Here is a 57,671-nt window from a genome sequence, read left to right as displayed (position 1 = left end):
AATTTTATACTATTTTAATAGAAAATAATACGAATACATCTCACAAATGTTACATTTTTATTACAAACAGGTCAGAAGTACTAGTACCCGTTTTTCCAGCTTTTTAATCTATATGAATTAAAAAAAGAACAAGAACATGATGTCTCGTTCGAATGCTGCTTTTAGTGATATGCAGGACCAATAGCCTTTGTTTCCATTGGATGCTCAGGGTAATAAAAGGATAAGTTTTGGTAGCTCCAGGCAAACTTGCTTTTAGAAAAGTACTTGCCCAAAGAGAGGTATCTCATTTTTTGATGATCAATATAAATATCTTTATTCCTCGGTTTGTCTGTATCGAAACCAAATTCCAGTAAATTTTTGTTAAAATACATTCCATCTTTATTGATGCTCTGATATAAAAGATTTACATCAGCCAGGGATACTTTATATTACCGAAATGCTTTGTTATTTTAAAAACATAAATTTTATGAGGTGCGTTCGTAATCTCCAGAACATAAGGGCTATTGGGGACAGTAACCGATTGAACCTTCTCCGTGTTTAATTCAATGGCTTCTTTCGTCCAGCCCTTCTGCAGTGCCTCTTTTTTGTTGTGGTACCCGTAATTAACCACATATAAATAGATTCCTGCTGCGATAAAAGATAACACAAACGCAGCTCCCCAGCCGTTTTTCATCAACAAACCCCATTTCCATTGAAGGCTATTTCAATTGCTTATTCTCTTGTTGTTTGAAGTCTATTTAAGATCAATTCCCAAACAACTCCCAATTACTTACAGTTTATCATAAAATGAATTGAAAGTTTTACTAAAATAAAAAAGCAGCCCTCATATCATGAGAACGCTGCAGTATTCTTAGTCAATCCCGTTTCTTCCTTTTTTAACTCCCAATTCAGCATTTCACCCTCTTGCCCTAAACGCTTCATGTTCATTTTTTCCAATACCCGAATGGAAGGATCATTGTTTATCAAGCATTCTGCAATGACACGGTTAACTTGGTCAGAAGTAAAGGCCCAATCGATTATCGCCTTTACCGATTCGGTGGCGTATCCTTTTTGCTGAGCAGACGGAATGATTCCATAACCGACCTCTACTGTTCGTTCGGCACTGGGCTTCCCTTTGAATCCAATATCTCCGACAATCATTCCCGTTTCCTTTTCTGTGACCAGCCACACACCCCATCCGTATAGCTCAGGGTCTTGTTCTAACTGTTCAACGTGGGACTTAATTTGGTTTCTGACTGGATATGCATCAGGCGATAGTGATTCTATGTATGTTCTGCTGCAGGGCATGATGGTTAACCGTTCTGTTTCCAATTTCATCTGTAACTTCCTTTCTCTATTCCATGTCTTCTAAAAAACTATTCTTCTCTCAGTCTGCTAATCCTCTTTTAACCTGCCGAATAATGAATGAACGGAGAATCATCTGAAAAACCCTCGGCGAAGTTATCTTAATATTCAGTTCGGTTCAATTAATCTGAGTTTGGTTCAATTCTCCTCGATTTTGGTTCAATTCGCCGACGAGACACCATAAAAAAGGCTGCCGAGTCTCCTCGACAGCCTCATTAAATACAGTTTTACGCTTGTTTACTCTCACCAACCGGTTTTCCCTCACTAGCTGGCACTTCTTCTTCCCACCATAAAGCTTCATTAGGATCCTGCAAGATCTCTTTGATCTCGCCTGGGTCTTCAACAGCTGGAAGAGATCCACGCAATGAACGGCCTGCTGTTTCTTTGACAAAGAAAGTTACAACAACAATACCGATCGTACAGACCGCCATTAAATAATAGGCCGGCAGCAGTTTATTATTGGTTTCTTTCACCAGCCAGGCAACAATGAGCGGAGTCGTTCCGCCAAAGATGGAAGTAGATACATTGTAAGTAATGGCTAGTGATCCATATCGAACGTTTGTAAAAAATAAAGAAGGAAGTGTTGCCGGGAGCGTTCCCTGAAAAGCGGTGAGCAGACATCCCAAAATCAGCACTCCGAAGAAGGCATTATTGCCATTTTCATTCCCCGCCAGCATAAAGGCCGGTATGCTTAAAATAATGGTTAGAATCAAAGCTCCTATCAAAATTTTATTTCTTCCAATCCGGTCACCCAAATACCCCATTCCCAAAACGAAAGGAATCATAATAACCATCACAATGAGAATGAGCAGCAGCCCTTTTGTTTCTCCATAACCGATCTGTTCAGAAAGGTAAGTCGGCATATAGGTTAGCACCATGTAGACAATTGTATTGTAAAAGAGAACAATGCCTACACAGATCAATAGGGACCTCCAATGATTGAGGAAAATTTCTTTAAGAGACGAATCCTTTTTCTTTTCCTCTTGTTCTTCCTCCATTGCCTGAAAAGCAGGTGTTTCCTCGAGGTGAGAACGGAAATATAAACCGATTAAACCTAGTGGAGCTGCAATAAAGAACGGAATTCTCCAGCCCCATTCCAGCATGGTTTCCGAACCTAGAATAAAGGTCAGCAGGGTCACAAGCCCTGAACCAGCAATATAGCCGGCCAAAGTTCCTACCTCTAAAACGCTTGACATAAAACTGCGCTTTTTATCCGGAGTTGATTCTGCAATAAACGTCATGGCCCCAGCGTATTCTCCGCCGGTTGAGAAGCCTTGCACCAATCTGGCAACCAGCAGAAGGATGGGCGACGCAATCCCGATGGACTTATAGCCGGGTATGAGCCCGAGGCTGAGTGTTGCAATCGCCATCATGATCAATGTAATGGCCAGTACCTTTTTTCGCCCTAAACGGTCACCCATTATTCCAAACACTACACCGCCGATCGGCCTCGCGATAAATGCTACTGCAAATGTCGCGAAAGCATAAATCACCTGGGCAGAAGAATCGACTTCAGGGAAAAAAACTTTGCCAATGGTTACCGCTAAATAAGAATAAATACCAAAATCAAACCATTCCATGGCATTACCAAGCGAGGTCCCCAGGATCGATTGTTTTGCGATTTTTGTATCAACAACCGTAATATCTTCTTTTTGTAATCTATTACTATTTTTTCTATCCACAGCGTGCCTCCTCATACTGCATAAAATTAAAAGTTGTTGTACTAAACCTTTTCCCTAAATCGATCCCAAACTAACCATTTTCATATCAAAAGGCTGCCGAGTCAGCCTCGGCAGCCTGCAACAATTTTATTGGATGTTTACTATATTTTCTGCTGAGATCCCAAAATGCTTATTTTTTCTTTCAATGCTGCTCTTTCATTTCTGTCCCGAACTTCTTCCTTCCACCACAAAGCTTCCTCTGAATTCATTAGTATTTCCTTTATCTCACCAGGATCTTCTACAGCGGGGTACGATCCCCTTAATGACCTTCCTGCTGTTTCTTTGACGAATAATGCTACTACAATAATCCCGATAACACAGACCGTGATCAAATAATAAGCCGGGAGCATACTGTTATTCGTTGCTTTAACGAGCCATGCTACGATTAAAGGTGTAGTTCCGCCAAAGATGGAGGTTGAAACATTGTACGTTATCGCCAAGGAACCATATCGTACCTCTGTGAAAAAAAACGACGGCAATGCAGCAGGTAATGTGCCTTGAAAGGCTGTAAACAAACAGCTCAGGGTCAGCAATCCCAGAAAAGCCAAAATGCTTGAACCCGTGCCCATCATGAGGAACGCCGGAATGCTGAGAACGATCGTACCGATTAACGCTCCTTTAATCAAGCGGTTTCTTCCGATCCGATCACCCCAGTATCCCATTGCCAAAACAAAGGGAATCATTGCAATCATGACAAATAGGATGAGGACCAGCCCCTTTGTTTCACCAAAACCAAGCTGTTCTGATAAATAAGAGGGCATATACGTAAGAATCATATAGTTTATGGTGTTATAGAAAAAAACGACGCCAATGCAAATCAAAAGGGAACGCCAGTGTTCCGTAAAAATATGTTTCAGGGAGGTTTGCTGTTTCCTCTCTTTTGCCGATTCCTTCATCGCCTGGAATGCCGGGGTTTCTTCCAGATGCGATCTGAAATAAAACCCGATCAGCCCTAAAGGTGCGGCAATTAAGAAAGGAATTCTCCAGCCCCATTCAAGCATAGTTTCAGATCCAAGCAGAAAGGTAAGCAGAGTAACTAATCCCGATCCGGCGATGAACCCGACAAGTGTTCCGACTTCAAGGCCGCTTGACATAAACCCTCGTTTCTTATCAGGTGTAGATTCAGCGATAAACGTCATCGCACCTGCATACTCTCCGCCGGTAGAAAATCCTTGTATCATTCTTGCAACAAGCAATAAAACTGGTGCTGCGGCTCCGATCGTTGCATAGCCCGGAATGAGTCCGATGCTTAATGTGGCAATGGCCATCATGATTAACGTTATGGCCAAAACTTTCTTTCGGCCTAAACGGTCACCCATCATTCCAAACACTATACCGCCGATCGGCCTCGCGATAAATGCCACCGCAAACGTGGCAAAAGCATAGATTAACTGGGCAGAAGGATCGATTTCAGGGAAAAATACTTTACCAATCGTAACCGCTAAGTAGGAATAGATGCCAAAATCAAACCACTCCATGGCATTGCCAAGAGATGTTCCAAATATTGATTTTTTCGCAATTTTATTGTCAACAACTGTGATATCCTCTTTGGTCAGCTTTTCTATTTGTCCTCTTTCCACATCGTACCTCCTCTTAATACCGTAAATCTTGCTTGTTTTCTCACTCATCTCTTTTCAGTTAGATAGTTTATAACAAACGACTTTTGGTTCTGTCATTTCTTGTATCGCAAATTTAATGCCTTCCCGTCCCAAGCCAGACTTCTTCACGCCACCAAACGGCATGGCATCGATTCGGTAGTCACTGCTGTCGTTGATCATGATGCCTCCTACATCCATCCTGGCAATCGCTTTTTGAGCTTTATCAATGTTTTTTGTAAAAATACCTGCCTGCAGCCCGTAGCTTACTTCATTGGATTTTTCAATGGCCTCATCCACATCCGCAACAGCGTATAGGAGTACAACCGGGCCAAAAATTTCTTCTTTTGCAATCGTGCTGTCATCCGGAATATTCTTTAGGACGGTCGGAGAATAAAACGCTTGATTACGCTTGCCTCCTGTCAGCAGTTGAGCACCTTTATCAACGGCTTCGTTCACAAGACTCTCTACACGCATCGCCTCCTTTTCAGTAATTAGCGGACCTATATCGGTAAGCTCTGACAGCTTATCGCCTACGATATACTGTTTTGTTCGCTTAACAAACGACTTTTCAAAATCGGACATAATACTCTGTTGCACATAGATTCTCTGCACACTCAGGCAGTTTTGGCCGGCTGCCCAATAGGCCCCGGAGACTGTGGATTCAACGGCATCATGCAAGTCCGCATCTTCCAGAACAATAACCGGAGAATTAGAGCCGAGTTCCATACTCACTTTTTTTAAGCCGGCTTTTCTTACAATCTCTTCTCCAGCCTCTACTCCTCCTGTAAAGGAAATCATCCGAATGGCTGGGTGAGTGACAAGAACATCTCCGATCTCGCTTCCATGTCCCGTAATGACGGACAATACTTTTGTAGGCAGCCCCCCATGGGCAAATGCCTCAGCAAGCAGCAGCGCACTTAGCGGAGTGACCGTTGCCGGCTTTACGATGATAGCGTTTCCTGAAGCAATTGCCGGCCCTACTTTATGGGCGACCAGGTTCAGGGGGTCATTAAATGGAGTGATCGCGCCAATGATTCCAATTGGAAAACGCTGATAGTAGCCAACCCGGTTGTTGTTCCCTTCCATTTGGTCAAAGGGAATGGTCTCCCCCTGAATCCTTCTTGCCTCTTCTGCACTGATACGGAGGGTCTGAATGCATCTTTCGGTTTCTTTTGCAGCTTCACGGATCGTCTTGCTGCCTTCCTTCGCAATGGTCAAAGCGTACTTTTCTTTATTGGCTTCAATGTAGTCTGCCGCTTTATGAATGACAGCCATCCGTTCATACACCGGCATGGCGGCGGCAATCTTTGCTCCTTCTTTTGCGTGCTCAATACAAGCCAGCATATCTTCTCTTGAAGCTGCAGGAACAGTGTCTATCATTCTGTTATCCTGCGGGTCCCGAACCTCAATGGTTCTATCACGGTGTACCCATTTTCCTGCTAAAAACATCTTTTGGCCAGCAACCTGAGTCGTCATCAACATCCCCGCCTTCCACTGTTTAAATGTTTACGAGTTTTCTTTCGCGATCAATGTTAATTAAATCGATTAACAAGGAAAAGCCTGTTTCAACCTTACCTGCACCTGCTCCGCTTAGCGTAACAGTTCCTAAGAGATCACAATCATAAGCAATGGCGTTTACAGCTCCGCTGATGGAAGCAAGCGGATCAGTCATATCGATCTTTTCAGGAGCGATAGAAGCATTAACTTTCCCGTTTTCTTTACGAGCTTTGGCCAGCAGTTTCCACCGTTTCCCTTCGGCTTTTGCCTCTTCAATATCCTTCAGGGTGAGATCTGTAATCCCCCGGCATGATACTTCTTCTACCAGCAAAGGTTCGTTCATCACATAGTTTGACAGAATGGTAATCTTATATCGCGCATCATAGCCCTCAACATCACTGGTTGGATCGGCTTCTGCATAACCCAGTTTTTGGGCTTCTTTCAACGCTTCCTCATACATTACTCCCTCTTCTTCCATCTTAGTTAAGATAAAATTGGTAGTACCGTTTAAGATGCCGCGAATTTCTGTAATCTCATTCCCCGCCAAAGCGGCAGCAGGCATCCTTAATGAAGGGGTTCCGCTCATGACTGTTCCCTCAAATCCCCAGTACACGCCTTCCCCTTTTGCCAATTCAGAAAGCTCTTTATACGCCAATGCAACCGGGCCCTTATTGGTCATGACCACATTTTTTTTCGCCAAGAATGCCGTCCGGCAATGATCGATGGCAGGCTGTCCTGTACGTACATCGGTATAGGAAACCTCAATAATGGTATCCGCATTAGTTTCACGAATGGTCCTTAGGCTGTCCCAGCCGGTCACGAGGCCAGGGGCCGGCGGGTAGTTTTCCAGATTTCCAGTATCCCGCAGCACTTGTAAAACCGTATTAATGTTCAGACCGTTTGGGTGATAGATTGAACCTTTGTTAAAATCAGAGATGGCCACAATTTCAGCTTCAAAATGCTCTTTAGCCTTTAAATCTTCGTGCTTGTCCCTTAGAATTTCAGCCAATCCCTGGCCGACTGTTCCAAACCCAATAAAAGCAAGTTTATGTGCCATATGTGTCTACCTCCACCTTTTCACGGCTTGGCAGGAATACCTCGCCTTTTAAATACTTTATAGCTGTCTGTGCTAGAATCGCTGTCCCGATTGGCAGGCAGTCTTCATTTATATCAAAAAATGGAGTGTGCAAATCTCTCTGGTCTTGTCCTTGCTCGGCACATCCCAAAAAGAACATGGCACCCGGCGTTTTCTGTGTTACATATCCAAAATCTTCTCCGCCCATTCCAAACGGGCCTCTTTTAATCGTGATTTCGGGATAAAGCTCTCTTGCCGCCTCCATAAACCACTTGTTGATGGTTTTATGATTCTTCAGCGCAGGCTCGCCCCGGTCTACTTTGAAAGAGTACTCTCCTCCTAGAGGCTGAACAATCGAAAACGCCTTTTCCAATTCTGAGGCGAGCATGCCGCGTATTTCAGGTGAATAGCTGCGAATCGTTCCCGATATGGATACCTCGGTAGGAATAATATTGCTTGCCGAACCCGCATGGATCTCACCTATGCTGATCACGGCTGACTCCATTGCCGATACTTTCCGTGCCACAATGCCATGCAGTGCCTGCATGACAGGCCCCAGCATCCAAATGGGGTCGGTTCCCTGTTCAGGATAAGCACCGTGTCCTCCTGTTCCATAAATTTTGCCCTGGAACACATCAACATTGGCCATGCTGTAGCCATCGTTCACTTGAATAGCACCAGCCGGAAGCCAAGGGCACATATGGAGGGCTATGGCTGCATCTGCTTCATCATAGGCTCCTGCCTGAACCATATACGGAGAACCTGACAGTCCGTGTTCATCAATGCTTTCTTCTGCCGGCTGAAAAACAAATTTTACCTTACCCTGTATATCTCCCCGTTCAAATGCGTCTGCCAGAAGGCTGGCAACCCCCAGCAGGATGGATGTATGGGCATCATGACCGCAAGCATGCATCACACCCTCGTTCCCGGATTTGTAACCAATTGCATTTTTCTCATGAATGGGTAAGGCATCCATGTCTGCGCGGATGGCGATGACCGGTCCTTCCCCTGAGGTAAGGGTCCCTACAACACCAGTGGGAACACCCACTCCGATTTCCGTTTTCATTCCGGGAATCCGCCTTAATGTTTCTGCCACCAGGCTTGACGTTTCAAATTCCTGAAAACTGAGTTCAGGGTTTTGATGGATCTGCCGCCTCCAGGCAATCAATTTTTCATTCAACCCTTTTACCGAAGCAGCAACAAACTGATGATTTGCCATTTGTCATTCATCTCCTCAAACACACTTGCTATCTTTTAGACTTTTAAAGCACTTTCCACATGTTGAAAAGCCTGCTCAAAGTCTGCAATAATATCTTCGATGTCCTCTATGCCGCAGGAGATGCGGATCAATCCTTCAGGAATTCCCATCGCCGCCCGTTCTTCCGGTGTACATTCCACGTGGCTTGTCGTACGTGCAGGGCCGACGGTTGTTTCCACTGCGCCAAGATTGGCCGCACGGTTAGCAAATTGCAATTTTGGAAGCAGGTCCCTGACCGTTTCGACGCCTCCTTTTACCGCAAAGCTGAGCATTCCGCCAAATCCCTTCATCTGCTTTTTCGCAATTTCATGGTTTGGATGTGTTTCAAGTCCAGGATAATAAACTCCTTCTACCAAGTCTTGGGTTTGGAGGAATTTAGCAAGCTCCATTGCATTTTCAGTTTGCTGGCGAACACGCAGCTGAAGGGTTTTCATCCCCCTTAAGATGAGGTAAGCAGCCATCGGATCCATCGTTGCTCCGTTGATTTCACGGAAATGATAGATTTTTTCCACCAATTCCCCCGAACCGCACACTACCCCTCCAAGCGCATCGGCATGTCCTCCCAAAAATTTGGTCGCACTATGGATGACAAGATCTGCTCCCAAAGCGAGCGGATTCTGGTTGATCGGTGTTCCGAACGTATTGTCAACTACCACTAACGCACCCGCTTCACGTCCTGCTTTGGCCATCCTCTCAATGTCTGTAATTTTAACCGTTGGATTGGTTGGTGTTTCCAAATACAGAATACTGCAGCCTTTTGCTACTTCTTTTTCAATCTGTTCATGGTTGCCGGTTTCACATAACGCAACCTCGATCTGCTGCCGGGGGAGGAATTCTGTGAATATTTTATTGGTTCCGCCATAGGTATCCTTGATGGAGACGATCCGGTCACCAGGCACTAAAAAAGTAGAAAGTGTATTGCTGATCGCTGCCATTCCTGTTGAAAAACTCGTAGCAGCTTCGGCTCCTTCGAGAATTTTTACTTTGTCTTCAAAAGCCTGGACCGTCGGATTTGTGTTTCGTCCGTATATATGCCCTTTTTTCTTCCCGATGGCGACGTCATACCAATCATCCATATCGTCGTAGCCATACGCTACACTTAGAACGACCGGCACCTGGGTGGCACCGTGCACCAAATACTCTTTTTCCCCTGCCCACACGGACTTCGTGCCTGCTTTTACGTTTTGATTTGTCATGAGATCACTCCTCGTTAATTTTTTAAGGCTGCTTCTTTGTTTTCTATTTCCAAACCAATTCCTCGTTTCAACATTTCTTGAAAAGCAAACAAAGCCATGGCGGTATCCTGTACTCCTGTTCCGGTTAAGTCACAGATCGTAATCTGTTCTTCATCCTGCCGGCCTACTGTTTTTTGCGAGGTCAGCTCCCCGAGCTCAACGATAGGCTGTTCACGGGATAAAAGTCCTCGATCATATGCATGATGAAGTTCGCCTAACCGCTCACATTGAGCGATGGTGTCGCAAACAAGCCGTCCGGCCTGTGCCAATACTTCAGCCTCGAGTTCCTGCTTGTGCTCGGCGTCCGATCCCATCGCTGTAATATGAATTCCTGGATGGAGCCATTCAGCTTTAATCACCGGTTCCTTTGCCGGCGTAGTTGTAATGACGAGATCACTGTTGCGTACAACCGCCTCTGCGCTTTCGACCGCTTTGACCTCAATCCCAAGCTCAGCTGACATTTCCTCAGCATAGGCCTTCGCCCGTTCAACTGACCGACCATAGACGAGCACCTCTTGAAAGTCCCTTACTAGCCGCAAGGCTTTTACCTGGTATCTCGCCTGGCTTCCTGAGCCGATCACGCCAACGGTTTGTATCTTTTCTCTTGATAGATATTTAGCAGCAATAGCACCGGCGGCAGCCGTACGAATATCGGTAAGATAACCGTTATCAAGCAAGATCGCCTGCGGCACACCTGTTTTTGCACTGATGAGCATCATCAGTCCGCTTCCGCTCGGCAGGCCGATCTGGTAATTGTTAAAAAATCCAGAAGACACTTTAATCGCAAACATGTCTTTCCCTTCGACATAGGCGGTTTTCACGTCCACTTCTCCGTTATGATCATGAACATCAACCCGCATGATGGGCGGCATGGTTACTTTATCTTCGGCTAGGTAAGAAAAGCCTTCTTCAACAACGGAAAGAGCGTCCAGGTTTAATGAGATATGCTGCTTCAATTCCTGCTCTGTGAAAATATACATTTTTCCCTTCACCCCTTTTAGTTCATGTTCGTTTCCAGCACTCCATCTTTGATAAACAGTTGTCTTGGCATTGAAGCAAAGGCTTCACAGCCGTCCGCAGTTACCCGGAAAGATTCGCTGGCTTCAAAGCCGTATTGATCAAGCCAGATTCCGGGGATGAGGTGGAAGGTCATATTCGGCTGCAGAATGGTTCGGTCTCCTTTCCGGATGCTTGCCGTGTGCTCACCCCAGTCCGGCGGATAATTTAGTCCCATCGCATAGCCAAGCCGCGATTCTTTAACAATGCCGCTTTTGTGGATCGTCTTTCTCCACATTTCTTCAATTTCCTCACAGGCAATTCCCGGCTTGATCATGTCCAGGCATGCATTCAGCCCTTCTACTACAACATCGGAAAGATTTTTGAGCTTGTCGGATGGCGGTCCGATATTTACTGTTCTTGCAAGCGGGGAATGATACCGTCTATAGCAGCCTGCCAGTTCCAAAATGACGGAGTCCCCTTTTTTATACCGGTCATCCGTCCAGGTCAAGTGAGGTGTAGACGTTTTTTCTCCTGAAGGCAGCAGGGGCACGATCGCCGGATAGTCACCGCCAAAGTCTTTCGTCCCTTTGATTTGGGTATGAAAAATCTCGGCGGCCACATCACATTCCCTGACGCCTTCATTAATGAGCCCGATTCCTTTCATCATGGCATTTTCCACAATTTCAGCGGCGCGTTTCATATACGTAATTTCGGCATCTGATTTTACGAGGCGAACCCAGTTTACTAATAATGTGGCATCTTTAAACGAAGCATTGGAGAGCCCCTTCTTTAACTGCTCATAACATTTAGCCGTAAAATAATAATTGTCCATCTCCACACCGATCGAACGCTTGTCCTGCCCGATCTGCTTTAGGATATCGGCCACAAAATCCATAGGATGCTTCGAGTCCGATTGGACATAATCGTCGGAATAAGGAATCAGGTTCTCATGGTAAAGCCATGACGTTGCTTTTGCCCCATTGGCATCCTGGCCGCGGCCGATCCAGATCGGCTGATCTTCGTCATTAATGACGATCAGCATTTGATGGACGTAAAACGACCATCCATCGTATCCTGACAAATAGTTCATATTGGCCGGGTCTGTAATCAGGAGGACTTCTATTCCTTTCTCTGCCATACTCTTTTTCGTTTTATAAATTCTTTCCTGATATTCAGCTGTCCCAAATGACATAGGACCTTCCCTCCTGTTTTTGTATAATTATTAGAATTTTATGAATAATGAATTTATAAACTTAGTATAGAACACCCTCCATCTATTCATCATCTGCAAATATGTATGAACTTTTGTAAAAAGTTTTAGTCAATTTTTCAGAATGCTAGCACACATAAAAAAAAGAGCTTGTCCATGTTCAGACAAGCTCTCAAATATTTTATTAATAAAAGATTGTTAATTTATCTTTGAAAGTATTTAGCTGTTAATAGGTTATCGTGCTTCAGTTAACCCTAACTTCCAGGTTTTGATACTGAGATCCAATAAAAATAAATCATCCGTGTCGATCAGGGAAAGGCCGGTCAGGGTCTCTATTTTACGCAGCCTGTACAATAGGGATTGCCGGTGAAGATTTAGCAGGCGCGCGGTCTGACTCACATTTCCGTGGCATTCATTGTAGGTGGTGAACGTTCCGATAAGATCCATAGTGCGCTGCTGGTCATATTGAATAAGCGGTTCGATCGCTGATACGATGATTTCTTTCATTTCTTTGTTTTGTGCAAGAGTCAACAGCACCCGGTCAACCTTTGTGTTTTCATACAGTACCCGGTGTCCTGCTCCCTTCTTATTTCTACCAATCTGCAGTGCGGTCTTTGCCTGGTCAAATCCTTTTTTAAACCCAGCAACCTCCTCCTGATGCCCGCCGATTCCCCATGAAATGATGACATCCGGCAGCAGATTCCGGAGACGCCTCTCAACCAGATCCAAAAAATGATGTGCAGGGTTCTCATTGCTTGTGATTTCTACAAAAAGGATAAGTTTTTCGCCTTGATAGGTCATCATCACTTCTTTTTTTAGAGATTGTGCCGCATAATAAATTTCTTCCTCAATGTAGCGGATCATGCTGTCAAGCCAGTGCTCATACGAATCATAGTGCTGCTTTCTTTTTTTAAACAATAGTGCCAGGTTTTCAGGATAGCCAGCAATACAAACATAAGGGAGTTTAATATTAAACCCGAGCAATTTTGCTCTGGATTCAGCTTGTTCCCGGGAAGAAAACTCTCCTTTTGCCAATTCCTGAACAAAATCACTGCGAAGACGCATCTCCGTTTCTTCAATGGCATTTTGGCGCGACAGCCAAAGAGCGATCGTGGTAGCAGAATGTTCGAGCACGTTCACACGGTATTGATTTAAAAACTCTTCGATCACCAAATCGTTTGGAGGCAGAACAAATAAATATCCCTGTATATCACCTGAAGCCTTTAGTATTGGCAGTTGAAGAATTGACTCACCCTCACGTTCAATAAGATGAAACTTTTGAAACATCGGATCCTGCGGCAGAACGGCAGGTGTTTTTTCTGTGGAGATGCAATCTTTCATGTCATAGTATTTCCATCTGGCGTCAGGCTCGCATGCTTCAGCCCTGTCCTGAATAATTCCCGCTCTGTCAGTAATAACGAGAGGACAGCCTATATGTTTTTGAATATAACCGGATATTTCGTTCAGGCTTGTTTCCTTCAGAATGAGTTTAAGGAGTTCCTGCTGAACTTTTTCAGATTTTTCCCGGTCTTTAAACTGCCTGTCATTGAGTTCTCTAAGAACATCTTCAATGATGGTAGCAAAACGGATTTCCCATGGAATTTCGATAATGATAAAGTTATGTTTTTCTGCAAGCTCCATCACTTCTTTTGGAACATCATATATGTAACGGCCTAAAGCAATAATAAGCGCTGAAGCTTCAGATTGTATGATGTCTTCAACAAATTTTTTGAATAACAAAACATCATGGCCGCACCCAATGGCCGTGCTCAGGACCACTTCATTTTTGCGGACAAAATTCTCTACTGGCATCTCTATAGCAGAAATCCATTGAACATACCGTTCGTTCAGGATATGGCCCCCAGTTCGTACTCTGGCATTTTTCATAATCTCGAAGTTTAATATATCCCCTACTGCTAACCTCATATGAACCCTCCTGACCGCAAGATGTTCCTTCCTGAATTATACATATTGTTAAATATAGCACATCACAATAATCGGGAAGATCTCTACTATATTTTAAACACAAAACCAAATTCCCCTGTACAATCTTACGGAAAAATGGGTAATTTCAAGAAGGTGAGTAGGTTTGAAGAATTCGTTGTACCACCGAAAGATCTACATTATGGCCTGTGATAATGACAGCAATTGCTCCTTCCTGGTGCTCTATTTTCTTTCCTAGTAATGCTGCAATTGCAGTACCTGCTGCTCCTTCCATGATCATTCGGTGATGATCCATCATATAGGCCATGCTGTAGGCAATCTCATCTTCAGAGATTAATAGAACCTGGTCCATATACCTTTTTACCATTTCAAAGGTATAGCGATTGTCCAGGCCAATTCCTCCGAGCAGGCTGTCAGCAAGCGTATCCTTCTCAGGTAATTTTACGGGTTTCCCTGCTCTAAGGCTTTCATACATCACTGCGGATTCTGCCATGGAGACCCCAGTCACCCTGATCCCCGGGTCGTTTGACTTAACCGCCATACCAATGCCGGATAGCAGCCCCCCACCCGAAAGCGGCACGATCACATCAGTTAAACATGGAATATCTTCAAGCAGTTCCAAACCAATGGTACCCTGTCCTGCGATTATGTGCGGATCATCGAATGGCTCGATCACGGTCAATCCCTGCTCTTTTTCTAATGTGAAACATCTTTCGCCAGCCTCATCCTGGCTTTCTCCACAAAATTCAATGACAGCACCCAGTCTCTTAAGAGAATCAACTTTTGCTTTTGGCACCCGGTTGGATATACAAACAGTGGCCTCAATGCCTAGTTTTTTCGCCACATAGGCTACTGCCATTCCATGATTTCCCGTAGAATACGTTGTAACTCCCCTCTTTTTTTCCTCTTCACTTAAACTTAAAATTTTGTTCGCTGCCCCCCGGACTTTAAATGCTCCTGTATCATGAACCGTCTCAAGTTTAAGATAAACTGGCCGTCCTGCTCTTTCAGATAGAATAAAAGATTCAACAGCAGGTGTTTTTTTTATCAGGGAACCGATCCTCTTTTTGGCTTCCCACACCTCCCGAATCGTCACTTCAGCTTTTATGTTTGTACTTATTATTTCTTTCATGCTGGTCCCCTCCCTGAGTATCATTCCTACTTCGGATTATATAGTATGAATATTCTGTAATCTACTGTTAATAGTGAATAGTGATTGAATTGAGTTTTCGTACAAATTGACATCAAAAAGGCCGCCGGGTTACGCCGGCAGCCTTTCGCTTTAGCTTTTTGTTATTTCCCTTCAAGAACAACAGCACTAAGTGCAGGGACCTTTATCTTTTTGCCCAGCAGTGTACCGAGTGATTTGTTTCCCGCTTTCTCACCATTGGCAAGCACCTTCCATGGTCCGACCGTTGGAAGAGAGATCGTTTGTACAGTTTCGTTGGCGTTGTACACGACAACTAGATCTTTTGCCTTGTCTTTGTTTGCGTGTCCTTTCAGATCATAAATGACTGTATTTTTCGGAGCTGGAAGGAACATTAAGTGACTTCGGATATCCTGTGCTGTTCTCATTCGGAATGCCGGATGGCTCTTGCGCAGCTTGATAAGGCCTTTCATATAATCTACTTCTTTGCTGAAGACTGCTCGGCGCTGCCAATCAAGCTGGTTCACAGAATCAGGAGATCTGTAGCTATTATGGTCGCCGCCTTTCGTTCTCATGAACTCCTGGCCGGCATGCAGGAACGAAATGCCTTGTGACGTCAGGATAATAGAGGACGCAAGCTTGTGCATTTTCTTACGGGTATCAACTGAACTCTCCGGATTGGTCAGCTGCAATTTATCCCATAAGGTGTGGTTATCGTGAGCTTCTACGTATGTTATCACTTGCTGCGGATCCTTATAGGTTGCCGTCGTGCTTGGATAATCGATGCCTGCTTTTACACCTTCTTTAATGGCATCCTCTGTACCCGGTTTACCGTTCACAAATCCTTTATCTGTATCATTGAACACGCTGCCTTTTAGACCATCACGTATGCCATCGTTGAAATGAGCGATTCCCGGCATTTTTCCGGCATTCTTTTGATTCGCTTTGGTTTCAGGATCAATCGGTGTGTTGAGATCCCAACCTTCGCCAAGCACTATAATAGAAGGATCAATTGTGTTCAATGCTTTTCTGACCAGGTTCATCGTTTCAACGTCATGGATACCCATCAAGTCGAAGCGGAAACCATCCAGATTGTATTCTTTGGCCCAATAGCTCACAGAGTCTACGATAAATTTGCGCATCATCTTACGCTTTGATGCCGTATCATTCCCTACACCTGTACCGTTCGACAACGTTCCGTCTTCGTTATAACGGAAATAATAGCCCGGTACAAGCTTCTGGAAGTTAGACTCCCCAGCTGCGAACATGTGGTTATATACCACGTCCATTATGACCCGAAGTTTGTTGTGATGCAGGGTGTTGACCATCTGTTTCATCTCTTTGATCCGGACTGCTGGCTTATAAGGATCAGTAGAATACGAGCCCTCTGGTGCATTATAATTCTTCGGATCATAGCCCCAGTTGAATTGCGGTTCATTCAATTTTGTCTCATCAACCGTATTATAATCATAGATTGGAAGCAGCTGAACGTGTGTAACACCGAGATCTTTAATATGGTTCAGTCCTGTTTTTACTCCCGCTGGCCCGGTTGTTTTTTCTTCAGCTACTCCCAAGAACTTTCCTTTATGCTTGATGCCGCTTTTTGGATGCATGGATAAATCTCTGACATGAAGCTCGTAAATGATGGCATCTTCAGGAGTGAAGGCCTTCATTCTTTTGTGAAAATGCTTCGGATTGGTATTATCCAAATTGATAACAGCACCCTTATCGCCATTTACCGTTACTGCACGTGCGTAGGGGTCCACGGCTTCATTCCACTGGTCGCCAATCTTTACTTTGTACGTATAAATCAGACCCTCTTGATTGCCGTTAAGAGTTGTTTTCCAAGTGCCTCGCTCGGACTTCTTCAATGGCAGCTCGGTCCCCTTCTCTTCTTTCCATGATTTGTAGACCACGATCTTGGCTTCACTAGCAGTTGGTGCCCAAAGCCTGAAACTCGTTTCTTTTTTAGAATAGGTGTTTCCTAAATCTTTACCGTTATAGAAGAACTGCTTATCAAATTCCGGTGTACGGACCACCTTGCCTGTCTGTACTGCGGCTTCTCCAAAATTCTCTTTAGAGATCTTGTAAACTTTTGTAAGATCCAGATTTTTCGAAGTGATGACTTTAACTTTGTTTGTAAAATCGCCTGCTTTGCTGTCATAAGGAACAACTTCTTCTATAGCTGCTCCGCCTGAAAGGGAAAGACCGTGATTTTTTATATCAAACGGGAAGTTGGTTTCAAACGTAATTTCATTGAACCCATCAAGGCTGGCTTTTACGATTTTCGGCGTACGGTCGACCAAGTCTTTGTCATAATAAATGCGCTCCTGCCCCTGTGCGATCCACACTTCTGCAGAACCGTCTTCGTGAAACTTTGTTACGTATCTATCATTAAATTCCTTATCAGCCCACTCATTTCCGGGCACGCTTTTTCTTACAATAAGCCCGATTTTATGAACGTCCTTCAAGTTATCCATCTTGATGTTGGCCACTTTGCCAAATTCATCTTCATCGGTAAATTGAACCGCTTTTCCTTCGCCGTTCTCCGGCCAGGTCCATAGGTTCCAGCACTCATATTGATTGTCGTATCTGAAATAGTGAACCTTCACATTAATATCTTCATAAGCAGGAAGGTCTCGATACTCTCCATCTGGCGGCTCTGTGTAAGTATTGTCATCACCGGACTTCACCCAAACTTCGCCTTCGCCGGCAGAGATATCAATAAAACGGTCTCCGCCATCCTTTTCCCAGCTGTCCGTTCTTACGATGAAGCCGACTTTCTTGTATGTACCGTCAAGCTCGATCTCGGCTACCTTTCCGAACTTGTCCTCTCCTGTAAACGGATAGGCTTTTCCTTCTCCGCCTTCAGGAAAGACCCACAAATTCCAGTCCTTCGTGCTGCCTTCTGCAGGCTTGTAGTGAATCGTGACTTTTGTTTTTCCAGACGCCGCTTCTGCAAACGATTGCACATAATGGAAAGAAAAAAGACCTCCAATGACTAAAGTAAAAATCGAGAGTAATGCAATAAATCGCTTGATCAATGCCAACTTCATTCCTTATCCTCCCTTTACATTACAAAATGTGGATTTCAAACATAACTTTACCATTATAAAGAAACAAATGAAAGCGGTTGCACAATAGATGGGTAAATAGTCTGATTGGCAAAAAAAAAAAAACGAATTAGAGGTTTCTAATCCGTTTCCGGTTTTACTTTTTCCAGTAACTCGCTGTAATACCTGACTTGCTCAGGAAACAAAGCCATCTCTTTCTTTCCTTTTTCACTGACCCCATACATTCCCCTGGCAATTTTCTCAAACCAGCCATAATAATTTTTGTTCAGAATCGAAAGGGTTTTCTCACCTGTCCCTAGTTCCCGAAGCGCTTTTGGGGACAACGGCCCAAGCTGATCAAGCAGAAAGGCGATCTGGATGCAATTTTCTTTGTAGGCGGTCATGAGCTTCTTTTTGTTGCTGCCTCCAACATTATAATCTCCATTTCTTCCCTTAATTTCTTCCAGAAGCTTGGTTCGTTTCTTCTTATAGCGCTGCTGGCTTTTTAACCGGTCAAACGCTCCAGGAGAAAGAATGGTTTCCACTACAGGTCCGCTTTTTGGAAATGAAACGAGCAGCAAGCCAAGCTCCAGCCTTCTGATCAAATGAAGGGTGTCCTGCCACTTTTTTGATCTTAATTTGTATTTAGGCCTCGGAATAGCGATGTATACGAAATCCGTCAGCCTCTGTCTGTTTGTTGCCTGGACGAGGAGGTCAACATTCAGATTCAGCTTCAATTCGACAATGATCAATTCATCTTCCTTGACCACCACAATGTCACAGTGGTTGACCTCCCCATACACTTCAAACCCTTTTTCCATAAAAAAATCCCTTACTGGTTCGTACAAGTCTGTTTCATATCGTTTGTCATTTTTGTTATTCATAAAAACCTCTGCCTGTTTTCGCAACCATTGTTGCTCTTGAGAGTGGTTGATTTCCGTTTCAGGATGCTCGCTTTCCGCGGGGCGTGCGCTGAACCCCTCGGCGCTAGCGCCTGCGGGTTTCACCTGTCACGCTCGTCCCGCTGGAGTCTCGCACCTTGCACTCCAATCAACAATCATTGAAGACTTTTCACAAAAATGTTCCCAAAGCACATTCTTTTAGAAAAGATACGTTTTAATTCATTTTTAATTTAATTTTCAGGTGAATTTAATTGCTCTTAAGTATGGTTGATGATGTAATTATCCATTTCAATAAAAAAGGAGGAAATAGATTTGGAAAACATTGAAAACACTCAAACCTCAATCGGACGCCAAATGCTGAATAAAGTTCCGGAGGTCACCATTTTCTTTTGGGTCATTAAAATTATGGCCACAACGGTTGGTGAAACAGCAGCCGATTTTCTTACCTTCAAGCTGCACTGGGGACTGACCAATACAACCTATGTCATGAGCGTTCTCTTGATCATCACCTTGGTCTTTCAGTTTAAAGCAAGAAAATATATACCGAGTATTTATTGGCTGGCGGTCGTGCTCATCAGTGTCGTTGGAACATTGATCACCGACAATCTCACCGATCATTTCGGAGTGCCTCTGGTGACATCGACGATTGTTTTTTCCATCGTATTAGCCATTACGTTCGCTGCTTGGTATGCCAGTGAAAAGACCCTTTCAATCCACTCCATATTTACAACGAAACGGGAAACCTTTTATTGGCTCGCTATTTTGTTTACCTTTGCACTTGGTACAGCAGCCGGAGACCTTGTCTCTGAAGATATGGGATTAGGCTACTGGAAATCCGGAATTATTTTCGCTGCTGTGATTGCTTTAGTAACCCTTGCTTTTTACAAGTTTAACATGAATGCCGTTCTTTCCTTCTGGATCGCCTATATTTTAACACGCCCACTTGGCGCTTCAATCGGCGATTTTCTTTCACAGTCCCGCCATGCAGGAGGACTTGGTCTCGGAACGACTGGAACAAGTGTGATCTTCCTGGTTATTATTTTGGCTCTCGTTTCTTATCTGACGAAGACACGAAGAGATGAGTCCCCGCTGGAAAGTTAACCTTTATGCTAGCATAAAAAGCGCTCCATTTTCAGGAGCGCTTTTTTGTATGCTTACATTTTTTTATTTATAATTCTTCAAAATCACCTTTCGTAAGCATTTCATAGTACTCTGTTTCTTCAATCCTTCCTTTTCCGTCACAGTATTCACATGCTATATCTGTATCAAATTCTCCCGTTCCCTCACATTCAGGACATGAGATATACTCATCCTCCTCTAATGAAGATGATCTAAATTGAAAGAGCGAAAGAAGTTTTTCTAAAATAGCCACAGTGTATCGCCTCTTTTAAAAGATTTGATGGTTCAATTCACCTGAACCTTGTGTCAACTGTAGCATGTAAAATCCTTTATTTTTGGTTTTTCATTTATTATTAATGTTCTCGTCAGCAAAATTTAATGTTATGCCTCTTAAGTCGTTTGGTAAAAAATCGGAATTCGTAATTCAACCTCTGTCCCTTTTCCTTCCCTGCTTTTTATATCAATATCGCCTCGATGAAGCTTCATAATGATTTTAGCAATGGATAACCCGAGGCCTGTTCCTCCCGTTTCCCTGGATCTTGCCTTATCCACACGGTAAAATCGTTCAAAAATGTGGGTGACATCCTCTTCTGGTATACCGATTCCATAATCTTTTACATGAATAAAGGCTTGCCCTTCTTTTTGGCGGACCGTGACTTCTATTTTGGCTTTGCTGTATTTTATCGCATTATCGAGAACGATGATGATTACCTGTTTCATCTTTAATTCATCAGCTTCAACAAACACTGGCGGATTTTCCTGATGAAAGAGGATTTCCCGTTTATAAATACTTTTCAGCTGTTTAGCAAGGCTTTCGCAAACTTGAGTAAGATTTACTTTTTTAACATGTAATGAGGTTTCGTTTTCAGATGAGGCCAGATCAAGCAGTGTCTCTGTCATTTTTTGCATCCTCACCGCTTCCTGATGAATGGCTTCTATCGCTTCTTTTGAGAGTTTTTCGTTTTTTAATCCTCTTCTTCTTAATAAGTTCGCATAGCTGCCAATAACCGTGATTGGTGTTTTCAACTCATGAGAGGCATCAGAAACAAATTGCTTCTGCCGTTCAATATTTTCTTGCAATCTGCTGATCATGTGATTAAATGTGTTGGCAAGGGTATAGAGTTCATCCTTCGATCGATTTTGGATAAATATCGTTTTAGGAACCCCGCTCTGTTCAATGTCCTCCATCGTTCTAATCATTCTGGAGATTGGCTTCATGATCACGTTGGAAAGCAACCTTCCTCCTGCCAAAGAGAGCAGAATCGTAATGGCTGAACATGCCGCTAAGATTGATAATAGCTTGTCTTTCTTCACTTCAAGCCCTGTTACCCTCTGTGCAATCTCCATCGTATAGGAAACATTGTGATTCGTTGAGATGGGAACGCGGACAAACTGGAACTGTTCTTCACCGATCTGCCGGAGCTCGGATTCCTCTTTGGGTGAAAATTTTGCTTTTACCTTTGCCAAGTCTTGATCATCTGTAATTTGCTTGGTGACCACTGAATTCTTATCTACTAAACGGATAAAAGAATGATCCGACAGATAGACTTCCAACAAGTCCTTAGTCAGAACTCCTGAACCCTGATTTTCTGTTTTTTTAATAATCTCGTGAGCCTTCTGAATGAGGAACCGTTCTTCAATATTGCCGATGGTTTTCATAAATGTAAAAAAAACAAGAACATTCATGATGAGAAGGATAAAGACCAGCCAGGCTGTTGTTAAGATGTTGATCTTTGTGGTGATTTTCACTTTACTTCTCCTTCATGGTGTAACCGACACCACGAACGGTCTGAATTAACGGATCGGATGAATCATCTTCGAGTTTTTTCCTCAGGTGCCGGATATAAACATCGATCACATTGGTTTCTCCTTCAAATTCATAGCCCCAAACATTCGTTAATATTCCTTCGCGTGTAACGATCTTATTTTTATGATGAAGAAGATAAACAAGCAAGTCATATTCTTTTGGAGTAAGTGATATGCTTTCTCCACTTCTTGTCACTTCCCTTGATTCTGTGTTCACACTTAAATCCTTAATCGAAAGCTTCGGCTGCTCGTTTCGGTCCGCTTGCCAGCTGATGATGGAAGAGTGATAGCGGATGGAGGACCGCACCCGCGCCAGCAGCTCTTCAATCTCGAACGGCTTCGTGACATAATCGTTCGCTCCCAGATCCAGGCCCATCACTTTATCCAGAGTTGTATTTCGGGCAGTTAATAAAATTACCGGTGTATGGCTGCCTGCTTTTCGCAGCCTTCTTAACACTTCTATTCCGCTCAGTTTCGGAAGCATGACATCCAAAAGGATCAAATTATAATTTTCTCCTAGTGCGTTCTCCAGTCCTGACAAGCCATCATGCTCGATGTGGACTTCATAATCCTCATATTCCAGTTCTATTTTAAGGACTTTAGCAATCTGCACTTCATCTTCCACGACTAGAATCCGTTGTTTCACTCCATCTCACCTCTTTAATGCTGTACTATTATTTTTCAACTTTATCATGAGACACGTTTCAAACTTCTTATTTTAATTGAATTTTAATGTGGCCTTCAGTGTTTTTTCAGTTTACAGAACTATACTTAATTTTTGATACAGAATCATATACACCTGAGATTCTATGTATGTAAGGAGAGAAATGTATGAATGATATTATCTTTCAATGGATCAACAGCTTGGCAAATCAATCGGTCTTTTTCGATAAAAGTATGATTTTGCTGACCAACAGTGTGCCCTATTTAGCCGTAGCCATGATCTTGCTGCTATGGTTTATTCCAGGAACGTCACACCATATAGAAAATAAACGTACCGCGATATATGCTGGATGTACAACTGCCTTCGCGCTATTGCTGAATCTCATCTTACACCTTGTTTACTATCATCCACGCCCGTTTGCCGTCCACCATGTACACAAACTGATTCCACACTCCATGGATTCTTCTTTTGTAAGTGATCATGCCATAGTAGTATTCTCTATCGCATGGATTTTATGGATGAGGGGCAGCCGTTGGCGTGTGCCTGTCCTCTGCTGGGCGGTGGTGATTGGAATTTCACGTATCTTTGTTGGTGTTCATTACCCGGCTGATATTGCAGGCAGTGCAGTAATTGCTTATGCATGTGGATATTTGGTCTTGCGGTTTTCAGCTAAGCTGGAATTTTTCGTACAGTTTATCTTGAACGTGTACCGCAGAGTAAATTTCTTTGAAACAGATGAACTTGAAAGAAAAGAAAAACTATAACCTATTGTGGAAGTGATCACACATGGAACAGCACATCAGTTATCTTCTTGCACATTTTGGTTATTTCGGGATTATTATGGCTTTGATTGGAGGAATTGTGGGGCTTCCTGTACCTGACGAGCTGTTCCTCACTTTTATTGGATATCATATCTTTAAAGGTGAGATGGCCTACATTCCAGCTTTACTCAGTGTATGGGCTGGATCGGCTGCAGGAATATCCATCAGCTATCTTTTAGGCGTTAAATTAGGTTTACCGTTTTTAAAGAAATTCGGCCCGAAACTTCATCTTACTGAGGATAAAATCGATACAGCAAAAAAACTTTATGATAAATACGGTCCCTTCCTTTTGTTTATCGGTTACTTTATACCGGGTGTAAGACATATGACCGCTTATCTTGCGGGCATAAATGGTTACTCGTTCCGAAAATTCTCCTTTTTCGCTTATACAGGCGCCCTGATCTGGACCATTACGTTCCTGACCTTTGGATACCTTCTCGGAAACCAATGGAAATCCATAGAGATGTATATGTCAAAATTCAGCGTAATCCTTGTGATGCTGATGGCATTCATCTTGCTTGCTGTTTTTGTGATTAAAAAAAGAAAAACGATTTAAGTTCGAAGCCTCAGCCCTTTAAATATCAGGGCTGGGGCTTTTGTCTTATAAATCCTTCTCACCATATCTTCACCTAAACATATTCTGTATTACCACCACCATGGGCATAAGCCCGTTTAAGGAATATGAAACGATGAAGGGAGAGAAAAAAATGGGCGTTGAACTTACAGCGCTTCATTGGATTTATGTCGTGTTCATCTTTTTGATTATCGGCTTTATGGTATTAAGACGGGATACGACCCTGGTCTGTATCATCGGGATCTTCTTAATTGCCATAACGGCTACAGGCTCGTTAAGTGCTTCCGTCAGCAGCATCTTCAACAGCTTTGCTTATGCAATCACTGAGCTGCTCTCTACTATCCTGGTCATCTCGATTATCGTGGCGATGAGCAAAACGCTGACGGCTACAGGGATTAATGATGTCATGATCTCCCCGTTTTCAAAGCTGATACGGACTCCCGCTCTCGCCTACTGGACGATTGGAATTCTCATGATGATCATCTCCTGGTTTTTCTGGCCTTCTCCTGCAGTAGCCTTGATGGGAGCCGTCCTGCTTCCTGTCGCAATACGAGCCGGGCTCCCCGCTCTCGGTGTGGCGATGGCGATGAACCTCTTCGGACATGGAATTGCATTGTCTGGTGATTATGTCATCCAGGCCGCTCCCAAACTGACAGCGGATGCTGCCGGACTCCCCGTCAGCCAAGTCATTCATGCCAGCATTCCTCTTGTGGCGGTTATGGGAGTTGTGACGACATTAGCTGCTTTCTACTTTTTAAAACGCGACTTAAAATCCGGAAAATTAACGGCAGCTACTGGACTTTCAACCGCAGCCGAGCCAAAAGAACTGCCTCAGAGCCAAATAAACCTTCTTTCTGATGGCCAAAAACGCTTGTTTGCTTTGCTGATTCCTCTGTTGTTTGCTCTTGATGTTGCCGCCATGTACATCCTTAAACTTCAAGGCGGCGACGCGACCGCACTGATCGGTGGAACTTCCGTGTTCATTCTTCTGCTCATCACCATGGCGAGCCACAAAAATGAAGGGCTTGAAAAAACAACAAGCTACCTGATTGAAGGCTTTCAGTTCGGTTTTAAAGTATTTGGCCCGGTCATTCCGATCGCTGCCTTCTTTTACTTGGGAGATGCAGGTTTTATAAAAATCATCGGTGATTTTCTGCCAAAACACTCTCACGGCATCGTCAACGACTTAGGCGTCTCTCTTGCTTCTGTTGTGCCATTAAGCAAAGAGGTTGGTGCCGTTACGCTTACCGTAGTGGGTGCTATCACCGGTCTTGACGGCTCTGGTTTTTCTGGTATATCGCTTGCTGGTTCAATAGCCGCTTTGTTTGCTCATTCCATTGGAGCAGGAGCAGCTGTGCTTACTGCTTTAGGGCAGATAGCAGCCATCTGGGTAGGAGGCGGCACCTTGATTCCGTGGGCGCTGATACCCGCTGCGGCTATTTGCGGAGTTGATCCTTTTGAACTGGCTAGGAGAAATCTTTTGCCGGTTGTCATCGGTCTCGTAGTAACTACCATCGTCGCTATGTTTATCATCTGATCCGTATGGAGAAACTCACACATGAAAATGTGTGAGTTTTTCTTTTTTTCTGACTAACACCCTTTGATTTCCCTTTTTGTCTTATATCCGTTATAATGCGCACCAAGGATGTTTTGAAAGGAGTGGAATGATGAAAAAAATCATTTCGGTACTAATGGTGTGTTTACTTGCCGTAGCATTAACGGCTTGTGGATCAAATGATAAAGAGAAAAAGGCTTCGGACAACAACGATAAAGCGAAAACGTCCCAAGCTCAGAAAAAGCAAGAAAAACAAATGAAAGAAATGCAGAAAAAACTTGAAGCTCAAAAAGTAGGAAATAAAAAAGTTGTTGCGACAGTAAACAATGAGAAAATCAAAGGCAAAGACTACAACCAGGCTCTTTCCTCCTCCCAAATGCAGATGCAGCAGATGGGACAAGACCCTTCTTCTAAAGAAGCGGCAAAACAGATAAAGAAACAAACGATTGAAAGCTTGATCGGACAGTCGCTGATCATGCAGGATGCCAAGAAAAAAGGCTATAAAGCATCCTCAGCTGAAGTAAATGCTCAGCTTGAAAAAACAAAAAAACAATATAAAGGCGAGAAAAATTTTACCGCCGCTCTCAAACAGGCTAACCTTTCTGAATCTCAGTTAAAAGCTCAGATCGCGGAGGGAATTACTTCTCAAAAGTATATTGATAAAGAATTACCTGCCAATACAGTAACTGATAAAGAAATTCAGGATTACTACAATCAGTATGCCAAGCAGGGAACAGGCAAAGGCCAAAAGCCTCCAAAACTGGAAGAAGTAAAACCGCAGATTAAGCAGCAGCTCGAACAGCAAAAGAAACAGGAAAAACTGATGAGCCACGTAAAATCTCTTAAGAAAAACGCAAAAATTGATATTAAAATCTAATACGGTTTGAGAAGGGGTGACTTGAATTGAGTCACTCCTTTTTTTGAGGAATGATTCGGTTGAAACCGGTCAAATCCTGTCGTGTTTAACCTGTTCGATAATAAAATTGGGATTTCGATAATAAATCCGTTCCTTTCAATAATAAATTTGCATTTTCGATCATATATTTCTAAATTCGATAATAAAATTTCCCAAAGCATAAACGGCCCTCAAAAGAACTTCTATAGTGAACAAAACAAGGTGTGTTGAAATAAGATAACGAACAAAACAGCATTAATATATTAAGCGAACTGCAATTTAGCTGTATTTACACCTTTGCACAGCATCTACTTTCTCCAAAAAGCCTCTCTAACTAAATTTTTTTATATTTAAAAACAACTTATCCGCCCACCCTACATATAGTTTAAAAGACAAGCTAATGGAGGTGGAATGTTTGAAAGTGCTGTATGTTCCAAGGAAATGGATACTTGCCTTTATTTTATGTATTGGTATCGGGCTCGGCACATGGTACGTTGTAAAGCCGGAAGCGGTCCAGACAGCTGGTTCTCCAGCGGCATCAAAAAGAATTGTGATCAACATGGTCACTGGGGAATTTAAGTCCAAGCTTGATAATGGCAAGGAAATCGAAGCTTACCGCTGGGACCCCGGAACCATCCATATCCCTCACAATAAGCCTGTAACTTTAAGCATCTATGGAGTGAATGGCAAAGAACATCCGTTTTATATTGAGGGAACGAATGTTAAAGGAAATGTCGTTAAAGGGAAAGAAACGGTTCTGCACCTGCGTTTTAAAAAAGAAGGCATTTACCGTCTGATCTGCAAGACACATGCCGATATCTCCCACAACGGTCCCATGATCGCCTATCTTGTTGTTGATTAGCAAACATAAAAAAGCATTCTGAAATCATATTCAGAATGCCTTTTTATTTAGGATAGCTTGTTGATTGTGGATGATAGTCACGGCAACACTAATAGGAGGTCAAAGAATTTTATTTATACAGAGATATTCCTTATTCTCCTCTTTAAAATTTGCTTCCCTCTCTGGCGAGCAGTAAGAATTAATGGGCGGCGCTTTTGGCCCTGCACTAATCAGCCGATTAATTGAATTTCATATAGTCGGGTGGAGTAAAAAGGAATTGCTATAATTCCCTGCTAAAAGTAAATGAAGTGTGGAAAATTTCAGGGATCATAATGACTGCTAAGTGGGGCTCAGGAAATCAAAATCTTCTTGCTGATCATTGATCCATATTATTAAAAAAATGAAATAATAAAAAGCCTTGCGAACATCATTAGTATGTTTATTTTACTATTTTCGAATAGAATACATAATAAAAGCATTTCAACAGCAATGTCTCCTAAGCATGGAATTGTTAAGAATGATTTTCACTGGCTCCAATATAAAGAGAAATTTTGATGTCTTTGATACAGAAATGCCGGCAATGCAAAGACTATGTCAACCTAATGATATTGCAAAAGGTAGTAGCATTCTCATGCAGCGATGATTCGGAATGAATTAGCGGACAGACCCTTTATGTAAATAGAGTAACAGATTCAGATTATGATTTTGCAGAAGCAGGTTAGCCATATTCTTGATAGACTAACTCATTTATAACGTAACTTTGAAATTTATATTTGTTTAAAACCATTCATTCATTTACAAAAATATGTTTTTAAATCCTTTTTCTTACACTATAATTTAAGGGTGAGTGTCTTGAGCTGAAGGGGGAATGGATGTTGGCGGTCGTAAGGGGATGAATTACAAGACGTTGCTCTCTTATCTGGTTGTAGCTCTATTTATCGGTTATATCGTTATTCAGTACATTGTGTACGGGCCTAAACAGTCGGGAATCGTATCAGGAAAACTTGAGGATCCTGGATTTCCCTACAGCCAGTGGCAGGTTTTTTTCTTTATTCATATAGCAACCGGCGCTATCGCTTTAGCAGCTGGACCATTTCAATTTTTAAAAGCGAGCCGAAAGAAGACTTCTATCCACAGAATCATAGGAAGAATTTATGTGTCTTCCATTTTTCTCAGTGTCCCTGCCGGTATTTACTTGGCGTTTTATGCCACCGGCGGAATAGGATCGACGATTGGTTTCTTATGCCTTGATGCCGCCTGGTTCATTACTGCCTTTGTTGGATTGAAAAGGATTAGGGAACGGAAGATCAACAGCCACCAGGAATGGATGATTCGCAGCTATGCAGTTACCCTCGTTTTTATCACGTTCCGGATATTTCTGCCCCTACTTACAGTCGTTGCAGGTGCTGGCTTCCCTCTTGCCTTTCCGCTTGCTGTTTTTCTTGCTATGTTGATGAATCTTTGGCTGGCGGAGAGGTATGTGAGAAGAAAAAGAGCAGCAACCGTGAACACAAGGCTTTCTGTATAAATAAAAAAAGGAGAAAAAATGATAACATTTTTTCTCCTTGCTTATTCTATAAAGACTCTTTGTATAACTGATTAAGTTTTTCATAATAATGATTGGCATTTTTATAAGAAAACTTGTTGGAATAGTAGATAGCCAGTTCCTCATATATTTCAATCAAATGTAAACGGTCCTGTTTGTTTTCAAGATATGGAACTGCCTTTTCTTCAATAAACTGTTGATATTCCTCAGTTTGTTCCTGTTGAAGGAGTTTAAATTCAAGTGTTTTTAATCGAATATATGTAGGATTAATGCCTTCGTTTGTTGCTTTATATCCTTTTTTTATCCACTGATTGGTTTCCTTTATTTTGTTTTTCTTATAAAAGTTATATGCTATTAAGCAAATGGTTCCCGCTGTATTTTTTCCCTTTTTCTTCTGAAAACTTTCTTTTAAAACGGATATTGCTTCATCATACTGTTCTGCTTGATAATAGGAATGCCCCATATTATGAAGAATATTAGGAATCATAATCTTTAATGCAGGGTTGAAAGTAGCCGCATTTAATGCAATCAGATAATGAGATTTGGCAGCTTCAAAATCCGTTAATCGGCTATAAGCAATACCGAGTGTAATATGACAATCAAGGCTCTTCGAATAATTGGCTTCTGCATTAAATGCTTCAAGTGCTGTTTTAGCGTAATAGAGTGCTTGAGAAAAATAACCTAGCCTACTGCTAATACTGGCTATTTGGTAAATCATGTCCGGATCAAGAATGTTTAGTTTATTAGCCAGCAGGTAAGCTTTTTTATAATAGTATAATGCAGTTTTATAATTATCCATTAAATATTCATAATGGGCTGTAAACTGAAAAATGTAAAACTCCATTTCTGTCGTGTACATTTTTTTAACTTTAGATAGCTGTTTAAGCAGTTCTTTCGCCTTATCGTATTCATCTATATAAATGTAATATCGTACTGAAAAAATTTTAAAAAGATTAACTAGTCCAAGATCATTCAATTGACTGATTTGAGTTTGAAATTCTTTAAACTTCCGATGAGCATCTTCTGAGTTTCTATACTTTATATCCTGATACCAATCAAAGATCTCTTTCTTTAACTGTTCGATGAACTCTTCACTCACGTAAGAAGTTTCGATGTCTAATCGTTCGCATAATAACTGTAGAATTTCAGGGCTTGCTGTAATGCTGTTGTTTTCAATTTTGCTTAAGTATGAAACCGAACAGATTCCTTCACAGGCAGCTTTTTGGGTTAAGCCTTTTTTAATTCTGTAAAAGTAAATTTTTTTGCCGTCAATCACGTGCTGCCTCCCCCTCATATCATTAAAGACAGAAAATATTTCTCTGCTAAAGATTTTACCATAAGTTTCCCTATCTAAATATATGTGAGAGAGTGTTTGGTAAAGAAGAAGGAGCAGTGTAAGGGACTGGCATAGGATAAGAGAAACAAATAATAGGATGAGGAAGTATTAAAAACAGGGCCAAATCGCTAGATTCTGTCCGTGGAATGAATAGAAAGCAGCTTATGATAACAGTTTAATAGTTCATTCAGTTCATTTCCTCGGCTGATGGTCTCCTCACTATGAAACCCTTTCTCCATTGCTGAAAGCACCATTTCTGTTCGCTTATTCTCAATCAACTCTAGCAATTCCCTGTTTAACGCTGGACTCATGCCATTCACTCCTGATTTATTAAAATCTTCTTAACCATCATCTTAAATCAAAAAATAATCCAATAGTAGCTAAAACAGCATTTAACAGGTTGAGAAATATTATGAAAAACGAACAGCTCTCTAGGCCATTTGGCTGAAAGTTTCTCAACATCCTACAAAAAGGAAAAAAAAACGGCTCCAATTAGGAGCCGCTGCAGTTATCATTTGTATACATAGAGGGCTTGGTTTTGAGAGCACCTTTTCACAGTTATTCTTGATCCAGTCGGTCACCTTCTGGCTTCCGCGGCCCCTCGGCCCCTGTAGTGTCCGAAGCAACCTTACAGCCAGTTTAGAAGGAGAAACTTAACTCTTCCTTAAAATTGATAAAAGAAAAAACCAGATTTCTAAAGAACAGAATCTGGTTTCGCTTATGTTTCATAGATGATTTGCCCGGTAAGATGCAGATCATAGCCTTTCAGCTGGCTTAACTGTGATTTAAAATCCGAAGAGGATAAAGTGTTCATTACATGATGAAGCAAGTTATTATTTTCATTTGTTTTTAAAATAACAAGATCATATTGTTCTTGAATCATCGGTATAAAATCAACTTCTGCCATCTTTGCCACGTTCTCAATGCCTATGCCTGCATCAGCTTGTCCGCTGGCCACCGCTGAGGCGACAGATAGATGATTGGTTACTTCTGTTTCATAGCCTTTAACGTTTTCATGTGAAATTTGATGAAGCCGCAATTGCTCATCAAGCAGCACCCGCGCCCCCGAACCTTTTTCCCGGTTGACGATCGTAACAACGGGCTTGGCCAAATCCCTCCAAGTTTTGATTTGAAGAGGATTTCCCTTCCTCACATAGATTCCTGCATTTCGGCAAACTAGGTTAATCAGCGCAAAACGCTGGCTGACCAGCATCCGTTTTACATAAGGCACATTGTATTGCCCGGTCTCTCCATCGTACAGATGGACACTGACAAGATCACACTCTCCATGATACATCGACATTAAACTATTCAAGCTTCCCATATACAGCCTTAAAGGAGGTGTTCTTAATTTAGGCTCCAAGTGCTTGCTGAGCAAGTCAAGCACGATATCCTGGCCGCTGATTACTGTTTGATGCGAATGAAGCGCAGGTACTGCATTCTCGGAATAAGATTTTACCGTTCTGCTCCCTGCTTTATACGCCACAAGATCTTCATGGTCAATCCTCATTTGCCTTCCGACCCTGAAAGCCGAAATCTCACCTTTTTTAATAAGATCATAAATGGTCAGCTTTGAAACTTTTAACAACGCGGATACTTCCTCGATCGTGTATGATACTGGTTTATCCATACAATCCCTCCACTCCCAAGTGTAACTTTTTTTATCGAAAAAGTATTCTTTTATTCTGATTAACCGCATTTATTATAACTAGTTATATCTAGTTATAATCAGTTATAATAAATATGTATTGAATATTGGTAATTGGAGGAATCTTCTCATGAAAAAAACAGTAAGCCTGCTTCTGCTTCTTTTTTTGTTCACGACAATTACAGCTTGTACGGGCCAATCGGACAAGGATCAGGCTTCAAAAGAAAAACAAACAATCGACTTAACGATTTCTGCTGCCGCCAGTCTAAAGGATGCTCTTACAGACCTTCAGCATACATACGAGAAAAAGCATCCCGACGTGAACCTGCACTTCAATTTTGGCGCTTCAGGTACCTTGCAGCAGCAAATCTCGCAAGGAGCACCTGTTGATCTGTTTTTCTCTGCAGCTCAGGACAAGTTTGAAGCCCTTGTAAAGGATGGAAGTATTGAAAAGAAAGATGGGACAGATTTAGTAGGAAACGATTTAGTCCTGATTGTTCCAAAAGGGTCTGACTCCGGGATAAAGTCGTTCAGTGATTTAACGAACAACTCTGTTAAAAAGGTCTCCATTGGGACGCCAGAAGCCGTGCCCGCCGGCCAATATGCCCTGGAATCTTTTAAAAACATGAAGGTATGGAGAGAAGTAAAACCAAAGCTGGTCTATGCAAAGGATGTGCGTCAAGTTCTTTCCTATGTTGAAACAGGAAATGTCGATGCCGGGGTCGTTTATAGAACAGATGCACTGGTTTCAAAAAAAGTAAAGATAGCTGCTTCCGCTGATCCTGAATCTCACTCTCCAATCGTTTACCCATTAGGAGTCATCAAAGACTCAAAACATAAAGCAGAGGCACAAAAATTCTATACATTTCTTAAGAGCGATTCGTCCGTAAAGACTCTTGAAAAATACGGATTTAAAAAGATCAATTAAGAAAAGGCAGATCCTCTCACCGGTGGGTCTGCCTTTTGCCTTTCCTTAATAATATATTTTAGGCCTGCGTATGCGTAAAAAACATTCATAAAGAATTAGCCTTCTCCATACATATAGTATGCATTACACATTCCTACCTTGGGACAGGAGCTGAGGGATTGAACGTTAAAGTGATCAACCGCAAACTCGCTGTACATGAGGTCAATATTGTGGGTGTCAGCATCTCCTCCATCTTATTGATCGGTGACGCTGAATCAATCTCAACTGGTTCGGCCTTCGATACCCCGCCTACCTCACTCGTTGTTGGTCCTTTATTGACTCCGGTTCAGGGTACGCTTCAAACGAAACCACCTGCCCCTGCTACTCCCGCGCAGGCTGGGGCATCCGTGCCGTTAACACCTGCCGCACCGGGCGCTCCATCTGCAGGCAGTGCAGCACCGGGTGGACCAGCTGCTCCTTCAGGCAGAGGAGGACCCGCATCGTAATGGAAGAGGTAAAGGGGCTGTCCAAGAAGTCTGTAAGCTGTTGATTTCCGTTCCAGGCTGCTCGCTTTCCGCGGGGCGTGCGGTGAGCCTCTTGGTGCAAGCACCGGCGGNNTTTTCGACTTTCTGGACAGCCTATTTCTTTAAAATGTTTATTTTTTATTGATTTCCTTTTTTGACCCACTCAGCAACCGTCACTGTCCGTTTTGCCTGGTGAATGACGGCATCTTTCACATCATCCTTCATGTTTCCATTTTGGTCTACCGTAACACTGGTTCCATATGGATTGCCGCCAGCTCCATATAAGACGGGATCCGTATAACCCGGAGTCGCCACAATAGCACCCCAATGGTACATCGTTGTATATAGAGAAAGGATTGTAGCTTCCTGTCCGCCATGCGGATTCTGGGCAGATGTCATGGCACTGGCCACTTTATTTACCAGTTTTCCATTAAACCAAAGGCCGCCCGTCGTATCGAGAAATTGCTTAACCTGAGCAGGCACGTTTCCAAAACGGGTAGGGATGCTGAATATAATGGCATCTGCCCACTCTAAATCATTTAGAGAGACTTCAGGAACATCCTTCGTCTCATCTACGTGGGCTTTCCATGAAGCATTTGATTCAATGGCCTCAGGTGGTGCAAGTTCAGGCACTTTTACCACTTTTACTTCTGCTCCTGCTTCTTTTCCGCCTTCCGCAGCCCAATTCGCCAGCTTGTAATTGGTTCCAGTAGAACTGTAATAGATAACCGCCAGTTTAACGTTTGACATGCAATCCATCTCCTTCGTTATAAAAGTACATATCTCTTTAATATCCTATTGTCCGCACTTTAAACCTGTCATTTAAAGTAAATAAGCAGATTTAGAAAATACCTTATAACGTTTCGGAAAGATCTTATTGATTGGCAGACGATCTGAGGATGACAACCTGATTGATGTCATAAAAGTCGGCGGACGGTTTAATGTAAGCAATGCTTGTCAGTCCGTAGGGATCCGGTTTCACTTTGACGATGGTTCCGATATCCAGGTTAGGCGGCAGAATCTCGCCCAATCCTGAAGTTACTACCTTTTCACCCTTTTTAATGTTTTTATTCAAAATGTCTCGTACCATTAAATATTTATTGCTCGGGTCGTAGCCGTTCAGGATACCGTTGATGTTCTTTTTTCCCTTGATGGAGGCAGAGATACGGTATCTTTTATCTTTGCTGCTGAGCAGCTTGACTTCTGAGGATGTTGGTTTTACATTGGTTATTTTTCCGATCAATCCGTCTTTCGTGATAACAGCCATATTGTTTTGAACCTTGTCTTGGCTTCCTTTATCAATAACAACGGTTTCATACCAGCTGGATGAATCAGAATTTCTGTACATAACGCTGGCTTGCAAGGGATCGTATTGTTCCACTTCTTTAGTTTTATCTACAACGGCTTGAAGGTTTTTATTTTCTTTTTCAAGTTCCACTTTTTGTACAGAAAGAGATTCCTGTTCCTGGAGCTTTGATTTTAAGATCTTATTTTCTTTTTCGATGGAAGCCATATCTTTAACATTATGAATGACATTAAGAATGGGTTGTTTTCCAGGAATATTAATATTTGTGAAGTAATACAGCAGCATAACGGCTAAAACAGCCGTACAAAATAATAAAAGCAGAAATTTAAAACTTAAAAATCTCATGAATGAAAATTCACCTTTCATGTTATTGTTTCAATCACAGTAAAAGGCAGCAAAATGCTTCTGATCTGCTGCCGCCTGCAAGACAATTTATAATTTATTTCTCCTACCATATATTAACATAGTTGAATATAAACAGATCACACAATACTATCATCTTATCGTTATTTGTCAAATGGACCATGAATATATAAATATTTACACACAATTATTAGATGCCCATCTGTTTCAGGCACTTCCCTAGAATCGTGTTTTCAATTTTATTCACCGCGCCATACTTTTCAGCGTAGATCTTTTGGACAATCTCCCGTACATGTTCATCATGGACATTTTCACCGTCCAAATTCTTAAATAGAAGATTAAGAGGCACTGTGGGGCCATCCGGATGAAGCGGAGGCTGCACATAGTCTATACCAAGACAGGGTTGGTATTGGTTTTTGGCAAAAAACTGCATTCGTTTTCTGCATTCCATTTCTTCCATTGTTGTAGCAGCTTCTTCTTCCTTTTCTGTTTCCAAGATAATGCCGCTCACCTTGCTCTTCCCCGCTAAAATGGCTGCTTCATTAAAGACGTCTTCCATTTTAGCAAGTGTTTTTGATCCCATGCCCCTGTTTCGGTGGTTGGGGTCTGCAGCGATATAAATAACAAAGCCTGTATTCACTTTTGCTAAATAGTGCCCGGCTGCAAATGACAAAAGCTGGTCCCCTTCCACGCCGATCAGCAAACAGAATTGATTGGGAGCAGCGGTCTGTGCATACTGAAAGCCGCTGTAAAATACATCATGAGGTTCTCTTACCTCCAAGGGAAATGACCGGTCGTACAGCGCCAGCACTTTATCCATCCTAGCTGAATTTTGACCTCTCATCTGTTCCCATTGAATCGTCATCCTGCATTTCCCCCTTTAAACTTCTACTATTATAACGCAAATTGGTGCCAGGCACCTCAATTACACAAGTGTGTAAATGGGGTGCCTGGCACCAGCAATGAGGACTTAATTTTTTCTATGATGGAAGGGGCATTTGCCCTCAATTGGTTTTACATCATCACCGATAAAGTATTGCTTCCACTCACGGTGCTCAGGGTCGCCATAATGGCTGATATTCGGATGTGTCGGCAGGTTATCCCACTTTTCCACCCGTTCCCGAACCTTATCCCGTGACATGATTCCGCCTTTCGATGTTCCTTCAAGACCCTCGAATATTCTTCGCGGCTGGAACCCAAGTACAAGACTGTTGCCAAGGTCTCTTGTTTTTCTCTGTTTGTAGGCTGGTGCATTTCCGAACACAAAGAACGGCTCTCCTGCAAAGGTAAAGTTCCATAAATAATGATCCGGATCTGTAGGCTTATCCTCAGGCCAATCTTTCTCATCCAGATCATGCATGTATTGAAGCAGGTTCCAGAAATATTCCCTGTAGTAAGGAATGGATTTCTCTTCTGTTTCCGGCTCTACAAAAACAAATAATCCGTAGCGAATGAGTTTCGGTGCATCAAACAGCTGGATAAATTCTTCGACGGCTCCAGGCAAGTTTGACCAATCTCCCTGTGAAACATAGGCATACCGCAGCTCGCCCTTCTTTTCCGCATTCATGCCGAAATAGCAAGGAAACGTTTTATCTGTCACTGTCTCATGAAAGTTTTTGTATTCTCGAATCACCCATTCCGGAACGATTTCCGGGTTTATCATATCTTCTTTTTCAAGAAGATATTTATTCGCTGTTTTCAAGCATATCCCTCCATGCATCCACTAGATTCAAATTACTGACTCAGCTATTGTAGTTATATGAAACAGTACCCTGAGACCTTTTCGTTTAAACTGCACGATCAAATGTAAAAAATGCCACCTTAAAGGCGGCATTCCATTTCTATATGACTTGCTTATTTTCTTAAGATAGGCAATGTGCAGCAGCGGAACGATCCGCCTGATTTGATGATCTCAGATAAGTCGACTTCAATGACTTCATATCCTCTTTTTCGAAGATTGCTGTTCACCTTAGGATTCACTGGCAGGCTGAACACTTTTTTATCCCCAATGGAGAGTACGTTCGTGCCTAACGAGAACTGTTCTTCCTTGCTGACTTCAATCAAATCATATCTTTTGGCTAAAAAGTCCAGTTCCTTTTTACGGAATGCCTGCGGAAATACGAGTGCTTCCGTGGATGAAAGAATGTTGAATACACAATCAAGATGCAGATACATTGGATTAAACGGCATGGAAACCACCTTGTGTTCTGGCAGCCTTTCCCGCAAAGACTGGATAGATGACTGTGCTGTCCGGCCGCTTACACCAATATAGATCGTATCCCCATCAACCAGCACGTCTCCGCCCTCCATCTTTCCGTCAGAAATCTTTTGAAGGCGGACATTTTTGTTTCCCAGCCATTCTTTTAATATGTCTTCCTCACCTTGCCTGATTTTACTTCCCATAGAAGAAACAAAAATAGTGGACCCCAGTGTAAAGCCAATATCACGTGTAAATACCTGCTCAGGAAATTCCTGATGAGGGGGAAGTTCAATCACCTCAACTCCATGAGATCGAAGGGTTCGGACAAAATTCTGATGCTGATTGGATGCTAATGTCCTGTTTATATTTTCATCTGCATAATGCCGCTGTGTTTCATTAATAACTTCAGAGATATGCATAAATTTTGGTTCACATACGACTACACGGGCGAGTGAATCATACTCGCTCCTGCACGCTACTTTTTCTGTTGGTTTGAGTGTGATGGCCATTCTGTACCCCCGATTCAATGATTTATTGTGATATTTCCCGTTTTCCTCTCGAGGTTAAACAGCATATTTAAAATAAGTGAGACTCAACGCAAAAAAAAAGCAGCCGTTGCGTTAAACGGCTGCTTCTGTTCACCTATTCTTTTATCGCGAACTCAAGTCTATAACTGATTCTATGATTTGATCCCAGTCTTCACTATGAATCTCATGCCCGGATCCTTCTAGCGTCACCAATTCTGCATGGGGGATGGCTTTCACGAGAGCAAGCCCGTGTTCGTATGGAAGAGCAGGATCATCTGTGCCATGAATAATAACAGCAGGAACGCTGATTTCACCCATTCTATCAAAATACTCCCCGCCGCCCTGCAGCATCGCATGATTAAATCGGCTCGTCAGCTGTTTCGCCCGGTTAACTTCTCTTTCCGCCAGCTTATACATTCTCTCCTGCTCATATGGCTTGGAACCGGCTAGTGTTTTCCAGCCATCCGCGAGAAAAGAAATAACAGACGCCCGATCCGACCAATCCAACGTTGCACTTTTCGCATGATAATCCAGTATTTTCTGATCCATCGGCGGCAGCTGCTCCTGCTCCGTTCCAAACACGCTTGAAGCAATGACTGAAAGAGAGAGCACACGTTCCGGATACCTCAAAGCAAGGATTTGGCCGATCATACCGCCCAACGACATCCCGACAATATGGGCTTTTTCAATAGAATAAGCATCCAATACACCAGCTGCATCATCAGCCAAGTCCGTTATCGAATAGTTTGACGTGCCTGGCTCATAAACGGTTGATCTTCCTAAATCCCGATGATCGTAGCGGATAACGAACCGCCCTGAATCTGCGAGGCGGAGACAGAAGTCCTCATCCCACCAGTCTAAAGAAGACATCGCTCCCATGATCAGCAGCATCGCAGGAGCTTTCGGATTTCCAAAGCATTCTGTACATATCTCTACTTTATTAATGTTCAGTATTTGTTCTCTCATGTTTAATACCTCCGTGTTTTTTATTATCCAACCGCCGTATTTTTGGCGCAGATCAATAAACTCTCTACGGAGTATTTAGCCTGCACCCTTAATTATCTTTGTTTGATCCACTTGATAATCATGACGAGGCCTCCTTTTCACTGCATTAAAAAAAGGGAATTCCCCCCAATTAAGTATAGCATGGTTTTTCCAAACTTTACTTGAACATTTTTCCCTATTTATGCTAAGATGCTACTATACCTTTTAATTCTAGGTAGGTGAAAATAAATGTTTAATCGTGAACTTTTAAAAGGCAGTACTTCCTTGATTGTTCTTCAACTGCTGGCTGAGCGGGATATGTATGGGTATGAGCTTGTAAAAGAGCTGGAAAAACGAAGTGACCAGCATCTGCAGGTGAAAGAAGGTACTCTCTATCCTGCCCTTCACAAGCTTGAAAAGCAGGAATACATTGAGTGCTACTGGCAAGAACAAGCAAAGGGCCCGGCACGAAAATACTACCGGATTACCGAAGAAGGCATACAGATGCTAAAAGAAAAGACATCCGAATGGGAGCAATTCGTTCAAGTAATAAACAAGGTGATGAGAGGTCCGGAGCATGATCCATCTTGAAGCTAAAGAACATTATTTACAGCAATTAAAAAAGGAATTAAAGAAACACCCCCAGCGAGAAAGCATTGTACAGGACTACGAAGCCCATCTCTATGAGCTAGTGGCAGAAAAAGAAGACGAAAAAAAGACGGCGGAAGAGTGGCATTTACTTTTTTCAGAGGTGATTGGACATCCGAAGGAAGTTGCCTCCATGTGGAAGGAAGAGCTCTCTGTTACACCCAATAAGACCTTCTACCTTTTTCTTTTGATGAACGCTGCTTTTTTTGTGGCAGGAAGTTTACTGACTTTCGCTCATCTTCTGAATGAATACACATGGATTCAAGCTGTCTGGCGCTCCCTAACCTCCATTCCTTTCATCATCATGATGCTTTACATGGGGTTTTGGGCATTTCTCGGTTACGAAATCGGAAAAAACTTTGGAGCAAGAGGACGGCCGCTGCTGAAAAAGACGTTCCTTATTTCCGTTCTTCCCAACCTGGTCTTGATGCTCCTCGTCCTGTTTCGCATCATACCCCATGAATGGTTTCATCCGCTCCTCTCCACTACATTTATTATGTTGTGTATCGCAGCCACCATTCTACTGTACCCGATTTGCTGGATCGCCTTCCGATGGGGGAAAAAACAGTCACTTTAATTTTTTTTGGTTAACTACATAGAATTACTCAGTATATAGAAAAACGATATAGGAGGAATATGATCATGATGGAGATTCAAACTTCAAAGAGTGATTTGGTTTTTTTAGTGATATGCGCCTTGCTCGGATTATTGGCTGAGCTTTCCTTTTTTCACGGGGAGATCGGGATTTCCTATTTCCTTTTTGTTACGGCATTTTATTGGGCATTCTTTTGGCGGTTTAGAGGATTTCCGTTCACCAACCGGCGGATTGGCTTTTTGCTGCTCTTCTGTATCTGGCTGCTTTCCGCCGGCTATTTTCTTTATTGCAACACGCTGTTTTATGCACTGAATATTTTGGTCATTCCCGTCTTGGTCATTTTGCACGTCATTTTGATTACTGGATCGCCCACTATGGACTGGTATCGCCTTTCCTTCATACCTTATACGTTTTCTAAGCTGTTCGCACTCTTTCCTTACAACATCGCTTTTTTTGCAAAAGAAAAAGAAAATGTGAAGACAAAGGTCGACAACAAAGCTTATCAAGTGATCACCAAAATTGGTATCGGCCTGCTCATCTCGGTTCCGCTGCTTCTGATCGTTGTTAATCTCCTTTCTTCGGCAGATTCAGAGTTCAGCCAAGTGATCGACAGATTCCCTTCTCTCTTTGTTCATGTCAACTTGCTGGAAGGAAGCTTTCGAACGATCGTAGTCCTGCTCTATACGTTTGGATTCTTTGGTTTTTTACAACTGTTAAAATCAAAGTGGGAGCCGCCAGCCCTTCTTGAAATGAACGGTAAGCCAAAGTTTTGGGATCCTGTTATCGTTTCGACGCTTCTCGTTATGATCAATGCGGTTTACGTTCTTTTTGTAACCATTCAGTTTCAATATTTTTTCAGCGGCAATTTACAGGACAGCTATACGTTTGCAGAATATGCACGCCGAGGCTTTTTCGAGCTGATGGCTGTTACCATGATCAACCTAACCTTTTTGATCGGGACGCTCTCGTTCAGTAAAGAGAGCGGCAAAGGCATTAGGCTCTTCATCAAAGTCATGCTCACTTTATTGGTAGCCGTTAGCGGAGTCATGCTAATTTCAGCTTTTATGAGATTGTCGTTGTACGAGAGTGCCTACGGATACACACTCGCGAGGGTATTGCCTCACTCGTTCATGATTTTCCTGGGTGTTATCTTCCTTTATACTTTGGTCAATGTATGGATTGAAAGGCTTTCGCTGATCCGCTTCTACCTGATCTCTTCCCTTGTCTATTACACGTTATTAAACATGGTGAACATTGATCAGTTTGTGGTAGACCAGAACTTGCAGCGATACAAAGACACAGGAAAAATAGATATTTATTATCTCGATTCGCTTTCTTATACGGGAGTGCACGGATTGCTGGACCTGTATGAAAGCCATCCAGATCTGCCAGGTTTGGAGAAAGCTTTATCGGACCGAAAAAAGTACACCTTTGCAGAAGATCACTCCTGGCAATCGTTTAACATCGTGAAACGCTCTGTGCAGGAACGGCTTCAGGAGTTCAGCAAGTAATACTAAGGGGCTGTCCTGAAAGTCGAAAATTGACCTTCAGGCAGCTCCTTTGACGTGAAAAATCTTCAATGAAAAGTTGATTGGAGTGCAAGGTGCGAGACCCTGCGGGACTAGCGTGACANNCTTCTTGGACAGCCCCTTTTCCTCGCTTCGTTCCCTTATTTATAAATACTCTTTGTAATAGACAACTGTAGCAATTAGAGAATTGAGCGTATAGGCAATCGCGGTATAAAACGGAATGCCAGGTGTGTAGGCTTTTTTTTCTCCTCAACCTTCATTCCTGTTTGTGCCTGTGCCTGAAGCCGAATCATATTGGACGTTAAACCGCCGGATGAAGTAAAAAACTTAAAAACAACAGCTGAAAGCAAACCTACAATGAACGCTAAATCAATAAAATGGACGTTTATGACAAATGAGAAGACTACATTAACCAAAACGATTACTGCTGATGTAACGATGAATACAATTACATTTTTCATTGTATCCCCCCTAATCGTTACCTAAAATCTACTCTCTTGCCTCTGCATATTTAGAATCTGAGATGGTTGTAGGCACTACCAGCACATCGTTGCCCTCTTTTTCACCTTTACAGCCTGTCAGCACAACATTTCGCCACTCCAGTGCTTTACATTGATAGGTTTTTAGCTCGCCAAGACCAGGGACGGTATTTTTATAGATAAAACGCTTCCCGTCAAAAGTTAGCTTATTCTTATACACTCTATTTTTCTTTATATAATAGATGTTTGTTTGAAACGGCTCTCCCTTCTCTCCCTTTCTAATAAGCCGAAGCATGTACTCCAAATTATCTGTTTTGCTGTCGAACATTTCTATTCCTTCTTTTAAATAAGAGACAACCTCGCCTTTTATATTCGCTTCCTTTAGGACGCTTGCTTTAACCATTTGGCTTTTTGTCAAGGCATTCCCTGAATTCGGATCAAGCTTGGCAGTATGGTCAGTCACAAGAGAAGCTGTAATGAAGAAAAACAAGGCGCAGACGATCACACTGACAATCGGCATAATAACCGTTTTACGGCGGAAAGCAGTACTCTCTGATTTCATATCCCTGTACCTTTGATGGACGATCTGCCGTTGTTTTTCGCCAAAGTTCCGGTTCTTAAAGGTGGTATTTTCCATGTGGTTTCTAAATCCTTTTAGTTCCTCCATGTCACTGCCCTCCTTTTAAAGAGTGTTTCAGCAAACTTTTTGCTTTCGTTAATCTTGATTTAATCGTGTTAATGTTGATGTTCAATGATTCACTGATTTCCTGAAGTGACAACTCATCATAATAAAAGAGAAAGATCACTTCACGGTATTTCACCGGCAACCGAAAAATGTGCTGATATAGGGTTTGTTTTTCATCTTTATAAAGAGCCAGATCTTCAACGGAAGAAGAGGTTCCTTTTATGTACTTTTGAATCTTTTCTGTGACCACAGAGTAACGGTAATGAGCGCTTTTGATATAGTCTTTGCAGTGGTTGACGGCAATCTTGTAGATCCACGTCTTTCGTTTGGCTTCACCTCTGAAGATGTCAGCTTTGCTATAAAATTTCACAAAAACATCCTGCGCCAGATCCTCTGCCAGATTCCATTCCTTCACATACGTATAACAAAGGTACAGAACATCCTTGCCGTAATCCTTCATGATCTGCTCCATCAATTCTTCTTTTGTCACGGGTGTTTCAAATACAGGCATGCTGTTAAACTGCAATTTGTGCATGATACCATCACCTCCAACCCCTCTCTACTACTATAGACGAAGTTTAATGGAAGGAAGTTTACATTTTAGAAAAAAAAGTAAAAATCCAAAGAAAAAAAGGACCCTGAATAAGGTCCTTGATCTCAGAACTATGATAAGCTGCTTTTCACTGCTTCTTTCTCATTGCTTTCTTCTGATTCCCAGCCTTTGCAAACATCTATCCATTCCTTAGCATTGGAATATTCGTATATCTCATCGACTGTTAGTTCAATTGCAGAATTCGAACTGCCACATGCCGGAAAGAGTGTTTGAAATCTTTTCATCGACTCATCCAGATAGACATCAATCTCATTCTTTAAACCAAACGGACAAACACCGCCTACCGCATGACCGGTTTGCTCCAGCACTTCTTCCGGGGAAAGCATCTTCGCTTTAAAACCGAACTGCTGGCGGAACTTCTTGTTATCAATCTTCGCATCTCCTGCTGCTACGATCAGCATAGCGGTTCCATCTTCTCCTTTGAATGATAACGTTTTGGCAATCCTTGCAGGAATGACACCAATCGTATCGGCTGCCTGTTGAACGGTTGCGCTGGATGCATCGAATTCCATCACATCTTTTTCACGGTTCCATTGCTTCAAATAAGCTTTAACGCTTTCAATCGACATTTCTATCATCCTTCCATGCTGATATTGATTAATTACCTTTTTCAAAATGTTTTAAAGAGATGGATGAACCTTGATAAATCAACGTTTTTCAGATTTTCATTTTCAGAATGTTCTCAGGTTTTTCAAACTCAATAGGCACGAAATGGCACAAGAGGAAAGCGGTATTTTAGAATTAATTCCATAATATGCATTCCAAAAATGGCACCTATTTTTCTGAACTTAAAAGATTATATATTTATGATCTTTTTTACATTTATCTCAAAGTGAATAACCACTGTCAAGGTAATGGAATTTTTTGATTTGCAGGTTGATGTATATAGCATAAACGGTTTAATGAATAAAAAGACTTGAGCTTCACTTTCACCTTTGGCTACATCCAGACCAACGACTGGAACATAGCTAAACTCAGCCACATTGTAAACATTCTTGGTAAGAAGTGTTGAACCGATTGAAGCCTGCAAAAATCTTACGCACCGATCAAAAGGGCTCCATCGTATTTACAACAAACGGCAGCACGTTAAGTTTTTAACTTCATAATCTAGCTTTTATAATAGTTCCTGCTCCATTACTTAATTAAAAAAGAAGTTGCCGTAACCACTAAGAAAAAGTCAATAATAATGGCACCTTAGAAATTTTTATATTTAGATATCATATTGACTTTTAAATTCGAAAATCTCATCAACAGCTTGGTGATACCCACCCGATTTTTGAAAGGATTCCCTAATATTTGCAACAGCTTTATGGAAAGATGGGTGGTTTAACACATGATTTAAGGCTTCACGTAGTTGATTTGCAGTCAAGCTTTGCATTTGTAATTGAATACCGGCTCCGATATTGGCAACTTGTTGAGCAATTATCGGCTGATCCGCGCTTTGCGGGATTACAATTAGCGGAACCCCGTAATAGAGACCTTCATTGGTACTGTTCATTCCACCATGTGTGATAAATAATTTAGTGTATTTCAGCACCTCAGTTTGTGGAACATAATTTTTTACAATGAAGTTTTTAGGAATCTCCCCAAATCAGATATTTGAGCTTTTTTCCCAATAGACATGACAACAGTATGATCAGTGTTCTCAAATGCCTTAAAACAAAGCTTATAGAAATCAATTGCTTGGTTAAAGACAGTACCCAGTGAAATATAAATTAGGCTTTTTACCTTGATTGCGGTAAGGTCGAAGTTGTCTTGCGTTGATCGTAAAGAGATGGATGGACCTACAAATTTGTAAGTTTGGTCAAATGTTTCTCCAAAGGGTTGAAACTCCCTAGTTGTATAATTGATTGTAAATGGTGCAGGGTTACAAAAAACTTCATAAGGAGAACGAATTTCAACATCATATTTTTCTTTAATTTTTGTTGTCAAGTTTTGAAAATCATTATTTATCGTATTAACAATTTCTGTTGGGATATTTTGTGAAAGATGTTCCAACATTTTATCAAATGATGCTTTGGTCTGTGAAAAAGAAGTACAAGAATTAATTGCCGGAAGTTTAAGTATTCGTGCAAGAAAACGTCCACAACCAAACATTGAATCGTGAATGATATAATCAAAATGTTCCCCTTCGATTTGCTCCAGAACACTAGGTATTATGATATCTGCCGTACGCAAAAGACCATTGATTCTCTCGAGTAAATAATTTCTTCCATCTGAGTTAAAAGCTTTTATAAATTTTTCACCGTCAAATGTTCGTACTGTGGCTCCCGTCTTCTCAATACGTTCTCGAAAAGCTTCTATCGTAAAGTACACTACCTCTTCTCCACGCGAAATAAGCTCTTGCACAACTCCAATAGTTGGATTAATATGTCCTTCTGATCCACCATTAATAAATAAAATACGTGCCATTATAACCACTCCTTGGGTAAAATGTTCTCTGGATTGTGTAAGAGAAAGGGCACCAAATTTCGTGACGGTTTTATCGTGAAGGTTTTATATGGAACGTAGAAAATCTTATTACCGGGGAAACTAGATTTTAGAAGTACCATTGTCACAATAAATAAAAAAGTGAGAATCATCGACTGAAAACTCGCAGTAGAAAAGGTGAGGTCCGAAGACCATCACCTCAACTTTGAGAATAAGTAACTTTTCTCTTATGCCTGTCGAATGCTTGATTGTTCGGTTTGAGTATTGACCCATTCCTGCTGGCGGAACTCTTTTTCCCACTTTGAAACCACAATACAAGCGAGAACATGTCCGGGTGTATTACAGGCAGTACGTGCCATATCCAGCACACGGTCAATGCCTGCGATAATGGCGACACCTTCTGCAGGAAGCCCTACTGCTGAGGCGGTGGCTAAAAGTACAACCAGCGAGCCGGATGGAACAGCCGCAATTCCTTTTGAGGTTGCAACAAGAACCCCCATTAAAATTAACTGTTGGCCAAAATCCATCGGGATTCCAAATGCTTGTGCTAAGAAAATAGAGCAAACTGAAAGGTACAATGTCGAACCATCACAATTCAATGATAGTCCAGAAGGAATAACAAAAGATACAACACGTTTCGAACAACCATATGCCTCCATTCTACTCATTAACTGCGGAAGAATAGTTTCCGTACTTGTTGTAGAAAATGCGATAAGGAACAAATCCCATATCATTCGAAACAATTTAAAGTAAGAAATCTTTAAGAACCAAGCGATCAAAGGAAACAGACCGAAAATAACAATAGCAAGCCCAAGATACACGACCCCAATTAACTTTGCCATAGGGACTAAAAGGGCGATACCAAACTGACCTACAGAGGCTGCCATGAGAGCGAGTACACCAATCGGTGCAGTTACCATGACCATTTGTGTCAGTTTAAACATAATTTTGGCGACTGACTCCATGAACTTTATTGCCGGCTCTGACGTTTTGCCAATGGCTCCAGCAGCAACACCAAATAATATAGCGAAGAATATAACAGCTAATAAATCACTTTTTGCCATCGCATCAACAATGTTGCTTGGGATGATGTTAACTAGCATCGTTTTAAAATCAACAACTTTGGAAACGCCCTCATTTAATGGTGCGATATCATTCTTTGCAAGATGAGACATATTAAGCCCGGCACCTGGCTTTAAAGTGTTAGCAAGTAAAAGACCAATACCTAGAATCAACGTGGTAATGAATTCAAACCAAATAATTGTTTTAAGTCCTAATGAACCCATTTTTTTCATGCTTCCGCCGCCTGATGACCCAATGACAATTGTAGTGAAAACAATAGGCACAACAATCATTTTAATAAGATGAATAAAAGCGTCGCCAACTGGTCTTAAAGCTTGGCCAAGTTCAGGAAAAAAATGTCCGATAAGCGCTCCTATAACCAATGCAATTAACACTTGAAAAGCAAAAAACTTTTTCATAGGCTGTCCTCCCTGAACGAAAAATTAATAGCATCGTCCCATTTTATATTATTTCTTAGATTATTTCTTTCTCTTTTGAACCTTTTCAATGAGAAAGTAAAAATCGCATCTAAAATTATTTCTACATTTTTCATGGATAACCTCCCATATAAATAATTTTGTGAATATTGTAATATCATAGTTCCTAAATTGGACGATAGTACCAATATTTGACACTCACACACACTATGGCTTTCAAAGGTAGGCTCCATCATACAAGACCATTTTTAATAAGCTAATAAAGATATAAAGAAGAAAAGCAAATTTTTTCAACTCTCCTTTCTATTAAACTTTAATAATATTCTATGAAATTAAATGAAACCTGATTGGATAAAAGACGATAAAACCTACCATTTTTGAGTTTGGCACGAGGCTTTAAACATGAAAATTCAGGACTATATTGTTCAACCCACCACATAATCTTTGTATTTCCAAGTTTTATTGCACAAATACAAAAAAGATGACTGCGAAAAGCAATCGCCTTTATTAACGAAATTTTACGTAATTAAGTGGTTATTAAACTAGGCCGTTGTATGATCGGTGTCTTCTCCCCTTAAATCAATGAGATTGGTCCCATGTGCTGTGGCCATTCCAGTGATTAAGGTAGTTGCCAGCAACAGCCCGCTCAAATCGGAATAGCCTAATATCCATTTGCGCTTCATCTTCTCGAAATCCATATGAGGCAGCATCTCAATTAGAAGTTCCCCGCCCCATGGAGGAATAATGATATCGATCCCTTCACTCTGCATCGTCTCGTTAAATTAATCGCCACGTGCTGCTGCATCTGCTGATTTGGCCTTGCTTTGTGTCCAAGGCGTCTTGCCGCTTTTTACTTGGAATCCTTCATCCTTCATTTGCTGAATGGCTTGTTTTAAATGGTCATGAAGCTCAGGCTGTAAACCAGACGAAGGGGCTGTTACCCCAATAGTGGTTCCTTTTTTTAGATATGGATAGATTGCAGTCCCCCCTTTTATAGAGCTTTGTTCATGACGATCCGGTTTTCGTTCACTCTGAAACCATTTTTCTCGTAAAACGCTTGTGCCAATCCTTCCTTAGCTGTTAATAAATATAGACTTTGAATCTCTCTTCTTTTCAGTTCTACTTCAAACCCATTCAGCATTTTAGTTCCATAGCCCTTCCCTTGAATCTTGTTGTTTACACAGAGTTCAGCAATATAGAACGTTAAACCGTTATCGGTCTTTTTGCTGTTGCCCGCTATAAAGCCAATGAGCTGGCCGCTCTCATAAAATACATAACCGAGAAACTTCGGTGTATTCAGCAAATCGGATAACCTTTCCTTTGCCGTTTCAACGGTCCAGTTCTCATTCCAAGGACTGCTGTTAAAAACGTTTTGATAAAGTTCAATACATGCATCCAGGTTTTCTTCTTTCATCAAAACACTTTGTATAGACACTACCATTCTTCCTTTCTTTTCACGGGTTATCTGCCAATTTCCCATACTTTATCTTATATTCATTCTAATAGAGCTGGTACAATTTAGAAACTAAAAAAAGCAGCTAAGAAGCTGCTCGGGCAATCGGTATAGATCCGTTTATTGTACAAGTTTCTTTGCCGTTCCTTTCTGGAAAAAACCATGCAATTAGGCAGAAAAAGTGTTTTCCCGACAGTGGAGGCTCTGAAAATGCCCGTTTTAGCTTTAAAGTCGTAGCGTCAGATTTTTTTTCAAGTCTGTAGGTTTTATGTTCATGTTCAAAAAATTGGTTTTATGTTCAAAGAGCAATCATTTATTTTCAAACGGTTTATACGCGACACTATTCGACGGATTTCTACCTGTTTTTTTTTAATAGAACTTATCAAAAGTTCTCCACTCTCTCCTTTGTGCCACTTTTTGCATAACGCTTAACCAAACGACTAGAAATCATAGTTTTATAAACAATTTGTGATGACACAACACCCAGCAATGCCCCTGCTATTACATCGATGGGATAATGTACACCAACCCAAACGCGTGAAAAGGCGACGCAAAAAGCGAGCAGAAGACAAATGAAGCCTTCTTTCCTTCTGAAGAGCCAAATGGTGGTACAGATTGAAAAGAAGATTATGGCATGGTCACTTGGAAATGAATTATCAATTCCATGCTCGACCAGCTGATGCACGTTCGACAGTTCCGCAAAAGGCTGATGATGAGAATAGAGCAGACCTGCCAGTTTGCCAAGAATCTCTGCTATCCCACAACTCACGATCGCAAAAACAATCATCAGCCGGTTGCGGTTGGAGCGAGTGAAACAGTAGCCGATAATAAGGATCCCAAGTGCATAGAGCATATACTCCGCTAAAAACACCATGACTGGGTTTGCAGCGGAAAAACTGCCGGCCAGATCATTGATACTCCTAAAGGTTTCATTATTAAATTGTGTAAGTGTCATTTTTTGCCCCTTTTTTAATGATTTATCCTTTTTCCTCTATTTCTATTTTATGAGGGAACAAGGCTCACTTACCATGTGCAAACCTTACACTTTCTTACAATGATGTAAGGTTGCCATTAAAAAAGCGGAACCCTGAAAAAAGGTTCCACCCCCCTCGTTATTTACTTCGTGATTGCTGCATATTTAGCTTTTGTCACGTTTTCTAAATCTCTCGGTGACAGGTCGATCTGCAGTCCAATCTTCCCTCCGCTTACGATGATGGTCTCCTGTGCTTTCGCCGCTTCTTCTATGATTGTAGGAAGCAGTTTTTTCATGCCTACAGGCGAGCAGCCCCCTCGAACATATCCTGTAACGGCCAGCAATTCTTTTACAGGAAGCATTTCAACTTTCTTTTCATCGACCGCTTTGGCCGCTTTCTTTAGGTCAAGCTCCGCTTCGACCGGAATTACAAAAACATAATATTCCTTGCCAGAGCCTTGGGCAACCAGTGTCTTGTATACAACCCCCGGTTCACGCCCTATTTTGTGAGCCACAGATACCCCATCAATCTTGCCGTCCTCTGTACTGTAACTCATATTTTCATAGTCTATTTTTTCCTTGTCCAGTATTCTCATCGCGTTCGTTTTGGTTTTTTTCATATCCTTCTCCTTATTTCCTGTTTCTTCTCATTATAAAGGACTGCTTAGATCTGCTACTTCTTTTCTCTTCGCCTGCAGCAAGGAAAAAGACAAGACAGCAGAAACCATAATTAGAGCAGCTCCAAGAATGTAAACGGCACGGATGTTGATTGCATCTGCTACAAAGCCCATTAAAAATATAGATAGGCTCGTAATGATGGACAATAGAATTCCCCTGCTGGCGTACACTTTGGGCAGATGTTCACTCTCAATGTTGGTTTGGAAAGCTGTTTGCTGTGCAACATCCCTGAGCTGATAGGAAGGTCCCATGGCCACACACAAAAGAAGTGCAAAGAACGGAACACTGTTTAAACCATATAAAAAGGTAAAAAGGCTGAACAGGAATGATCCTGCTGCCATGCTTAAGATCAGATGTTTCTGAATTCTTTTGGCCAGCCATAGGGTGCAAATTCCGCCTAGAATCGTTCCGGCATAATAGCTAGCGTTAATGAACCCCCACCATTGCTCGCCCCTATGTAAAACTTCTTTTACATAAATCAATGTCAGCGCACCGATCCAAATCGAGCCTGCCACTCCTTCAATAGCATCCATCAACGTCACCATACGCAGGGATGGAATTTTCCACAAGTAGATCCAGCCCTCTTTCATTAGGGCCCATTTCGTTGAAGGGAAAGGTTTTACCTCCTCTTTCTCATAAAAATACCGGCCGCAAATGATTAAGCAGATTACCGCCAGCCCGGAGTCCTTTGCATCAGCCGTTCATTCCTTTTTTTGTAATTTATATTTATTATAATATTATAAATATTTTCATTGAACAATGAGTATTTCCACATAAAAAAGCCTGGCACATAATATGCCAGACTGATTTTAATGCTGTTTTTTAGTTTTTGTATTCCATATAGACAGCATGTGTCACAAGGAAATCTTCCACGCCATGTTTTCCGTCCGCGCCGCCAAGGCCAGATTTTCTGCGGCCAGCGTGATAACCCTGGATGGCTTCAAAGTTTTCCCGGTTTACAAAGGTTTCACCAAATTTCAATTCATTGGCAGCCCTCATCGCTTCGTGCACGTTTTCCGTATAGATGGAAGAAGAAAGACCGTAATCGGAATCATTGGCCCATTCGATCGCCTCGTCAAGCGTTTTGTATGTGACCACCGGGAGAACAGGTCCAAATATTTCTTCTTGGATGATCTTCATATCCTGGGTGACATTCGTAATGACCGTCGGTTCGTAAAAGTATCCTTTTTCGATATTTGCCCGTTTGCCTCCTGTCAGCACTCTAGCACCGCTTTTCACAGCACCCTCTACCATCTCATGAACAGTTTCCAGACGGTTTTGGCTGACCAGAGGCCCCATTTCAGTATCTTTATCTGATGCCTTTCCTACATTTGTCTCTCTCATCGCATTCACCATTTTATCAATAAACGCATCGGCCACTTTTTCATGCACATAGACACGCTCAGCGTTCGTACAAGCCTGGCCAGCATTCGTAATTCTCGACGTTTTGATTTTCTCAACCGCCAGATCCAGATCGGCGTGTTCGGTGACAATAGCTGGTGCTTTTCCACCCAGCTCAAGATTCACTTTGGTAATGTTCTTCGCTGCCGCTTCCATCACTTTAGATCCGGCACCAACGCTTCCAGTCATGGTGACAATCCCTACTTTAGGATGAGTAGCCATCGCATTGCCGATCACTGAACCTTTGCCCGTTACAAAATTATAAACACCCGGAGGAATTTCATTCTTCATGCTGTCAATCAGCTTCGTGAATTCTGCTGCTGTGTTAGGCGTCTGCTGACTCGGCTTCAGGACGATGGAACAGCCTGTGATAAGAGCTGTTGCAACCTTTCTTGCCAAAATAAACACCGGAAAATTCCAAGGAACGATTCCTGCAACGACTCCGATCGGTTTACGGTATATAAAGATGTTTTCATTTGGCCGATCGCTCGGTACAATCTCGCCTTCGATACGGCGGGCCCATTCGGACATATAGTAAAAGTATTCAATCGCGGTATCGACCTCTCCTCCAGCTGCCTCAATGCTTTTTCCCTGTTCTTCTGACAGCAGTTTAACGAAAGTCTCGCGATTCTCCTGAATTTTGTCTCCCAGTTTTCGGACAGCCTTGCCGCGCTGGATACTCGGGACTTTTTCCCATTTTTTCTGTCCTTCAAAAGCTGCTTCGATCGCTCGGTTGATGTCTTCTTCTGTTCCATTATATATGGTCGAAATCACCTCTTCAGTCGAGGGATTTACTACATCAATCGTTTCATTGGAAGTGGAAGATCCATATTCTCCATTAATATAGAGCTGATGTGGTTTCACTAAAAAATCCTCCCTTACTTATTTTAAGTGCACACCGTACTCTTCCACGTTTCTTCCTGGTTAAAACATTTCCATATATCGAAAACATTCATACAAACTAGTATCCAATTCCCCCTTTTCTATAAAAACGCATGTCTCCTCCCCCTAAAGGCATACAGTAGAAAAGAGGACAAGGAAAGGGGTCAGACATGGAGTTCTTCATTTCATTCGCACATTTTATTTTTTTGGGACTGAGTCTGGCGGCACCAATTGGGCCGATGAATATAGAGGTAATGAAACGCGGGCTGACACAAGGATTCCTTGCTTCCTGGTGTGTGGGGCTTGGAGGACTTACCGGGGATGTTCTTCTCCTTCTCGGCATTTATTTTGGCCTGGGTGAAATCATGCAGGTAAACTGGATACAAATAATCATGTACATAGTTGGCATTATTCTATTAATCTATCTAGGATTTCAGAGTATAGGTTCAGCCTTAACCTTTTCCTTAAAGCTAACTACAGAGAACGATATGAACCGGCGAAGTGCCTACATAACAGGGTTAATGATCGCGCTTGCCAACCCCATTTCCCTCATTTTTTGGTTTGGTGTTTTCGGAACTTCCCTGAATATCTTAACCTCTTCCCACTCTGTTGTATTCTCTCTTGCCTGCAGTTTTGCCATTATTCTGGGTTTGTTCTTATGGAACCTCAATCTTGTATTTACCGTTCATTTCTCCAAACGGCTGATGAGCCCCAGTGTCATGCGGAGCTCTATGTTCCTGGCAGGCTTTTGTCTGCTTGGTTTTGCTTGCCACTTCACCGTCCAATTGTATAAATTAATAATATCATTGGTTTAAGAGGGGGATTCTGAATGGGAAATGTGTGGGATGCTGAAATGGTTGTATCACCTTTTATGGCAAAACAGCTCATTGAAGGTCAGTTCCCGGAACTTGCACCCGGAGAAGTCAATGAAATAGGCAAAGGGTTTGATAATACTGTTTATTCTGTAAATGGAAAATATATTTTCCGGTTTCCACGCCGAGCGATCGCGGTTCCCCTTTTAAAGACTGAAAACAAGTTGCTGCCGCCTTTAGCAGAAAAAATGCCGTTACCGATTGCTACACCATGTTATTTTGGCTCACCCGTTCCAGATTTGTATCCCTGGCCTTTTACCGGCTACTATCTTATTCCCGGAAAACCGCCAGGCTGTTTATCTCATGCAGAACGAATAACCTCAGCGGTGCCGCTAGGCCGTTTTCTTCGGGCACTTCATGCGTTTCCGGCAGAACAGGCAAAGTCCCTGCAAGTGCCTTATGATGAGCTGGACCGATTAGGTGTCGAGAATCGCCGTCCAAAGCTGCTTGGCTTTTTAAACGAAATTAGGGACCTTCAGCTTTATGAACGAGTGGATGATCTTGAGCAAATCGTTCAAAATACAGAACCCCACGAAACGGCTGGACATGAAGTTCTCGTACATGGAGATCTGCATATTCGCAACATAACAGTGGATGCTAATGGGAAAGTTTCGGGAATCATTGACTGGGGAGACGTACATATTGGTCATCCTGCAGTGGACCTGTCCATCGTCTACAGTTTTCTTCCTCCAGAAGGCCGGGAGATGTTCTTTCATGTATATGGCGAAATAGACCTTCAGACCCAAGAACTCGCAAGGTTTAAGGCTCTCTATACGACCGTTCTTCTTATGCTTTACGGACATGGCCATCAGGATGCAGAATTAATAAAAGCCGCTGGTCAAAGCTTGGACCTCCTTCGCTTGTGACCGGCGGCTTTTTTGTTATTTAACGTCTGGAACGATTTCCTCAAGTGGTTCGTGAATTGGAAAACTCAGCAGGATGGTTGTTCCTTTGCCTTCATCACTTTTCAACAATCCCGGAATCAAAAAAGGAAATCCAGCCAGCTTTCCTTTTTAATTCGCCTCTCCATTAAAAGAAGAGTCCTCTTGTTCCTTTTTATGCTTCATATGCTCCACATGGGCTGCGCCCCAATAGTGCATAGCATCCATAATCGGCCCTAAGCTTTTGCCGTATTCGGTAATGGAGTATTCTACTTTCGGTGGGATTTGGGGATAGACCACCCTTTGTACAATATCCTGCTCTTCTAATTCACGCAGGTGAAGCGTCAGCATGCGCTGGGTAATATCCGGCATTAACCTTCGTAATTCGTTAAACCTTAAAATATCACCGGAAAGCAGATGCTGAATGATGATCGGTTTCCACTTTCCCACAATCATATCGAGTGCCACAACCACCTGACATTGTTCTGGATTTTTCTTCATAAAGCGGCCCTCCGTTTTACAGTACCTTTTTTTATACTATACCACATGAATGTGCCTACTTCACAAATCTGCGCCTATGATTAATAATTGCTAATGCAGGGAAATTACAATAACTGCTCTATATCACAACCAGAAAAGGTGGAATACACTATGGCAAAAGTATTATATATTACAGCCCACCCGCATAATGAAACTCAATCTTTCAGTATGGCTGCAGGTAAGGCTTTTATCGACACTTATAAAGAAGTGAATGCAGACGACGAAGTGGTGCATATCGACCTTTATAAAGAAAACATTCCGCAAATTGACGCTGACGTATTCAGCGGCTGGGGAAAACTTCAAAGCGGAAAAGGGTTTGAAGAACTATCTGCTGAAGAGAAAACAAAAGTACAGCGTCTTGGTGAACTGAGCGAAAAGTTCGTTGAAGCCGATAAATACGTTTTCGTTACACCATTGTGGAACTTCTCTTTCCCGCCAGTTATGAAAGCTTATCTTGATTCAGTAGCTGTTGCAGGTAAATCATTCAAATATACAGAACAAGGACCAGTTGGTCTTTTAACGGACAAGAAAGCTCTTCATATTCAAGCTCGCGGCGGTGTTTACTCAGAAGGCCCAGCTGCTGATCTTGAAATGGGGCATCGTTATTTGAGTGTAATGATGAACTTCTTCGGGGTTCCTTCATTGGAAGGAGTATTTATTGAAGGGCATGCTGCTATGCCTGATAAGGCTCAAGAAATTAAAGAAAACGGTATTGCACGTGCGAAGGATGCCGCACATACATTTTAAGTTGATAGAAAAACAAGGCGGTTCTTTTAGAAACCCCCTTGTTTTTTTTTAGGTTTTGTTAAAGGCATACTGTTGATTTCCTTTTATAATGGGCAGCGCATACTGATGCTTAAAAGAGGTCCTCAAGCCTTTTTCCCAAAATAATAAGGGGTGTTAGCTGGCGATGATAAGAGCCGGCTAATTTGTGAAACAAATGAAGCGCCCGAAAAGCAGAAGGTTAAAAGCTTGCTTACACCCTTCTGCTTTTCAAAAGGCGATTCAATCACACCTCACTAGTTAATCAACAACATTGACTAGCAGAGCTTTTTATTAAAATAAAATCTGGTCAAACGCTTCTTTTAGGTAACTGTTCAGCAAAGGAATCGTAAACTCCTTGTCATACCGTTCGGAAGCCACCCGGCCGCCGTCCCATCCGAGTGTATCAAGTTCCCCCACTTCTCCCTCATCCTTTAGCTGTACCAGGATTGTGCCGTTCGGAGTCCGTTCAAAACTGAGCACTGTCTGTTTAATCATAATTTGTGCAAAAACACCTGGCACTGCTTCATTTATTCGAATATTGATCTCATCTGTTTTTTCTTCCACAATTCTTAATTTGAACTTCATATCACTAAAGAAAACATTGATGGAATGCTGAGTTTTATCAATATGAACTCTTGCTTTATGGTCCAAAATGTACATTTCCTTAACCTTTTGGATAAGTTTTTCAGAGTATGACATAATCCACCTGCCTTTATCTTTCTAAGGCATTACATTCGATAAAAAAGGAAGTTTTTCCTTCTCCATTTTTGTCTCTTTTTCAGTTGGCGCGTCATTTTTTATCCATGTTATACATTCCTCTTCTAAGGGGTAAAATACAAGCTGTGAATTATTACAAGCACATTGTTTTATCATATTATTTTGATTGTGTTACTATGGTTTTGTTTTTAACTTTTAAAATTACAGGAGGGAACTTGTCCATGCCACATCTTTTTTCTCCACTTACCATCAAGGATATAACACTTCGAAACAGAATTGGGGTTTCTCCCATGTGCCAATACAGTGCTGAGGATGGAATGCCGAATGACTGGCATTTTGTTCACTTAGGTTCACGCGCTGTTGGCGGAGCGGGTCTGGTTATAGTAGAAGCTACAGCGGTAGAAGCCCGAGGCAGAATTTCGCCAGAAGATCTTGGCATCTATACAGATCAGCACATTGAACCATTTAAACGTATCACCCGTTTCATAAAAGAACATGGAGCTGTACCTGGCATCCAGCTGGCACATGCCGGAAGAAAAGCCTCTACCTACAGTCCTTGGAAACAAAAAGAAGCATCTGCTGCTGGAGTGCCGAATGAGCAAGGCGGCTGGAATGTGATCGGTCCAAGCGCGATCCCTTTTAGTGAAGGATACAAAGAACCTAAAGAATTAAGTATAGAAGAAATTAAAGAGATTCAGGAAAACTTCAGGCTTGCAACCATCAGAGCACGGGAAGCTGGTTTCGAATGGATGGAATTCCATGGAGCTCATGGCTATTTGGCTCACAGCTTCTATTCTCCCGTCTCAAACAAACGGACTGATGAATACGGCGGCAGCTTCAAAAACCGTATTCGCTTTTTCATCGAGACTGTTCGTGTGATGAGAAAAGAATGGCCGGAAAACCTTCCTTTCACTGTCCGCATTTCCTCTTCAGACTGGGTAGATGACGGCTGGACGCTTGAGGACTCTATCGAGCTGGCCAAGCTGCTGAAAGATGAAGGAGTAGACCTGATTGATTGCAGTTCCGGCGGTAATCTGCCGAAAGCGCCGATTCCTGTCGGCGCCGGCTATCAGAATCTTTTTGCTGAAAAAATCCGCGAACAAGCCGGAATTCCGACTGCAGCTGTAGGTTTGATCACACAAGGCATGCAGGCCGATGAAATCATCCGCAACGAAAAAGCGGATCTTGTACTGCTTGCACGCGAGCTCCTTCGTGATCCATATTGGCCATTGCGTGCCGCCGAAACGGTTCATCAAAAAGAAGCACTTGATATCCCTGTACAATACGAGCGGGGCTGGTAAAAAAGAAAAGCGCAAGCGACCAGAGACGAAAAGAGCATTTGTTTTCGTCCTTCCAGTTCGTTTTCAGCCCTGGTCGCTGGAGCTAGACATTGCTTCTATGGCAAAGGGGGTGTCCAAGAAGTCTGGTAGCT

The 57,671-nt window shown here is 42.2% G+C and carries 54 protein-coding genes and 2 pseudogenes; 16 read left to right on the top strand and 40 right to left on the bottom strand.

The genetic code is table 11. From position 1 onward, the window contains the following. Nucleotides 1-403: 403 nt before the first annotated feature. The 14 genes from P4361_RS05580 to P4361_RS05515 form a co-directional block, all read right to left on the bottom strand. Entirely contained in the window at nucleotides 404-673 is a 270-nt protein-coding gene (locus tag P4361_RS05580) for a hypothetical protein (RefSeq protein ID WP_328088548.1), read from the bottom strand. A gap of 155 nt (nucleotides 674-828) precedes the next feature. Further along, on the bottom strand, nucleotides 829-1,317 hold the full coding sequence (locus tag P4361_RS05575; RefSeq protein WP_328088547.1) for a GNAT family N-acetyltransferase: 489 nt from the start codon (nucleotides 1,315-1,317) through the stop codon (nucleotides 829-831). A gap of 254 nt (nucleotides 1,318-1,571) precedes the next feature. Beyond that, on the bottom strand, nucleotides 1,572-3,041 hold the full coding sequence (locus P4361_RS05570) for an MFS transporter (protein WP_328088546.1): 1,470 nt from the start codon (nucleotides 3,039-3,041) through the stop codon (nucleotides 1,572-1,574). Between the two features lie 125 nt (nucleotides 3,042-3,166). Next, entirely contained in the window at nucleotides 3,167-4,693 is a 1,527-nt protein-coding gene (proP, locus tag P4361_RS05565; protein WP_425590225.1) for a glycine betaine/L-proline transporter ProP, read from the bottom strand. A gap of 6 nt (nucleotides 4,694-4,699) precedes the next feature. Continuing rightward, the gene (locus tag P4361_RS05560; protein ID WP_328088544.1) at nucleotides 4,700-6,139 is read right to left on the bottom strand and encodes an aldehyde dehydrogenase family protein; all 1,440 of its coding nucleotides are present in this window, start codon (nucleotides 6,137-6,139) and stop codon (nucleotides 4,700-4,702) included. Between the two features lie 22 nt (nucleotides 6,140-6,161). Next, nucleotides 6,162-7,217, bottom strand: coding sequence for a homoserine dehydrogenase (locus P4361_RS05555; protein ID WP_328088543.1), 1,056 nt, complete (start codon nucleotides 7,215-7,217; stop codon nucleotides 6,162-6,164). Beyond that, nucleotides 7,207-8,454 (bottom strand): M20 family metallopeptidase, encoded by a 1,248-nt coding sequence (locus tag P4361_RS05550; RefSeq protein ID WP_328088542.1) that lies wholly within the window; start codon nucleotides 8,452-8,454, stop codon nucleotides 7,207-7,209. Before P4361_RS05550 ends, P4361_RS05555 begins: the two co-directional genes overlap by 11 nt. Nucleotides 8,455-8,489: 35 nt before the next feature. Then, the gene (locus tag P4361_RS05545; protein ID WP_328088541.1) at nucleotides 8,490-9,689 is read right to left on the bottom strand and encodes a cystathionine gamma-synthase family protein; all 1,200 of its coding nucleotides are present in this window, start codon (nucleotides 9,687-9,689) and stop codon (nucleotides 8,490-8,492) included. 14 nt (nucleotides 9,690-9,703) lie between these two features. Continuing rightward, nucleotides 9,704-10,708, bottom strand: a complete 1,005-nt coding sequence (locus P4361_RS05540) for a cyclodeaminase (protein WP_328088540.1) — start codon at nucleotides 10,706-10,708, stop codon at nucleotides 9,704-9,706. A gap of 17 nt (nucleotides 10,709-10,725) precedes the next feature. Next, nucleotides 10,726-11,919: a M24 family metallopeptidase gene (locus P4361_RS05535; protein WP_328088539.1), complete on the bottom strand. Its 1,194-nt coding sequence runs from the start codon at nucleotides 11,917-11,919 to the stop codon at nucleotides 10,726-10,728. Nucleotides 11,920-12,171: 252 nt separating this feature from the next. Beyond that, nucleotides 12,172-13,863 (bottom strand): PucR family transcriptional regulator, encoded by a 1,692-nt coding sequence (locus P4361_RS05530; protein WP_328088538.1) that lies wholly within the window; start codon nucleotides 13,861-13,863, stop codon nucleotides 12,172-12,174. 145 nt (nucleotides 13,864-14,008) lie between these two features. After that, on the bottom strand, nucleotides 14,009-15,013 hold the full coding sequence (gene eutB, locus P4361_RS05525; protein WP_328088537.1) for a hydroxyectoine utilization dehydratase EutB: 1,005 nt from the start codon (nucleotides 15,011-15,013) through the stop codon (nucleotides 14,009-14,011). 161 nt (nucleotides 15,014-15,174) lie between these two features. Beyond that, nucleotides 15,175-18,084 (bottom strand): type I pullulanase, encoded by a 2,910-nt coding sequence (gene pulA / locus P4361_RS05520; protein WP_328088536.1) that lies wholly within the window; start codon nucleotides 18,082-18,084, stop codon nucleotides 15,175-15,177. A gap of 137 nt (nucleotides 18,085-18,221) precedes the next feature. Continuing rightward, nucleotides 18,222-18,965, bottom strand: coding sequence for a DUF2161 domain-containing phosphodiesterase (locus P4361_RS05515; RefSeq protein WP_328088535.1), 744 nt, complete (start codon nucleotides 18,963-18,965; stop codon nucleotides 18,222-18,224). Nucleotides 18,966-19,337: 372 nt separating this feature from the next. Between P4361_RS05515 and P4361_RS05510 the strand changes: the two genes are divergently transcribed. After that, entirely contained in the window at nucleotides 19,338-20,084 is a 747-nt protein-coding gene (locus P4361_RS05510; protein ID WP_328088780.1) for a hypothetical protein, read from the top strand. 67 nt (nucleotides 20,085-20,151) lie between these two features. On the opposite strand, the gene P4361_RS05505 is transcribed toward P4361_RS05510, so the two are convergent. The 3 genes from P4361_RS05505 to P4361_RS05495 form a co-directional block, all read right to left on the bottom strand. Continuing rightward, nucleotides 20,152-20,355: a hypothetical protein gene (locus P4361_RS05505; protein WP_328088534.1), complete on the bottom strand. Its 204-nt coding sequence runs from the start codon at nucleotides 20,353-20,355 to the stop codon at nucleotides 20,152-20,154. 137 nt (nucleotides 20,356-20,492) lie between these two features. Next, complete coding sequence (locus P4361_RS05500) at nucleotides 20,493-21,851, bottom strand: sensor histidine kinase (protein WP_328088533.1); 1,359 nt, start codon at nucleotides 21,849-21,851, stop codon at nucleotides 20,493-20,495. Between the two features lies 1 nt (nucleotide 21,852). Beyond that, a complete protein-coding gene (locus P4361_RS05495) occupies nucleotides 21,853-22,554 on the bottom strand; it encodes a response regulator transcription factor (protein ID WP_328088532.1) in 702 nt (233 codons plus the stop codon). Nucleotides 22,555-22,739: 185 nt separating this feature from the next. On the opposite strand from P4361_RS05495, the gene P4361_RS05490 reads away from it, so the two are divergent. The 6 genes from P4361_RS05490 (at nucleotide 22,740) to P4361_RS05465 (ending at nucleotide 28,786) form a co-directional block, all read left to right on the top strand. Next, complete coding sequence (locus P4361_RS05490; protein ID WP_328088531.1) at nucleotides 22,740-23,336, top strand: undecaprenyl-diphosphatase; 597 nt, start codon at nucleotides 22,740-22,742, stop codon at nucleotides 23,334-23,336. A 22-nt stretch (nucleotides 23,337-23,358) separates the two neighbouring features. After that, complete coding sequence (locus tag P4361_RS05485; protein ID WP_328088530.1) at nucleotides 23,359-23,949, top strand: DedA family protein; 591 nt, start codon at nucleotides 23,359-23,361, stop codon at nucleotides 23,947-23,949. Nucleotides 23,950-24,100: 151 nt separating this feature from the next. Next, nucleotides 24,101-25,504, top strand: coding sequence for a hypothetical protein (locus tag P4361_RS05480; protein WP_328088529.1), 1,404 nt, complete (start codon nucleotides 24,101-24,103; stop codon nucleotides 25,502-25,504). Nucleotides 25,505-25,634: 130 nt separating this feature from the next. After that, entirely contained in the window at nucleotides 25,635-26,399 is a 765-nt protein-coding gene (locus P4361_RS05475; RefSeq protein ID WP_328088528.1) for a SurA N-terminal domain-containing protein, read from the top strand. Nucleotides 26,400-26,838: 439 nt separating this feature from the next. Beyond that, complete coding sequence (locus P4361_RS05470; RefSeq protein WP_425590229.1) at nucleotides 26,839-27,279, top strand: cupredoxin domain-containing protein; 441 nt, start codon at nucleotides 26,839-26,841, stop codon at nucleotides 27,277-27,279. An 871-nt stretch (nucleotides 27,280-28,150) separates the two neighbouring features. Beyond that, on the top strand, nucleotides 28,151-28,786 hold the full coding sequence (locus P4361_RS05465) for a DUF2306 domain-containing protein (protein ID WP_328088526.1): 636 nt from the start codon (nucleotides 28,151-28,153) through the stop codon (nucleotides 28,784-28,786). Nucleotides 28,787-28,832: 46 nt separating this feature from the next. On the opposite strand, the gene P4361_RS05460 is transcribed toward P4361_RS05465, so the two are convergent. From P4361_RS05460 to P4361_RS05450, 3 genes are all read right to left on the bottom strand, one after another. After that, complete coding sequence (locus P4361_RS05460) at nucleotides 28,833-30,080, bottom strand: helix-turn-helix transcriptional regulator (RefSeq protein ID WP_328088525.1); 1,248 nt, start codon at nucleotides 30,078-30,080, stop codon at nucleotides 28,833-28,835. Between the two features lie 188 nt (nucleotides 30,081-30,268). Next, complete coding sequence (locus tag P4361_RS05455; protein ID WP_053355208.1) at nucleotides 30,269-30,451, bottom strand: aspartyl-phosphate phosphatase Spo0E family protein; 183 nt, start codon at nucleotides 30,449-30,451, stop codon at nucleotides 30,269-30,271. A 407-nt stretch (nucleotides 30,452-30,858) separates the two neighbouring features. After that, the gene (locus P4361_RS05450; RefSeq protein ID WP_328088524.1) at nucleotides 30,859-31,770 is read right to left on the bottom strand and encodes a helix-turn-helix transcriptional regulator; all 912 of its coding nucleotides are present in this window, start codon (nucleotides 31,768-31,770) and stop codon (nucleotides 30,859-30,861) included. A 148-nt stretch (nucleotides 31,771-31,918) separates the two neighbouring features. On the opposite strand from P4361_RS05450, the gene modA reads away from it, so the two are divergent. After that, entirely contained in the window at nucleotides 31,919-32,716 is a 798-nt protein-coding gene (gene modA / locus P4361_RS05445; RefSeq protein ID WP_062235772.1) for a molybdate ABC transporter substrate-binding protein, read from the top strand. A gap of 158 nt (nucleotides 32,717-32,874) precedes the next feature. Then, a complete protein-coding gene (locus tag P4361_RS05440) occupies nucleotides 32,875-33,201 on the top strand; it encodes a hypothetical protein (RefSeq protein ID WP_328088523.1) in 327 nt (108 codons plus the stop codon). A gap of 156 nt (nucleotides 33,202-33,357) precedes the next feature. Here the strand turns inward: P4361_RS05440 and wrbA are convergent, their stop codons facing one another. The 6 genes from wrbA to P4361_RS05410 all read right to left on the bottom strand — a co-directional run bounded on the left by wrbA (nucleotide 33,358) and on the right by P4361_RS05410 (nucleotide 38,581). After that, nucleotides 33,358-33,969, bottom strand: a complete 612-nt coding sequence (gene wrbA / locus P4361_RS05435; protein ID WP_328088522.1) for an NAD(P)H:quinone oxidoreductase — start codon at nucleotides 33,967-33,969, stop codon at nucleotides 33,358-33,360. A gap of 124 nt (nucleotides 33,970-34,093) precedes the next feature. After that, nucleotides 34,094-34,870 carry a rod shape-determining protein MreC gene (gene mreC, locus P4361_RS05430; protein ID WP_053355213.1) on the bottom strand — a complete coding sequence of 259 codons (777 nt, stop codon included), beginning with the start codon at nucleotides 34,868-34,870 and terminating at the stop codon, nucleotides 34,094-34,096. A gap of 208 nt (nucleotides 34,871-35,078) precedes the next feature. Beyond that, on the bottom strand, nucleotides 35,079-35,753 hold the full coding sequence (locus P4361_RS05425; protein WP_328088521.1) for a GNAT family N-acetyltransferase: 675 nt from the start codon (nucleotides 35,751-35,753) through the stop codon (nucleotides 35,079-35,081). Between the two features lie 105 nt (nucleotides 35,754-35,858). Further along, a complete protein-coding gene (locus P4361_RS05420) occupies nucleotides 35,859-36,551 on the bottom strand; it encodes a YqcI/YcgG family protein (RefSeq protein ID WP_328088779.1) in 693 nt (230 codons plus the stop codon). A gap of 191 nt (nucleotides 36,552-36,742) precedes the next feature. Then, nucleotides 36,743-37,597, bottom strand: a complete 855-nt coding sequence (locus P4361_RS05415) for a dimethylarginine dimethylaminohydrolase family protein (protein ID WP_328088520.1) — start codon at nucleotides 37,595-37,597, stop codon at nucleotides 36,743-36,745. Nucleotides 37,598-37,738: 141 nt separating this feature from the next. Beyond that, the gene (locus P4361_RS05410; RefSeq protein ID WP_328088519.1) at nucleotides 37,739-38,581 is read right to left on the bottom strand and encodes an alpha/beta hydrolase; all 843 of its coding nucleotides are present in this window, start codon (nucleotides 38,579-38,581) and stop codon (nucleotides 37,739-37,741) included. A 267-nt stretch (nucleotides 38,582-38,848) separates the two neighbouring features. Here P4361_RS05410 and P4361_RS05405 point away from each other — a divergent pair, with 267 nt between their 5' ends. From P4361_RS05405 to P4361_RS05395, 3 genes are all read left to right on the top strand, one after another. Then, nucleotides 38,849-39,190 carry a PadR family transcriptional regulator gene (locus tag P4361_RS05405; protein ID WP_053355218.1) on the top strand — a complete coding sequence of 114 codons (342 nt, stop codon included), beginning with the start codon at nucleotides 38,849-38,851 and terminating at the stop codon, nucleotides 39,188-39,190. Next, nucleotides 39,177-39,824 (top strand): hypothetical protein, encoded by a 648-nt coding sequence (locus tag P4361_RS05400; RefSeq protein WP_053355219.1) that lies wholly within the window; start codon nucleotides 39,177-39,179, stop codon nucleotides 39,822-39,824. The genes P4361_RS05405 and P4361_RS05400 overlap by 14 nt, the downstream gene beginning before the upstream one ends. 65 nt (nucleotides 39,825-39,889) lie before the next feature. Continuing rightward, nucleotides 39,890-41,353 carry a DUF4173 domain-containing protein gene (locus P4361_RS05395; protein ID WP_328088518.1) on the top strand — a complete coding sequence of 488 codons (1,464 nt, stop codon included), beginning with the start codon at nucleotides 39,890-39,892 and terminating at the stop codon, nucleotides 41,351-41,353. Between the two features lie 197 nt (nucleotides 41,354-41,550). Here the strand turns inward: P4361_RS05395 and P4361_RS05390 are convergent, their stop codons facing one another. The 12 genes and pseudogenes from P4361_RS05390 to aldA all read right to left on the bottom strand — a co-directional run bounded on the left by P4361_RS05390 (nucleotide 41,551) and on the right by aldA (nucleotide 52,446). Beyond that, nucleotides 41,551-41,832 (bottom strand): hypothetical protein, encoded by a 282-nt coding sequence (locus tag P4361_RS05390; protein WP_328088517.1) that lies wholly within the window; start codon nucleotides 41,830-41,832, stop codon nucleotides 41,551-41,553. A gap of 28 nt (nucleotides 41,833-41,860) precedes the next feature. After that, nucleotides 41,861-42,517 carry a hypothetical protein gene (locus P4361_RS05385; protein WP_328088516.1) on the bottom strand — a complete coding sequence of 219 codons (657 nt, stop codon included), beginning with the start codon at nucleotides 42,515-42,517 and terminating at the stop codon, nucleotides 41,861-41,863. Between the two features lies 1 nt (nucleotide 42,518). Then, the gene (locus P4361_RS05380) at nucleotides 42,519-43,070 is read right to left on the bottom strand and encodes a sigma-70 family RNA polymerase sigma factor (RefSeq protein ID WP_328088515.1); all 552 of its coding nucleotides are present in this window, start codon (nucleotides 43,068-43,070) and stop codon (nucleotides 42,519-42,521) included. Nucleotides 43,071-43,198: 128 nt separating this feature from the next. Continuing rightward, a complete protein-coding gene (locus P4361_RS05375; protein WP_256227216.1) occupies nucleotides 43,199-43,717 on the bottom strand; it encodes a YbaK/EbsC family protein in 519 nt (172 codons plus the stop codon). A gap of 641 nt (nucleotides 43,718-44,358) precedes the next feature. After that, nucleotides 44,359-45,560: pseudogene (locus tag P4361_RS05370) on the bottom strand (macrolide family glycosyltransferase). 245 nt (nucleotides 45,561-45,805) lie between these two features. Beyond that, nucleotides 45,806-47,059 carry a dicarboxylate/amino acid:cation symporter gene (locus tag P4361_RS05365; protein WP_256227218.1) on the bottom strand — a complete coding sequence of 418 codons (1,254 nt, stop codon included), beginning with the start codon at nucleotides 47,057-47,059 and terminating at the stop codon, nucleotides 45,806-45,808. 563 nt (nucleotides 47,060-47,622) lie between these two features. After that, nucleotides 47,623-48,054, bottom strand: a pseudogene (locus P4361_RS05360) (LD-carboxypeptidase); the annotation flags it as partial. 14 nt (nucleotides 48,055-48,068) lie between these two features. Further along, nucleotides 48,069-48,512, bottom strand: a complete 444-nt coding sequence (locus P4361_RS05355; protein ID WP_375162217.1) for a GNAT family N-acetyltransferase — start codon at nucleotides 48,510-48,512, stop codon at nucleotides 48,069-48,071. A 400-nt stretch (nucleotides 48,513-48,912) separates the two neighbouring features. Continuing rightward, a complete protein-coding gene (locus P4361_RS05350; protein WP_328088514.1) occupies nucleotides 48,913-49,485 on the bottom strand; it encodes an undecaprenyl-diphosphatase in 573 nt (190 codons plus the stop codon). A 161-nt stretch (nucleotides 49,486-49,646) separates the two neighbouring features. Continuing rightward, nucleotides 49,647-50,123 (bottom strand): Cys-tRNA(Pro) deacylase, encoded by a 477-nt coding sequence (ybaK, locus tag P4361_RS05345; RefSeq protein ID WP_062235823.1) that lies wholly within the window; start codon nucleotides 50,121-50,123, stop codon nucleotides 49,647-49,649. 30 nt (nucleotides 50,124-50,153) lie between these two features. Beyond that, nucleotides 50,154-50,750, bottom strand: a complete 597-nt coding sequence (locus P4361_RS05340; protein WP_328088513.1) for an MFS transporter — start codon at nucleotides 50,748-50,750, stop codon at nucleotides 50,154-50,156. A 253-nt stretch (nucleotides 50,751-51,003) separates the two neighbouring features. Further along, entirely contained in the window at nucleotides 51,004-52,446 is a 1,443-nt protein-coding gene (aldA, locus tag P4361_RS05335; RefSeq protein ID WP_256227221.1) for an aldehyde dehydrogenase, read from the bottom strand. A gap of 188 nt (nucleotides 52,447-52,634) precedes the next feature. Between aldA and P4361_RS05330 the strand changes: the two genes are divergently transcribed. Both P4361_RS05330 and P4361_RS05325 read left to right on the top strand, forming a co-directional pair. Then, the gene (locus P4361_RS05330; protein WP_328088512.1) at nucleotides 52,635-53,279 is read left to right on the top strand and encodes a LysE family translocator; all 645 of its coding nucleotides are present in this window, start codon (nucleotides 52,635-52,637) and stop codon (nucleotides 53,277-53,279) included. Between the two features lie 14 nt (nucleotides 53,280-53,293). Next, the gene (locus tag P4361_RS05325; RefSeq protein WP_328088511.1) at nucleotides 53,294-54,202 is read left to right on the top strand and encodes a phosphotransferase; all 909 of its coding nucleotides are present in this window, start codon (nucleotides 53,294-53,296) and stop codon (nucleotides 54,200-54,202) included. Nucleotides 54,203-54,349: 147 nt separating this feature from the next. Here P4361_RS05325 and P4361_RS05320 read toward each other — a convergent pair whose 3' ends face one another. Beyond that, nucleotides 54,350-54,718 (bottom strand): winged helix-turn-helix transcriptional regulator, encoded by a 369-nt coding sequence (locus tag P4361_RS05320; protein ID WP_053355233.1) that lies wholly within the window; start codon nucleotides 54,716-54,718, stop codon nucleotides 54,350-54,352. A gap of 150 nt (nucleotides 54,719-54,868) precedes the next feature. Here P4361_RS05320 and P4361_RS05315 point away from each other — a divergent pair, with 150 nt between their 5' ends. Beyond that, nucleotides 54,869-55,504, top strand: a complete 636-nt coding sequence (locus P4361_RS05315) for an FMN-dependent NADH-azoreductase (RefSeq protein ID WP_053355234.1) — start codon at nucleotides 54,869-54,871, stop codon at nucleotides 55,502-55,504. Nucleotides 55,505-55,813: 309 nt separating this feature from the next. Here the strand turns inward: P4361_RS05315 and P4361_RS05310 are convergent, their stop codons facing one another. Next, nucleotides 55,814-56,221, bottom strand: a complete 408-nt coding sequence (locus tag P4361_RS05310) for a hypothetical protein (protein WP_053355235.1) — start codon at nucleotides 56,219-56,221, stop codon at nucleotides 55,814-55,816. 239 nt (nucleotides 56,222-56,460) lie between these two features. Here P4361_RS05310 and P4361_RS05305 point away from each other — a divergent pair, with 239 nt between their 5' ends. Continuing rightward, the gene (locus P4361_RS05305) at nucleotides 56,461-57,540 is read left to right on the top strand and encodes an NADH:flavin oxidoreductase/NADH oxidase (RefSeq protein ID WP_328088510.1); all 1,080 of its coding nucleotides are present in this window, start codon (nucleotides 56,461-56,463) and stop codon (nucleotides 57,538-57,540) included. Nucleotides 57,541-57,671 lie beyond the last annotated feature (131 nt).

The sequence above is a fragment of the Fictibacillus sp. B-59209 genome, assembly GCF_036216745.1.
Taxonomy (GTDB): Bacteria; Bacillota; Bacilli; order Bacillales; family Fictibacillaceae; genus Fictibacillus_C; species Fictibacillus_C marinisediminis.
The sequence above is the reverse complement of the archived record's forward strand: the minus strand, read 5'-3'. Positions and strand labels throughout refer to the sequence as shown.

Excerpts from the sequence above, each read along its gene's own strand:
- P4361_RS05580 (WP_328088548.1), bottom strand. The coding sequence starts at position 673 with ATGAAAAACGGCTGGGGAGCTGCGTTTGTGTTATCTTTTATCGCAGCA.
- P4361_RS05575 (WP_328088547.1), bottom strand. The coding sequence starts at position 1,317 with ATGAAATTGGAAACAGAACGGTTAACCATCATGCCCTGCAGCAGAACA.
- P4361_RS05570 (WP_328088546.1), bottom strand. The coding sequence starts at position 3,041 with ATGAGGAGGCACGCTGTGGATAGAAAAAATAGTAATAGATTACAAAAA.
- proP (WP_425590225.1), bottom strand. The coding sequence starts at position 4,693 with ATGAGTGAGAAAACAAGCAAGATTTACGGTATTAAGAGGAGGTACGAT.
- P4361_RS05560 (WP_328088544.1), bottom strand. The coding sequence starts at position 6,139 with ATGACGACTCAGGTTGCTGGCCAAAAGATGTTTTTAGCAGGAAAATGG.
- P4361_RS05555 (WP_328088543.1), bottom strand. The coding sequence starts at position 7,217 with ATGGCACATAAACTTGCTTTTATTGGGTTTGGAACAGTCGGCCAGGGA.
- P4361_RS05550 (WP_328088542.1), bottom strand. The coding sequence starts at position 8,454 with ATGGCAAATCATCAGTTTGTTGCTGCTTCGGTAAAAGGGTTGAATGAA.
- P4361_RS05545 (WP_328088541.1), bottom strand. The coding sequence starts at position 9,689 with ATGACAAATCAAAACGTAAAAGCAGGCACGAAGTCCGTGTGGGCAGGG.
- P4361_RS05540 (WP_328088540.1), bottom strand. The coding sequence starts at position 10,708 with ATGTATATTTTCACAGAGCAGGAATTGAAGCAGCATATCTCATTAAAC.
- P4361_RS05535 (WP_328088539.1), bottom strand. The coding sequence starts at position 11,919 with ATGTCATTTGGGACAGCTGAATATCAGGAAAGAATTTATAAAACGAAA.
- P4361_RS05530 (WP_328088538.1), bottom strand. The coding sequence starts at position 13,863 with ATGAGGTTAGCAGTAGGGGATATATTAAACTTCGAGATTATGAAAAAT.
- eutB (WP_328088537.1), bottom strand. The coding sequence starts at position 15,013 with ATGAAAGAAATAATAAGTACAAACATAAAAGCTGAAGTGACGATTCGG.
- pulA (WP_328088536.1), bottom strand. The coding sequence starts at position 18,084 with ATGAAGTTGGCATTGATCAAGCGATTTATTGCATTACTCTCGATTTTT.
- P4361_RS05515 (WP_328088535.1), bottom strand. The coding sequence starts at position 18,965 with ATGAATAACAAAAATGACAAACGATATGAAACAGACTTGTACGAACCA.
- P4361_RS05510 (WP_328088780.1), top strand. The coding sequence starts at position 19,338 with ATGCTGAATAAAGTTCCGGAGGTCACCATTTTCTTTTGGGTCATTAAA.
- P4361_RS05490 (WP_328088531.1), top strand. The coding sequence starts at position 22,740 with ATGAATGATATTATCTTTCAATGGATCAACAGCTTGGCAAATCAATCG.
- P4361_RS05485 (WP_328088530.1), top strand. The coding sequence starts at position 23,359 with ATGGAACAGCACATCAGTTATCTTCTTGCACATTTTGGTTATTTCGGG.
- P4361_RS05480 (WP_328088529.1), top strand. The coding sequence starts at position 24,101 with ATGGGCGTTGAACTTACAGCGCTTCATTGGATTTATGTCGTGTTCATC.
- P4361_RS05475 (WP_328088528.1), top strand. The coding sequence starts at position 25,635 with ATGAAAAAAATCATTTCGGTACTAATGGTGTGTTTACTTGCCGTAGCA.
- P4361_RS05465 (WP_328088526.1), top strand. The coding sequence starts at position 28,151 with ATGAATTACAAGACGTTGCTCTCTTATCTGGTTGTAGCTCTATTTATC.
- P4361_RS05455 (WP_053355208.1), bottom strand. The coding sequence starts at position 30,451 with ATGAGTCCAGCGTTAAACAGGGAATTGCTAGAGTTGATTGAGAATAAG.
- P4361_RS05450 (WP_328088524.1), bottom strand. The coding sequence starts at position 31,770 with ATGGATAAACCAGTATCATACACGATCGAGGAAGTATCCGCGTTGTTA.
- modA (WP_062235772.1), top strand. The coding sequence starts at position 31,919 with ATGAAAAAAACAGTAAGCCTGCTTCTGCTTCTTTTTTTGTTCACGACA.
- wrbA (WP_328088522.1), bottom strand. The coding sequence starts at position 33,969 with ATGTCAAACGTTAAACTGGCGGTTATCTATTACAGTTCTACTGGAACC.
- mreC (WP_053355213.1), bottom strand. The coding sequence starts at position 34,870 with ATGAGATTTTTAAGTTTTAAATTTCTGCTTTTATTATTTTGTACGGCT.
- P4361_RS05425 (WP_328088521.1), bottom strand. The coding sequence starts at position 35,753 with ATGACGATTCAATGGGAACAGATGAGAGGTCAAAATTCAGCTAGGATG.
- P4361_RS05420 (WP_328088779.1), bottom strand. The coding sequence starts at position 36,551 with ATGATAAACCCGGAAATCGTTCCGGAATGGGTGATTCGAGAATACAAA.
- P4361_RS05415 (WP_328088520.1), bottom strand. The coding sequence starts at position 37,597 with ATGGCCATCACACTCAAACCAACAGAAAAAGTAGCGTGCAGGAGCGAG.
- P4361_RS05410 (WP_328088519.1), bottom strand. The coding sequence starts at position 38,581 with ATGAGAGAACAAATACTGAACATTAATAAAGTAGAGATATGTACAGAA.
- P4361_RS05405 (WP_053355218.1), top strand. The coding sequence starts at position 38,849 with ATGTTTAATCGTGAACTTTTAAAAGGCAGTACTTCCTTGATTGTTCTT.
- P4361_RS05400 (WP_053355219.1), top strand. The coding sequence starts at position 39,177 with ATGATCCATCTTGAAGCTAAAGAACATTATTTACAGCAATTAAAAAAG.
- P4361_RS05395 (WP_328088518.1), top strand. The coding sequence starts at position 39,890 with ATGATGGAGATTCAAACTTCAAAGAGTGATTTGGTTTTTTTAGTGATA.
- P4361_RS05390 (WP_328088517.1), bottom strand. The coding sequence starts at position 41,832 with ATGAAAAATGTAATTGTATTCATCGTTACATCAGCAGTAATCGTTTTG.
- P4361_RS05385 (WP_328088516.1), bottom strand. The coding sequence starts at position 42,517 with ATGGAGGAACTAAAAGGATTTAGAAACCACATGGAAAATACCACCTTT.
- P4361_RS05380 (WP_328088515.1), bottom strand. The coding sequence starts at position 43,070 with ATGCACAAATTGCAGTTTAACAGCATGCCTGTATTTGAAACACCCGTG.
- P4361_RS05375 (WP_256227216.1), bottom strand. The coding sequence starts at position 43,717 with ATGTCGATTGAAAGCGTTAAAGCTTATTTGAAGCAATGGAACCGTGAA.
- P4361_RS05365 (WP_256227218.1), bottom strand. The coding sequence starts at position 47,059 with ATGAAAAAGTTTTTTGCTTTTCAAGTGTTAATTGCATTGGTTATAGGA.
- P4361_RS05350 (WP_328088514.1), bottom strand. The coding sequence starts at position 49,485 with ATGACACTTACACAATTTAATAATGAAACCTTTAGGAGTATCAATGAT.
- ybaK (WP_062235823.1), bottom strand. The coding sequence starts at position 50,123 with ATGAAAAAAACCAAAACGAACGCGATGAGAATACTGGACAAGGAAAAA.
- P4361_RS05330 (WP_328088512.1), top strand. The coding sequence starts at position 52,635 with ATGGAGTTCTTCATTTCATTCGCACATTTTATTTTTTTGGGACTGAGT.
- P4361_RS05325 (WP_328088511.1), top strand. The coding sequence starts at position 53,294 with ATGGGAAATGTGTGGGATGCTGAAATGGTTGTATCACCTTTTATGGCA.
- P4361_RS05320 (WP_053355233.1), bottom strand. The coding sequence starts at position 54,718 with ATGAAGAAAAATCCAGAACAATGTCAGGTGGTTGTGGCACTCGATATG.
- P4361_RS05315 (WP_053355234.1), top strand. The coding sequence starts at position 54,869 with ATGGCAAAAGTATTATATATTACAGCCCACCCGCATAATGAAACTCAA.
- P4361_RS05310 (WP_053355235.1), bottom strand. The coding sequence starts at position 56,221 with ATGTCATACTCTGAAAAACTTATCCAAAAGGTTAAGGAAATGTACATT.
- P4361_RS05305 (WP_328088510.1), top strand. The coding sequence starts at position 56,461 with ATGCCACATCTTTTTTCTCCACTTACCATCAAGGATATAACACTTCGA.